Consider the following 56,693-nt stretch of genomic DNA (forward strand, 5'->3'; position numbering starts at 1 on the left):
GAGAGGCCCGAAGGTCCCCCTCTTTGGTCTTGCGACGTTATGCGGTATTAGCCACCGTTTCCAGTGGTTATCCCCCTCTATCGGGCAGATCCCCAGACATTACTCACCCGTCCGCCACTCGTCACCCAAGGAGCAAGCTCCTCTGTGCTACCGTCCGACTTGCATGTGTTAGGCCTGCCGCCAGCGTTCAATCTGAGCCATGATCAAACTCTTCAATTTAAAGTTTGATTTGCTGAAACGAGTTCAGCGGTGCTCATCTGTAAAACGTCATAATGAATTTCATTATGTGTTCACTCGTGAGGCTTTGATATTTTTGTGCGTCCAAAGACGCTGATATCAATCCTGCGAGTGCCCACACAGATTGTCTGATAAATTGTTAAAGAGCAGTGCGAACAGTGCGTTAGCGTCCTGTCGCGAGGTGGCGTATATTACGCTTTCCTCCTTCAGAGTCAACCTCTTTTTTCAGAAGTTTTTTCTCCGGCGGCTCAGTCTCCTGAACCTCTCAACACCGCATTCCGTAAGCCGTTGTGCCGTGTCGATGGAGGCGCATTATAGGGAGCGGTTCAGATAGCGCAAGTGCAAATGAAAACTTTTTTACCGACCGTTCACTTTGCGCTCAATTCGCTGCCTTATTAAACAAAACTCAGGTGAAAGGGCATAAAAAAACGGGCCAGAGGCCCGTTTTTATCTCGCAGGATTACTGATGAGCTGTAATCACATCGTTTTCCACATCCATCTGGATCGTTTTGCCCGGCACCAGTGAACCAGAAAGGATCTGCTGTGCCAGCGGGTTTTCGATCTGCTGCTGTATCGCCCGTTTCAGCGGACGCGCACCATAGACCGGATCGTAGCCATTCTCCGCCAGCAACCGCAGAGCCTCATCGGAGATATGCAACTGATAGCCCCGCTCCTCCAGACGGTGATACAGCCGCTGCAGCTGAATCTGAGCAATAGAGGCAATATGTTTCTCAGCCAGCGGATGGAACACCACGACCTCATCAATACGGTTGATGAATTCAGGACGGAAGTGCTGGCCAACCACACCCATCACAATCTCTTTCATTTCCGGATAGCCGAGATCGCCGAACCGCTCCTGAATTAAATCTGACCCAAGGTTAGAGGTCATGATCACCACGCTGTTACGGAAATCGACCGTTCTGCCCTGCCCATCCGTCAGGCGTCCATCATCCAGCACCTGCAGCAGAATGTTAAAGACATCAGGATGCGCCTTTTCAACCTCATCCAGCAGGATGACGGAGTAAGGACGACGGCGTACTGCTTCAGTCAGATAACCGCCCTCTTCATAACCGACATAGCCCGGAGGGGCACCCACCAGCCGTGACACCGAATGTTTTTCCATGAATTCGGACATGTCGATACGCACCATGGCATCGTCACTGTCGAACAGGAAGTTAGCCAGCGATTTACACAGCTCGGTCTTACCTACACCGGTCGGCCCCAGGAACAGGAACGAACCGATAGGACGGTTAGGATCCGACAGACCGGCACGGCTGCGACGAATCGCATTGGATACCGCCTCAACGGCTTCATCCTGTCCGATAACCCTGCCATGCAGCTCCTGCTCCATCCGCAACAGCTTATCGCGCTCACCTTCCATCATTCGTGCTACCGGGATACCGGTCCAGCGGGCCAGCACATCGGCAATCTCCACATCTGTTACCCGGTTACGCAGTAACTTCATGGTTTTGCCTTCCGCCTGGGTGGCTGCAGCTAACTGTTTTTCCAGGGCAGGAATTTTACCGTACTGCAGCTCTGACATCTGAGCGAGATCGCCCTGACGACGGGCCTGCTCTAAATTGAGACGCGCCTGCTCCAGTTCAGCTTTGATGTTCTGCGTGCCGGATAATGAGGCTTTCTCGGTTTTCCACTCATCTTCAAGCTCGGCATACTCCCGCTCTTTCTGATTCAGCTCGCTCTCCAGCATCTCAAGGCGTTTGATGCTGGCATCATCGGCCTCTTTCTTCAGTGCCTGCTGCTCAAGCTTCAGCTGAATGATGCGACGCTCCAGACGATCCAGTGACTCCGGCTTCGAGTCCATCTGCATACGAATGCTGGATGCCGCCTCGTCGATCAGGTCAATCGCCTTGTCAGGCAGCTGCCGGTCCGCAATGTAACGATGAGAGAGCGTTGCAGCCGCGACGATCGCCGGGTCAGTGATCTGCACATGATGATGCAGTTCATAACGCTCTTTCAGGCCGCGCAGAATGGCGATGGTATCTTCGACACTCGGTTCCGCCACAAAGACTTTCTGGAAACGGCGCTCCAGCGCAGCATCTTTTTCAATATATTGCCGGTACTCATCCAGCGTAGTGGCACCGACACAGTGCAGCTCGCCACGCGCCAGCGCGGGTTTAAGCATATTGCCGGCATCCATCGCGCCGTCAGCTTTACCGGCACCGACCATCGTATGCAGCTCGTCGATGAACAGAATGACGTTACCTTCCTGCTTCGACAGATCGCTCAGCACCCCTTTCAGGCGCTCTTCGAATTCACCGCGATATTTAGCACCGGCCACCAGCGCACCCATATCCAGCGCCAGAACCCGCCGGCCTTTCAGACCTTCAGGCACTTCGCCATTGATAATGCGCTGCGCCAGCCCTTCAACAATCGCTGTTTTACCCACGCCGGGTTCACCAATCAGCACCGGGTTATTTTTGGTACGGCGCTGCAACACCTGGATGGTGCGACGGATCTCTTCATCACGGCCGATAACCGGATCGAGTTTGCCCTTCTCGGCGCGCTCGGTCAGATCGATGGTATATTTCTTCAGTGCCTGGCGCTGATCTTCAGCCCCCTGATCGTTCACGTTGTCTCCTCCCCGCATTTGTTCAATCGCACTGGTGATTTTTTCGCGAGTGGCACCTGCCGCTTTGAGCAGATCGGCCAGAGAGCCGCGTGATTCCAGGGCAGCCAGAACAAATAATTCAGATGAAATAAAGTTGTCGTTGCGCTTCTGCGCCAGTTTGTCGCACAGGTTTAATACCCGGACGAGGTCAGATGAGGGTTGAACATCCCCTTCACTGCCTTCAACCTGCGGCAGGCGGTCAATGGCCTGCTCAACCTGCGCGCGAAAAGGTGTCACGTCGACACCGGCCGACGTCAGTAAAGGCGAAACCGATCCGCCTTCCTGTTTGAGCAATGCGCTCATCAGGTGCAGAGGTTCAATAAATTGGTTGTCGTGTCCCAGAGCCAGGGACTGCGCGTCGGCGAGAGCCAGCTGAAATTTGTTGGTAAGACGATCCAGACGCATAATTCCTCCCATTACAGGTCAAAATGCTACTGGAGATTAAATGAGGTCATCCCTCAAATTTTCAAGGTTAATGACCTGAGATTTGAGTAAAAAATACGCTAACTGGACCGTCTTATCGCGTAAGGTTATAACAGCCAGATCAAAGTTGCCATACGCCCGGTGATCCCATCGCGGCGGAAAGAGAAGAAATCGTCACGCTGTGTAAAGGTACAGCGACTGTCGGCGCTGATAGAACGGACGCCTGCAGCCTGCAGTCGCCTGCGCGCCAGCAGCCAGATATTGGCGTAGAATCGCTCTCCAGATGGATGAAAAGCCTGTCCGGCGTGGGGGTCCTGAGCCACAAAGGCGTCGCGCACTTCGGCACCGACCTTAAACGCATCAGGGCCGATTGCCGGCCCCAGCCAGGCATGAATCTGATCGGGAGGCGATCCGAACTGCGCCAGGGTATTTTCCAGAACGCCCGCACAGAGGCCACGCCAGCCGGCATGCGCGGCCGCCACTTCAGCACCGTCCTGCGAACAGAACAGCACCGGCAGACAGTCAGCCGTCATAATGGCGCAGACCACGCCAGGCTCGGAGGTAATGCAGGCATCAGCGCGTAATGGCGTCTCTCCGCCCTCAGCCAGACGCACGACGCCGGTGCCGTGCACCTGATCCAGCCACTGTGGCATCGCAGGCAACCCCGCCTCATCAACCAGCAACTGACGGTTACGCGCAACCGCGCCGGGATTATCCCCCACGTGCCCGCCCAGGTTAAGCGTATCCCACGGGGAATCACTGACTCCGCCCTGGCGGCGGGTTGAGCAGGCCCGGACACGCGCCGGTGCGGGCCATTGAGGAATAATCAGATCCATTACCAGTCCATCTGGTCTTTAAATTCTGCGGTGTCTGCTTTTAACGCCGCAATCAGATCGACCATGTCCTGCGGGATGGCCGCATGAAACTCCATTTCAATACCGCTGATAGGATGGTAAAGACGCAGCATCGTAGCGTGCAGCGCCTGACGGTCGAAGCCCCGTAGCGTAGCGATAAATGCCTCTGAGGCGCCTTTTGGCGGACGCGGGCGACCACCGTAGAGCGGATCGCCCACCAGCGGATGGCTGATGTGCGACATATGAACGCGGATCTGGTGAGTACGCCCGGTTTCCAGACGCAGACGCAGACGCGTGTGCGCACGGAAATGCTCCATGATGCGGTAGTGCGTGACCGCCGGTTTCCCCATCGGGTGTACGGCCATGTGCGTACGTTTGGTGGAGTGACGACTGATCGGCTCTTCGACCGTGCCGCCCGCTGTCATATTACCAATCGCAACGGCTTCATATTCGCGGGTAATTTCACGCCGCTGCAGTGATTCCACCAGATGCGTCTGCGCCGGTACGGTTTTCGCCACGACCATCAGGCCGGTCGTGTCTTTATCCAGGCGGTGTACGATGCCCGCACGAGGCACATCCATGATCGCAGGATAGTGATGAAGCAATGCATTCAGCACCGTGCCATCCGGATTACCGGCACCGGGATGCACCACAAAATCGCGGGGTTTATTGATGACAATGATGTCTTCATCTTCGTAAACGATGTCGAGTGGCAGATTTTGCGGTTCCCAGCGCTGTGCCTCCTCAATCTCAGCGTTAATCGCGACCAGCTCGCCGCCCAACACTTTTTCTTTTGGGGTATCGACCATGACGCCGTTTACCGTCACGCGACGATCGAGGATCCACTCTTTTATGCGTGAACGTGAATAATCAGGGAACAATTCCGCCAAAGTCTGATCTAAGCGTTGTCCGAGTTGTGATTCGGATACCGTTGCGGTGAGTTGAACTTGTTGTGCCATATACAGCTTCTTCGTTAACGTTGGGTTTTCACGGCGATGCCGTTTAATATAATGTGCTATCGTACCTGGTCATTACCGGGAGCTATACGGACAGCTTCCGCCATAACATTTGAGGATAATCACTTCGTCATGACGCGTATGAAACATCTGGTGGCTGCTGCCACACTGAGCCTGGCACTTGTTGGTTGTTCCGGCTCAAATGACGCGGTACCGGACAGCCCGCCTTCTGAAATCTATGCCACAGCGCAGCAAAAGCTGCAGGACGGTAACTTTAAAGCTGCGATTAAGCAACTGGAAGCGCTGGATAATCGTTATCCGTTCGGTCCTTACTCGCAGCAGGTGCAGCTGGATTTAATCTACGCGTACTATAAAAATGCCGATCTGCCTCTGGCACAGGCTGCCATTGCGCGCTTTATGCGCCTCAACCCGACCCATCCGAACATCGACTATGTCATCTATATGAAAGGTCTGACGGATATGGCGCTGGATGATTCAGCACTGCAGGGCTTCTTCGGTATCGATCGTTCTGACCGCGACCCGACGCACGCACGTGATGCTTTCCGTGACTTCTCACAGCTGCTGCGCAGTTACCCGAACAGTCAGTATGCCGCTGACGCGCAGAAACGTCTGGTCTACCTGAAAGATCGCCTGGCCAAATATGAGCTTTCAGTGGCGCAATTCTATACTAAGCGTGAGGCTTATGTCGCGGTTGTTAACCGGGTTGAAGGGATGATGCGTGATTATCCGGATACGCAGGCGACACACGACGCACTGCCGCTGATGGAGAATGCCTACCGCAACCTGCAGCTGAACGCTGAAGCGGATAAAGTGGCGAAAATCATCGCGGCTAACAATAGCTGACAGCAGGCTGCGTTTCAGCCATAAAAAAAGCAGCCGGAAAGGCTGCTTTTTTTTGCTCACAAAACAGTCATAACTGGATCTGAAATCAGCGAGCTAACCCATCAAGAATGCCGGGTTTATCGGTTCGCTTCAAGGTATTTCCGCCCGTTTCTGAGCCTTTCTCACAGATTGTCAAAACTGACAAAAAGTGACATTTTTCCGTGATAGAAATCTCACATTCAGCGCTTTTTCGCGCTATGCTGAGAAGACCAAGACGGAAATGACAGAGAGGTAAGAACGATGATTCTGAACATTACCAGTAAGCAAATGGAAATCACCCCGGCCATCCGAAGCCATGTTGAAGACCGTCTCGCCAAGCTCGAAAAATGGCAAACCGACCTGATTAATCCGCATATTGTTCTGTCGAAAGAGCCCAAAGAATTCGTGGCCGATGCCACCATTAACACCCCAAACGGGACTCTGGTGGCCAGTGCCAAACATGACGATATGTATACCGCGATCAACGACCTGATTGCGAAGCTGGAGCGCCAGCTCAACAAAGTCCAGCACAAGTCTGAAGCACGCCGCGCCAGTGCCAGCGTGAAAGACATCATTCCTGCTGACGAAGCGTCCTGATTTTCTTAACGCGCCTCCGGGCGCGTTTTTTATTGACAGCTTTTAAGCTGTACGGTTACTCTCCCCCTACTCCTTTTGCGGACATTTCCATGAAACATGATCTGTTTTTCTTCGCTTTCTTTTTTACCTTCCCCTGAACGGGAGGCCATTCGTCGTGAGAAAATGAAAGCGAAGACGAACAACCAAGCCTCCCAGCCGGGAGGCTTTTTTTTTGGATAGCATACAGGTGAGCCCTATGAATCCCGACAATCCATTGCTGGCGCTACGCGATAAGATCAGCGCAGTGGATAAAAAACTTCTGACGCTGCTGGCTGAGCGTCGTCTGCTGGCAGTGGAAGTTGCGCAGGCCAAGCTGGCTACACATCGCCCGATTCGGGATGTCGAGCGCGAACGCGCGCTGCTGGAAAATCTGATTGTGCTGGGTAAGGCCCATCACCTGGATGCGCATTATATCACCCGTCTGTTTCAGCTGGTTATTGAAGATTCCGTTCTGACCCAGCAGGCGCTGCTGCAAAAGAACCTCAACCACCCTCATGCCCATGCGGCGCGTATCGCCTTCCTTGGACCCAAAGGCTCTTACTCCCATCTGGCGGCACGCAACTATGCATCGCGCCACTTCGATAATATGGTGGAGTGTGGCTGCCTGAAGTTTCACGACATCATCAAACAGGTCGAAAATGGCGCAGCCGATTACGCCGTCATGCCGATTGAGAACACCAGTTCAGGCTCCATCAATGATGTTTATGACCTGCTGCAGCAGACCAGCCTCTCCATTGTGGGTGAACTGACGCTGCCTATCGACCACTGCGTCCTGGTGAAGGGTAGCAGCGACCTGCAGCAGATAGAGACGGTTTACAGCCATCCTCAGCCGTTCCAGCAGTGCAGCCAGTTTATTAACCGTTTCCCGCACTGGAAAATCGAATATACCGAGAGTACGGCCGCGGCAATGGAAAAGGTCGCAGCGCTCAACTCCCCTGCCGTTGCGGCCCTGGGCAGTGAAGCCGGTGGTGAACTCTATCAGTTGCAGGTGCTGGAGCGGAATCTGGCCAATCAGCAGCAAAACCATACCCGCTTCATCGTGCTGGCGCGTAAGGCGATCGATGTGTCAGATCAGGTGCCAGCCAAAACCACGCTGATCATGGCAACCGGTCAGCAGGCGGGCGCGCTGGTCGATGCGCTGCTGGTACTGCGTCAGCACAACCTGATCATGAGCAAGCTGGAGTCCCGCCCGATTCACGGTAATCCGTGGGAAGAGATGTTCTACATTGATGTGCAGGGCAATCTGCAATCAGAGCGGATGCAGCAGGCGCTGCAGGAATTACAGACAATGACCCGCTCGCTGAAGGTGCTGGGCTGTTATCCCAGCGAGAATGTCGTGCCCGTTGAACCTGCCGAATAGAAAAAAGGCATCCGGAAGGATGCCTTTTTCTTTATGGGCGGCTGTCGTTCGCCGATCGCAGCAGGCTGCGACTCTCAATGAGGAAGCGTCGGGCATGATCGCCAAACCACTGCTCTACGCGATTAAAGCTGGCGATAAACGCCTGTTTGTCACCCTGCTCCAGCAGCGCAATCGCTTCACCAAACCGCTGGTAGTAACGTTTAATCAGCGCCAGATTACTCTCTGAAGACATAATGATATCGGCGTAAAGCTGCGGGTCCTGAGCGAATAACCGCCCGACCATTGCCAGCTCCAGCCGGTAAATCGGTGATGAAAGCGCCAGCAGCTGGTCAAGATTGACGTTCTCTTCGGCTAAATGCAGGCCATAAGCAAAAGTGGCAAAGTGACGCAGCGCCTGGATAAACGCCATGTTCTGATCGTGCTCAACCGCACTGATGCGATGCAGGCGCGCACCCCAGACCTGAATCTGCTCCAGGAACCACTGATACGCCTCCGGCTGCCGGCCATCACACCAGACCACCACCTGTTTCGCCAGGCTGCCACTGTCCGGACCGAACATCGGATGAAGACCCAGCACCGGACCGTTATGGGCGGCCAGCATCGCCTGCAGAGGGCGGTTTTTGACCGACGCCAGATCGACCAGAATGCAGTCGTCTGGCAGAGGGGGTAATTGTGCAATCACCTGTTCAGTCAGGTGAATCGGCACGCTGATGATGACCATACCGGCGTCACGGAGTAAGGTCTCCGCCTGCGGCCAGTCCTCTTTATCCAGCGTTTTCACCGTATAGCCTGACAGGCCGAGCATCTTTTCAAAGAGTCGGCCCATCTGGCCCTTGCCGCCAACGATCACCACCGGACGCAGTGCCGGGCACAGGGTTTTAAAGCCTTTATCATTCTCGCTGGTATAGGATTCGCGCATCACGCGACGCAGCACATCCTCAATCAGATCCGGCGGCACACCGAGCGCTTCAGCCTCTTTGCGACGGGAAGCCAACATTGACGCTTCCCGTTCAGGCACATAGATAGGCAGGCCGTAACGGCTTTTAACTTCCCCTACCTCAGCGACCAGCTCCAGACGTCTGGCCAGCAGATCAAGGAGCGCTTTATCAACACTATCAATTTGATCGCGTAACGCGGTCAGTTCAGCCACCATTCCTCTTATACCTCTTGTGACAGACGCGCCGACAGCACTCCCTTCAGATCCTGATGCATCTCACGCAGCAACGTTTCGGTCACGTCCCAGCTGATGCACGCATCGGTGACGGAAACGCCATATTTCATTTCGCTGCGTGGCAGTTCAGAAGACTGGTTACCCTCATTGATATGGCTTTCCAGCATCAGACCAATGATTGAACGGTTCCCGTCTTTGATCTGGGCGATAGCGGATTCCGCTACGCCAGGCTGACGGCTGTAGTCTTTGTTCGAATTACCATGGCTGCAATCTATCATTAAGGCAGGACGCAGTCCCGCCTTCTGCATCTCTTTTTCACACTGTGCAACATCTTCAGGACCGTAGTTCGGCGCTTTACCACCACGCAGAATCACATGCCCATCCGGGTTGCCCTGCGTCTGCAGCAGGCAGACCTGACCCGCCTGATTAATGCCCACAAAGCGATGCGGCATTGCCGCGGCGCGCATCGCATTGATCGCCGTGCCCAGGCTGCCATCGGTGCCATTTTTAAAGCCTACCGGCATGGAGAGACCCGAAGCCATTTCGCGGTGCGTCTGGGATTCGGTCGTGCGTGCGCCAATGGCGGACCAGCTGAACAGATCACCCAGATATTGCGGGCTGTTTGGATCGAGCGCTTCTGTCGCCAGCGGCAGGCCCATTTCAACCAGGTCCACCAGCAGCTTACGAGCGATGTGCAGACCCGCTTCCATATCGAACGAGTTATCCATGTAAGGATCGTTGATCAGCCCTTTCCAGCCGACGGTGGTACGGGGTTTTTCAAAGTAGACGCGCATAACGATATAGAGCTGATCGCTCAGCTGTTCAGAAAGGGTTTGCAGACGACGCGCATAGTCCAGTGCGACTTCGGTATCGTGAATTGAACAGGGTCCGCATACCACCAGCAGACGCGGATCGCGTCCGGCAATGATGTCAGAGATGGTCTGGCGTGAAGCCGCAACCTGCTCCTGCTGTTCCGGCGTCAGTGGAAACTTCGCTTTCAGCTCTTCAGGTGTAATTAAAACCTGTTCACCGGCGATGTGCACATTGTTCAGCGCGTCTTTTTGCATGATGGCGATCCTTTATCTCGTATTGGCGGTTCTGGACTCCTCGCTGAGGATTGACGTCACTGTATCACAGCCGGTACAGAGCGCAAGATAGAATGTACACATTAATTACCACAGATCAATAACCGCCGCAGGAAGCTATAAATTAATCAATAAAATCATATATATAAAATACAAGACAAAAGAGAGTGCCAGGATTAAAGTGTAATTATATCTTTACACATGCTTTTATTGTTTTTCTTGCCGGCGCAGGCAAAATGAAACGATTAAGGGTTTGCATCCGGGAATGATATGCCTTCATCACCACGCACGACGCATCTGCGACCTTTCCTGTTAAGCGATGTTCCTGCGTTTACCGCTGCGGTGAACGCCTCGCTGGACAGCCTGATCCCCTGGATGGCCTGGGCACATCACGACTATCAGCCGCATGAGGCGGAAAGCTGGATTCGCTTTACCCACTGGCAACGGATGCGGGAAGAAGCTGAAGAGTTTGCGATTGTCGATCAGCACGATCAGCTGCTGGGAGGCGCAGGCGTGCGCTTTGCCCGCCATCCCGGCGCTGCCAGTGCGATTGGCTACTGGGTGCGTAGTGATGTTCAGCGTCAGGGGATTGCGACCCGTGCCGTCGCCACTTTATTGCCGCTGGGGTTTTCACGTCCTGAAACACGGGTGATTGAGATTCTGGTGGCCGAGGATAATCTCGCCAGCAGAGCCGTCGCGGAGAAGTCGGGCGGCGATTTTATTGGCTGTCGTTATGGCCTGATCGTGCTCAATGATGGGCCGGTCAATACCGCGATTTATCATTTTCAGCGGCCAGAGACCGCTTAACGGCAGGCAACAGGACAAAAAAAAGGGGCTGGCAGATGCCAACCCCTTGTTTGCTATTAACTTTCAGATGTCGCGTTAGCGATACCTTAGTTAAGACGCTCTTTAATACGAGCAGACTTACCAGTACGCTCACGCAGGTAGTACAGTTTGGCTTTACGCACAGCGCCACGACGTTTAACAGCGATGCTGTCAATGACCGGCGAGTGAGTCTGGAATACACGCTCAACGCCTTCGCCGTTAGAAATTTTGCGAACAGTGAATGCAGAGTGCAGACCGCGGTTACGAATAGCGATAACCACGCCCTCGAATGCCTGCAGACGTTTTTTAGAACCTTCAACGACCCATACTTTCACTTCCACGGAATCACCCGGGCGGAAGGAAGGTACGTCCTGTTTCATCTGCTCTTGTTCAATTTGCTTGATAATGTTGCTCATAATTAAATCTCATATCCTGGGTAAACTGATAGTCGGGGAAAATTACTCTTCCACATCATCGTTTTGTTGCTGCTGATGTTCCCGCTGGAACTCATTCAGCAACCTTGCTTGCTCTTCAGTCAGAGCCAGGTTTTCCAGAAGTTCAGGTCTTCTTAGCCAGGTACGGCCTAGCGACTGCTTCAGACGCCAGCGGCGAATATCGGCATGGTTACCTGACAGTAAAACTGCCGGGACTTCCACGCCCTCTAACACTTCAGGTCGGGTATAGTGCGGACAATCCAGCAAGCCGTCAGAGAACGAGTCCTCATCGGCTGACGCCTGCTTGCCGAGTACGCCGGGAATAAACCGGGCGACTGCGTCAATCATCGTCATGGCTGGCAGTTCCCCGCCACTGAGAACGTAATCACCGATTGACCATTCTTCATCAATTTCGGCGTGGATTACGCGCTCATCTATCCCTTCATAACGGCCACAGACCAGAATTAACTTGTCTCGTGCCGCCAGTTCGCAAACGCCCTGTTGGTCCAGTTTGCGACCCTGAGGTGAAAGATATATCACCCTGGCGCCATCACCTGCCGCTGCTTTCGCTGCGGAGATGGCATCCCGTAAGGGTTGTACCATCATCAGCATTCCCGGTCCGCCGCCGTAAGGACGATCATCCACGGTACGGTGCCGGTCGTGCGTGAAGTCACGCGGACTCCAGCTTTGAATGCTGAGCAGACCGTTTCTTACAGCCCGGCCAGTTACCCCGTAGTCGGTAATAGCGCGAAACATTTCTGGAAACAGGCTAATAACACCAATCCACATTGTATTCGCCGTTACGTTACCGCTCGATTCGGAGCTCAAAAACCAGGATCCCAATCTACCTCAATGACGCGAGTAGAGAGATCGACTTTCCTGATAACCTGTTCATCAAGAAACGGAATTAACCGCTCCTGAACACCGAATGCATCCTTCAGGTTTGCCTTAACGACGAGAACGTCGTTCGAGCCGGTTTCCATCATATCAATGACTTTGCCCATCTCGTAGCCTTCAAGGTTAACCACCTGGCAGCCCATAAGGTCTTTCCAGTAGTAGTCACCCTCTTCCAGCGATGGCAACTGCGTCGAGTCAACCTGAATTTCGCAATTGGTTAACTGAGCCGCCGCATCCCGATCTTCAATGCCTTTGACTTTGATGATCAGGTCCTGATTGTGGTGCTTCCAACTTTCCAGTTCGACATGCTGCCATTTACCGGCGCGCTGGATGAACCAGGGTTGGTAGCTAAAGATGCTTTCAGCGTCTTCAGTGGAGGAAAACACTTTGAGCCAGCCGCGAATACCGTAGGCGGCTCCCATCTTACCCAATACAATCGGGTTGACAGGAGGCTGTGCGGCAATTTGTCTGCTCATGCTCACCACCGTGACAGATTAAGCTGCTTTCTTAGCTTCTTTGACCAGCGCGTTAACGCGATCAGAAAGCGTTGCGCCCTGGCCAACCCAGTGCTCGATACGATCCATATCCAGACGCAGACCTTCAGCCTGACCAGAAGCGATCGGGTTGAAGAAACCAACGCGCTCGATGAAACGACCGTTGCGTGCATTGCGGCTGTCAGTGACGACGACCTGATAGAACGGACGCTTTTTAGCGCCGTGACGTGCCAAACGAATTGTTACCATAACATCCTCTTCAGTTAATAAAACACCCGGCCCCCATCGAGGAACGGGGTCCGGGTGCTGTATAAAAAGCCCGAAAATTTTACTCATTTTGGCGCAAAAAGCAACCTAAACCGCGTCCTTTCGGGCTTTTTTGTGGAACCCTTAGCGGCCAGGGAATCCTGGCGGCATCATACCTTTCATGCCGCGCATCATTTTCGCCATACCGCCCTTCTTCATCTTCTTCATCATACGCTGCATGTCGTCAAACTGCTTTAATAAGCGGTTAACGTCCTGCACCTGCATGCCGGAGCCGGTGGCGATGCGGCGCTTACGCGAGCCTTTGATGATCTCTGGCTTCTCACGCTCTTTGCGTGTCATCGAGTTGATGATGGCTTCCATGCGCACCAGAACCTTGTCATCCATCTGCGACTTCACGTTGTCAGGCAGCTGTCCCATGCCGGGCAGTTTACCCATCAGGCTGGCCATGCCGCCCATGTTGCGCATCTGCTTCAGCTGCTCAAGGAAGTCGTTGAGATCGAAACCGTCGCCGGTTTTCAGCTTCTTCGCCAGCTTCTCTGCTTTATCGCGGTCAACCTTGCTTTCGATATCTTCGATCAGTGACAGCACGTCACCCATGCCGAGGATGCGTGATGCAATACGGTCCGGATAGAACGGTTCCAGGGCTTCGGTTTTCTCGCCGACACCCATAAATTTAATCGGCTTGCCGGTAATATGACGAATCGACAGCGCCGCACCCCCACGTGCATCACCGTCAACTTTGGTCAGGATCACGCCGGTGAGCGGAAGTGCTTCGTTGAAGGCTTTGGCCGTGTTAGCCGCATCCTGACCGGTCATGGCATCGACCACAAACAGCGTTTCTACCGGATTAATCGCGGCATGAACCTGTTTGATTTCGTCCATCATCGCTTCATCAACGTGCAGACGACCCGCGGTATCCACCAGCAGCACATCGTAGAATTTCAGGCGCGCTTCACGCAGCGCATTGTTGACGATCTCCACCGGCTTCTGGCTGAGGTCAGAGGGGCAGAAATCCACGCCAACCTGCTGCGCCAGCGTTTCCAGCTGTTTGATTGCCGCCGGACGATAAACGTCGGCAGAGACAACCAGCACTTTCTTTTTGTGCTTCTCGCGCAGGAATTTACCCAGCTTACCCACGCTGGTGGTTTTACCGGCACCCTGCAGACCCGCCATCAGCACCACGGCTGGCGGCTGAGCGGCCAGGTCGAGAGCATTGTTTTCTGCCCCCATCGCCGCAACCAATTCGTTACGAACGATTTTGATGAACTCCTGACCCGGCGTCAGGCTTTTGTTCACATCATGGCCTACCGCGCTCTCTTTGACGCGGTTAATGAAGTCACGCACCACCGGCAGCGCAACGTCAGCTTCAAGCAGTGCCATGCGCACTTCACGCAGGGTCTCTTTAATGTTCTCTTCAGTCAGCCTTCCGCGGCCGCTGATGTTTCGCAGGGTTTGCGACAAACGATCGGTTAAATTATCAAACATGGTCTCTCACTTAAAAAGATCGCGAGGCGCCTGATCGGCAGAATGCGGCGGATTATAACACGAAGCCGCCGCGATCTCTGCAATTGCCCCTCAGATCGTTTGGAGCCTGCTGCGGCTGGCGCTATACTGCCTTTTTCCTTATCTGACTGAACCTGAAAGGATCTATGTTCGTTTTCCCGATAGTGGCGCTGTTAGCCTACTCCTTAAGTCTTGCCCTGATCATTCCGAGCCTGCTGAAGCGTAATGGCGGCTGGCGGCGAATGGCGATGCTCTCTGCCTGTGTGGCGCTGGTGACACACGCGGTAGCCCTGCAGCAGCGCATATTTGCGGTTGATAGCGGCCAGAATTTAAGCCTGCTCAACATCGGTTCACTGGTCAGCCTGTTGATCTGCGCCATTATGACCATTGTGGCGTCACGCAACCGCGGCTGGTTGCTGCTGCCGATTGTCTACAGCTTCGCGCTGATCAATCTGGCCTTTGCGACCTTTGTCCCTAATGCCTTCATCACCCACCTGGAAACGACGCCAGGGATGATGATCCATATCGGCCTGTCGCTCTTCGCCTATGCAACGCTGATTATCGCTGCCCTCTATGCGTTGCAGCTGGCATGGATCGATTACCAGTTAAAAAACAAACGCCTGGCGTTTACGCAGGATATGCCGCCGCTGCTGACCATCGAACGCAAGATGTTTCATATCACGCAGGTCGGGGTTGTTCTGTTAACGCTGGTGCTCTGCACCGGTCTGTTCTACATGCAGGATCTTTTCAGCGCCGAAAACGTCGATAAAGCCGTGCTTTCGATTATCGCGTGGTTTGTTTATATCGTTTTGCTCTGGGGACACTATCATGAAGGCTGGCGTGGTCGCCGCGTCGTCTGGTTTAACTGCAGCGGTGCGGTGCTGTTGACCATGGCTTACTTCGGCAGTCGCATCCTGCAGCATCTGCTTGTCCCTGTCTCTCATTAAAAAGGAAGTTCTGCGTTGGAGCATGTTTCAACCACCACGCTGATTATTATTCTGTGCGTCATGGTTCTGGTCTCCGCCTGGTTTGCCGGGTCGGAAACCGGCATGATGACGCTTAATCGCTATAAGCTGCGCCATCAGGTTAAAAACGGCAGTCGCGCTGCGCGCCGGGTGGAAAAGTTACTGCGGCGTCCCGACCGGCTGCTGAGCCTGGTATTAATCGGCAATAACCTGGTGAATATTCTGGCCTCCGCCCTCGCCACCATCGTCGGCATGCGCCTGCACGGTGACGAAGGGGTCGCCGTCGCGACCGGTATCCTGACCTTCGTCGTGCTGGTCTTTGCTGAAGTGCTGCCGAAAACGGTAGCCGCGCTCTATCCGGAGCGGGTCGCCTTTCCCAGCAGCCTGCTGCTGGTCCCGCTGCAATACATCATGCTGCCGCTGGTCTGGCTGCTGAATACCATTACCCATCTGCTGATGCGGATGGTGGGAATCCGGGCTGAAGGCGCAATCAGTTCTGCGCTGAGCAAAGAGGAGCTTCGCACCATCGTCTATGAGTCACGCAGCCTGATGTCGCGCCGTAATCAGGATATGCTGCTCTCGGTGCTCGATCTGGAGAAGGTCAGCGTTGATGACATCATGGTGCCGCGTAATGAGATTGTCGGTATCAACATCAGCGATGACTGGAAATCAGTCGTCCGCCAGCTGAGCCACTCACCGCATGGCCGCATTGTCCTGTTCCGCGACTCACTGGATGACTGTGTCGGCATGCTGCGGGTGCGCGAAGCCTGGCGCATGATGACCGAGAAAAAAGAGTTCACCAAAGAGATGCTGCTGCGCGCTGCGGATGAGATTTACTACATCCCGGAAGGGACACCGCTCAACACCCAGCTGGTAAAATTCCAGCGCAACAAAAAGAAAACGGGCCTGGTGGTGGATGAATATGGCGATATCAAAGGACTGGTGACCATAGAAGACATTCTGGAGGAGATCGTGGGAGATTTTACCACCTCAATGTCGCCGTCGCTGGCCGAAGAGGTGATGCCCCAGAATGATGGTTCCGTGCTGATCGAAGGCAGTGCCAGCGTGCGTGAAATCAACAAGGCGTTTAACTGGCATCTGCCAGAGCAGGAAGCCCGCACCATCAACGGTATGCTGCTGGAAGCGCTGGAGGAGATCCCCGCTATCAACACCCGCGTTCAGATCGGTCACTACAATATCGATATCCTGGACGTGCAGGACAACATGATTAAGCAGGTGCGCATCACGCCGAAGACACCGCTGAAAAAATCGGTCGGTTCCTGAAGCCATAAAAAAACGCCGCAATCGACACGATGCGGCGTTTTTTTAGCCGGACAGCTCTGACTAGATGTGCAGTTCTTTCAGCTTTTCAGCAGGCAGTTTCAGATCTTCGTTACGGTTAACGCCGATCTCATGCGCCAGCACGTTGCGGGCAATCTGCTGCGCTTCATCCAGTGAGTGCAGTTTGTAGCTGCCACACTGGTATTCGTTCAGCTCAGGGATCTGGTTCTGATCTTTTACTTTCAGAACGTCTTCCATCGCCCCTTTCCACGCTTTCGCCACGCGCTGCTCATCTGGCGTACCAATCAGGCTCATGTAGAAGCCGGTACGGCAGCCCATCGGCGAAATATCGACGATTTCCACACCGTCACCGTTGAGATGATCACGCATAAACCCGGCAAAGAGATGCTCCAGCGTATGAATGCCACGCTCAGTGAGGATATCAATGTTCGGGCGGCAGAAACGCAGGTCAAAAACGGTAATCGTATCGCCATGCGGAGTCTTCATGGTTTTCGCAACGCGAACCGCCGGTGCGCCCATGATGGTGTGATCAACGGTAAAACTATCCAGTAGTGGCATACGTCACCTCCTGTTCTGAGAATTTTTTTAAAAACGATGAAACTTTTCTGTTCGCCCAACGTCTGAATATATGAAAGACGCGCATTTGTTATCATCATCCCTGACAACAGAGATGTTAATTTGGCCACATTGATGTGGCCTTTTTCTTTTCTACCCTTCCCGGCTCGCCAGATACGCTTCAAAATCCAGCTTATCGTTCGCTTCCAGCTGCTGCTGTGCCGCGACAGATTCCTGCGCCTGACGCGAGAAATCCTCTTCGGTCAGCACCTCCAGCGGCTCTTCGCAGAGCAGATGACGATACTGTTCAGCCAGCGCTACGCCGGTTCCGGTCACACCATTATCTTTCATGGCCTGAAGAATGCGCGCCGAGTAGGTTAGCTCAGGATCGTCGAACGATGCTACCAGTTGATCGCAAACCTGCTGATATTCCGTGCTCGCCTGATTGTTGCTGTCTAACACTTCAGCAACCCGACGCAGATCGGCAAACAGGGTTTTGCCCACTTCAACCAGCGAATGTTCCGCTTCACCACAACCTACGGCAATTTTCTGATCCGGTTTACGGCCTTCCAGCACCACGCGGTTCCAGTTTTTACGGGTGCACTGCAGCTCTTCTGCACTCATCTCCGGTGCATCGGCCAGCGTACACCAGATCAGGAACAGGTCGAGGAAGCGCACCTGGTTCTCATCGACCCCGATAGCCGAGAACGGGTTAATATCCAGTGAACGGACTTCAATGTACTCAATGCCACCCCGCAGCAGCGCATCAGATGGCGCTTCACCGGAACGGGTCACCCGTTTTGGCCGGATTGGCGCATAGAGTTCATTCTCAATCTGCAGCACGTTGGTATTGAGCTGCAGCCAGTTGCCGTCAGCATCTTTCGTGCCCATGCCCGCAAACTCTTCTGACGGCGTTTTGATCGCTTTCTTCAGCGCCGTGACATAGCCTTCCAGCGAGTTAAACGTAATGCCCAGCGAGCTCTGCGATTTATTGGTGTAGCCGAGATCGCTCAGACGCAATGAGGTTGCATAAGGCAGCCACATTGTATCTTTATCGTTGGTTTCAAACGGCAGCGGGCTCTCACGGCCCTGCAGGAAGCTGGAACTGATCGCTGGCGATGCGCCAAATAGATAAGGGATCACCCAGCCGAAGCGATAGTAGTTGCGGATCAACCGCAGGTAGCCCGCCGAGATGGTCTCTTTTCCGCTCTCCACATCTTTCACATCCGCCCACTCCTGCCAGAAGGAAAGCGGCAGCGAGAAGTTGTAGTGAATGCCGGAGATGGTCTGCATCAACGCGCCGTAGCGGTTTTTCAGGCCCTGACGATAGAGGGTCTTCATCTGACCAATGTTGGATTGACCATACTGTGCCAGCTCAATGTTATCCGCATCGTCAATCACGCACGGCATACTGAAAGGCCACATACGCTCGTCACCCAGCTCACGGGCAACGTGACGATGGATATCGCGCAGGAAAGCCAGCATGTGATCGATGCTGTGATCCACTGGGGTAATAAACTCCAGCAACGTTTCGGCAAAATCGGTGGTGATCCAGTCATGCTTCAGCGCCGACCCCAGCGAGGCCGGGTGGCCGCTTTTTGCCAGGTCGCCATTTGCCTGTACGCGCAGTGTTTCACGCTCGATGCCACGGCCAATGCCCTTGAGAGCATTAGGATGCGCTTCCAGCCAGGAGAGCGCTTTAGAGACGTCCGGGATCACATTCCCCCCCCGCTGTGATAATAATTTATTTTTGTTCAGCATAATCTTAACCGTAGCCTCGAATCTGTGCGAATCAATGCCACCATTCCATACCCTGTAATGTGGCTATCGCGATAACGATATAACGCAGTGTTTTACCGACAGCGAGAAACAGCATCACTGGCAGCCAGGCGAACCGTAACCAGCCCGCGAGAACGCAGAGCAGGTCACCTATCACCGGTAGCCAGCTGAAGAGCAGCGCTGCAGGTCCCAGCCGGTGCAACCACGTCATTGCTGTGTCATGCCATCGCCCCTGACCTTTTAACGGCAGCAGGCGACCAATAAGAATGTTCGTTAAGCCGCCCAGTGTGTTTCCCAGTGATGCGGCTAAAAGCAATCCGTAAACTGATGTCTTTTTTGCTATCAATAGTGCTATCAGCAGTGCTTCAGAACTTCCAGGCAGAAGCGTCGCACTCAAAAAACTGCTGCCGAACATGGAGGCATAGGTGAGGATGTCACTCACAGTAAGCGGACATCCACCACATCCATCCCTGCCGCTTTCGCGGCCTGAATGCCAAAATCGGCATCCTCAAAGACCACACACCGTTCAGGCGCCACACCCATCAGCGCTGCGCAGCGCAGAAAGGTTTCTGGCTCGGGTTTGTGTCGCTTCACATCATCAGCACCCACCACAGCCGAAAACAGCTCACGCACGCCCAGTTGCGTCAGTAACGCCTCCGCCATGCTGTGCTCGCTTCCGGTGCCCACCGCCATCGGACGACGTCCGTGGTACGCTTTAGCCACTTCCAGTAAAGGCAGCGGCCTGACGTTGTCCAGCAGCATCGCTTTCACGGCAGCGGTTTTCTCTGCGGCAAGAAGATGGGGATCGAGAGACGACTGATTGGTGTCAATGATGAACTGCGCAAGCCGCCAGGCGGGTGCGCCATTGAAGTCGATAATACGTGCTTCATCCAGCGTTAATCCGTAATGCGCCAGTACCTGACGCCACGCTTTTCGATGTGTCGGCTCTGTATCCAGGATCGTGCCGTCCATATCGAAAATCAGGGCGTCATAGTGATCGTACATTGTCACTCCGGACATTCATCAAATGAGACATTACTTTAGCCTAATGTGGACAGGTTGTCGCCAGGGGGGATGAACAGCAAATGCTTTGAAAGCATTAACAATTTTTCTTTTCAGATAAAGGTGATCGTGCGCGACCAGCGATAACAGTACGAATTTTCAGCGATTTTTTAACAATCGTCTGGTGCCAGGGCGGCGGCGCACCTGCATGAGAGGCAAACTGCAGCGGGTTAAGCAGGACAGGTGTAACTGGGCGTTGCTTAAGATGAAATGATGAATCTGTTACGCAGATGAGGCTGAAAAGCCGCGTGGATGGAGCCAGAGAAAAAGAGAAGAGCGAGAATGCGGGCTGGACGTAAATTACGTCATGGCACACTGAGGCGCTGACCCTATTTGAGAATATGGTGCATCCAGGAGGATTCGAACCTCCGACCGCTCGGTTCGTAGCCGAGTACTCTATCCAGCTGAGCTATGGATGCATTGGGATGTTGCGTTTTTTTATGGACGTTCAGAAATCAACCTGAGGATGTTACAAAGAATGGTGCATCCAGGAGGATTCGAACCTCCGACCGCTCGGTTCGTAGCCGAGTACTCTATCCAGCTGAGCTATGGATGCATAAATCTGATTCTTGTACAACGCAGGGTGCTGACTACTCACCATGAAAGGAATTGCTAATTCGCTTTATTTCTTTATTTTCGATGGTGCATCCAGGAGGATTACTCAGCTTGCGCTTCGCCCTGCGGGCCGTTGCTGATGCAACGTTATCCTCCTTAGTGCGGTCTGAACGCTAATGCGTCATGTCACACTGAGGCACTTCGCCATATCCGAAAATATGGTGCATCCAGGAGGATTCGAACCTCCGACCGCTCGGTTCGTAGCCGAGTACTCTATCCAGCTGAGCTATGGATGCATCGAAAATGGCGGTGAGGGAGGGATTCGAACCCTCGATACAGCTTTTGACCGTATACTCCCTTAGCAGGGGAGCGCCTTCAGCCTCTCGGCCACCTCACCTTACGCTTTCTTTCGAACCGTGCTTCTGAACTTGTTTCTGCTCATCGGCACTGCGTGGCGCACATATTACTTTCCCGGACTTTTAAGTCAAACAATTTTTCCGAAACTTTGTTTGATTGAGCAAATCACACACAATTGGAACAAAATGGCGGCAAAAAGAGTGAATTATCAACAATGAAAGAGGAGGACGTTAACAAAACGGAGAACAGCGGGAGAGAACAAAGGGCGGGATTTTTTGCAGAAAGCGGTAGCGCCTCGCACAGGTGCGAGACGCTGAATCCGTTAAACGCTGGTCTGTTGCGTTTTTTCAGCCTGGATGCGTTGATAGATCTCTTCGCGATGCACAGACACTTCTTTCGGCGCGTTAACCCCTATACGAACCTGGTTACCCTTAACACCCAGCACCGTTACCGTTACCTCATCACCGATCATGAGGGTTTCACCAACTCGACGAGTTAGAATAAGCATTCTTTGCTCCTTGAAAGATTAAAAGAGTCGGGCTTGTACAGGCTCCCGGCATTATCCATCATTTAACGCTGCGCATTGACTATGAGGAATACACCAATGCACATCGATGCGCCAATACATTCTGCTGATAGTTAGTTTAGCCGAAATACACTACATCAACCTGACTTTGTCATTTGCTGCTTTAGCATCGTATTAAAAAGCGCCGGAACCGGGGTTCTGACGCTTCTGACCATGCTTTGTTTTATTTCATTACAGGCGGCTGCTAACCCAGCTCTCAACCCCTGCCAGCGCGCCTTTCAGCGCCTCAGCATCGTTACCACCCGCCTGAGCCATATCCGGACGACCACCGCCCTTCCCGCCTACCTGCTGCGCCAGACAGGCAATCAACTCGCCTGCTTTAACACGGTCGGTCAGATCTTTGGTCACACCCGCGATGAGCGATACCTTGCCTTCCACCACCGTCGCTAACACGATAATCGCCGATCCCAGCTGATTCTTGAGATCGTCAACCATGGTACGCAGCATTTTCGGGTCAACATTGCTGAGCTCGCTCACCAGCAGCTTCGCCCCTTTGACATCAATGGCATTCCTGCTCAGTGACGCGCTCTCCTGCGCAGCCTGCTGATCGCGCAGTTGCTGCAACTCTTTCTCCAGAGCCCGGACGTGGTCAACCAGACCGCGTACCTTCTCGTTCAGGTTGCTGCTGTTCGCTTTTACCAGCTGCGCAATATCCTGCAGCTGGCTGCTCTGCGCGTTGACCTGAGCCAGCGCACTTTCACCGGTAATCGCCTCGATACGACGGATGCCGGCAGCGGTGCCTGACTCAGCCTGAATGCGGAACAGACCTATATCGCCAGTGCGTGCCGCGTGGGTTCCCCCACACAGTTCGACAGAGAAGTCACCCATGGTCAGCACGCGAACACGCTGATCATACTTTTCGCCGAACAGGGCCATCGCCCCTTTAGACTTCGCCGCATCAAGATCCATCACCTCGGTTTCCACCGGCAGGTTGCGACGAATCTGTGCATTGACGATATCTTCGACCTGACGAATCTCCTGAGGTTTCATCGCTTCAAAATGCGAGAAGTCGAAACGCAGATATTTGTCATTAACCAGAGAGCCTTTCTGCCCCACGTGCTCACCTAAAACCTGGCGTAATGCGGCGTGCAATAAGTGGGTGGCAGAGTGGTTAAGACGGATGCGTGCACGACGTGCCGCATCAACCTGCGCCTCAAGGCGGTCGCCGATACGCAACTGCCCGGCGGTCAGCTTACCGACATGACCGATTGCCTGACCATATTTTTGTGTATCCTGGACGCTAAATTCAGCATTCTTCCCTTTCAGCAGACCGGTATCGCCAACCTGACCACCCGATTCGCCATAGAATGGCGTTTCATCCAGCACAACGACGGCATCCTGACCTGCGGACACTTCATCCACCGCCTCACCTGCAACATAGAGTGCTTTTACGGTGGCGGCTAAATCGAGCTGGTCGTAGCCTTTGAAGGAGGAAGCCGCATCGATGCGGATTACGTTGCTGTAGTCAGCGCCGAAGCCGCTCGCTTCACGGGCACGCTGACGCTGCTGCTCCATCGCCTGCTCGAAGCCCGTTTCGTCGATTTTCAGATTGCGTTCGCGGCAGACGTCAGCGGTTAAATCCGCCGGGAAACCAAAGGTGTCATAAAGACGGAAGACGATTTCACCATCCAGGGTGTCGCCCTGCAGTTTTGCCAGCTCCTCGTCCAGCAGCGCCAGTCCGCGTTCCAGCGTGCGGGCAAACTGCTCTTCTTCGCTTTTCAGCACCTGCTCAACCTGAGCCTGCTGGCGCTGCAACTCTTCGCCTGCAGCACCCATGACCTCAACCAGCGGCGCAACCAGCTTATAGAAAAAGGCCTCTTTGGCACCCAGCATGTTGCCATGACGCACGGCACGACGAATGATACGACGCAGCACGTAGCCGCGGCTCTCATTGGACGGGATCACACCATCGGCAATCAGGAAGGCGCAGGAGCGGATGTGGTCGGCAATCACGCGCAGCGATTTGTTGCTGAGGTCAGTCGCACCGGTAACCTGCGCCACAGCCTGAATCAGTTTCTGGAACAGGTCGATTTCGTAGTTAGAGTTGACGTGTTGCAGAACGGCAGAAATGCGCTCCAGACCCATCCCGGTATCAACCGAAGGTTTGGGCAGCGGCAGCATTGTGCCATCCGCCTGGCGGTTGAACTGCATAAAGACGATGTTCCAGATCTCGATGTAACGGTCACCATCCTCTTCCGGGCTGCCTGGCGGGCCACCCCAGATGTGATCGCCATGATCGTAGAAAATCTCGCTGCACGGACCACAAGGACCGGTGTCACCCATCTGCCAGAAGTTATCTGACGCGTAGGCGCCGCCCTTGTTGTCGCCGATGCGAATAATGCGCTCGCGTGGCACACCGATCTCTTTTTCCCAGATCGCGTAGGCTTCATCATCGGTTTCATAAACCGTTACCCACAGACGCTCTTTTGGCAGGCCGAACCACTGTTCGCTCGTCAGCAGTTCCCAGGCAAAACCAATCGCCTCTTTCTTGAAGTAGTCACCAAAGCTGAAGTTACCCAGCATTTCAAAGAAGGTGTGGTGACGCGCGGTGTAGCCGACGTTTTCAAGATCGTTGTGTTTTCCGCCCGCGCGCACGCAGCGCTGCGACGTGGTCGCCCGTGTGTAATCACGTTTGTCCTGACCGAGGAACACATCTTTAAACTGGTTCATCCCGGCGTTAGTAAACAACAACGTTGGATCGTTATTCGGTACGAGGGAGCTGCTGGTTACAACCTCATGTCCCTTGCTATGAAAAAAGTCGAGAAACGCCTGACGGATCTCAGCAGTGCTCTTGCTCATATATGTCCTGGAATCACGCTAACGAACGTTCCCACCGATCGGTGCGACCCCATTTTCCTGGTGCCGGATCAGCGGAACAAAAAGTGGGAATAAGATAAATTTTCTTCAGTGGGAAGTAAAATTACATCGGCCCTTAGTCATCAAAATTTCTGAAAACAGACTGGATATCTTCGCTCATAAACCCTTTTGACTGCAGGTAGCGTAGTACTTTCGCTTTCTCTTTCCACTCGACAGGCAGCGGATGCCCGAATTTTCGTTCGGCCAGTTCCGCCGCACAGGCAGCCCAGTCCACCTCCGTTTCTTCCATCGCAATATCAATGGCTTCACGGTCAATGCCTTTCTGGGCCAGTTCAAGACGGACACGCTGGGAGCCAAAGCCTTTCCGGCTGCGGCTCTGAATAAACCGTTCAGTGAAACGCGCGTCGTTCAGCCAGCCGTTCTCCTGACACCAGTTCAGCACCTGCTCCAGCAGCGCATCGGTGATGATCTCAGGCTCTTTTTTCTGCGCCCATGCCGCACGCTGAGCCGATTGCTGCAGCTTACGCGCCAGCTCTGCACGGCTGTGATCGCGCTGGCCCAGAATACGCATCGCGCGGTCAAGCAGGCGGGAGTAGGAGACAACATTGGATTGGGGTTGGGGCTGAGTGGATTCAGTCATACTGCGCACCTTGTACAAACAGGGGAAAGATTATGGCGACAGAACAGGACAGAGGGAAGGCAGGAGAGGTACAGAGGGAAGTAAAAATAACGGGAGAGGCGTTCGCCTCTCCCGTCTTAGTCATCAGAAGTCTTCGTTCGCTTCGCTGGCTGCGTTCTCATTCTCAGCAGATTTGTCTGCTTCGAGTGATTCATCCGCGCCGTTGAGCAGTAACTCACGTAACTTCAGATCGATTTCGTTTGCCACAGCCGCATTCTCTTTCAGGAAGTTGCTGGCATTCGATTTACCCTGACCAATCTTGTCGCCATTGTAGCTGTACCATGCACCCGCTTTTTCAATCAGCTTGTGCTTCACGCCCAGGTCAACCAGCTCACCGAAGGTATTGATCCCTTCACCGTACATGATCTGGAATTCAGCCTGTTTAAACGGCGCGGCGATTTTGTTTTTCACCACTTTAACGCGGGTCTCACTGCCGACCACGTTATCGCCCTCTTTAATCGCACCGATACGGCGGATATCAAGACGGACAGAGGCGTAGAACTTCAGCGCGTTACCGCCGGTGGTGGTTTCCGGGTTACCAAACATCACACCAATTTTCATACGGATCTGGTTGATGAAGATCAGCAGGGTGTTTGACTGCTTCAGGTTACCGGCCAGCTTACGCATCGCCTGGCTCATCATACGTGCCGCGAGGCCCATGTGTGAGTCACCGATCTCACCTTCGATTTCCGCTTTCGGCGTCAGCGCCGCAACGGAGTCGACAATGATGACATCGACCGCGCCAGAGCGGGCCAGTGCATCACAGATCTCCAGCGCCTGCTCACCGGTATCCGGCTGCGAGCAGAGCAGGTTGTCGATATCGACGCCCAGCTTCTTGGCATAGACCGGGTCAAGCGCATGCTCGGCATCGATAAAGGCACAGGTTTTGCCTTTACGCTGAGCCGCGGCGATGACCTGCAGGGTCAGCGTCGTTTTACCGGAAGACTCAGGTCCGTAGATCTCAACGATACGACCCATTGGCAGACCGCCTGCGCCTAACGCGATATCCAGCGACAGCGAACCGGTAGAGATGGTTTCCACATCCATTGAGCGGTCTTCACCCAAGCGCATGATGGAGCCTTTACCAAATTGTTTCTCAATCTGGCCCAGCGCGGCAGCTAAAGCCTTCTGTTTGTTTTCATCAATCGCCATTTCAACTCCTAATCAAGCCGGGTAAACACGCACTCAGGGTGCCTGCACTCTTTCTGTTGCCGACAATTATACTGTATAGTCATACAGTATCAAGTTTAATTTGTCAGAAATTCGCCATACAGTGTCTGCAGGGCCCATGCCACCGACTGGCGGCGTACGGCATCACGATCGCCGCTGAAATGCTGCTGAAAAGTCAGCACTTTATCTTCAGGGCCGGCCAGGCCAAACCACACCGTGCCGACCGGTTTTTCTTCACTGCCGCCATCCGGACCGGCGATGCCGCTGACTGAAATGGCATAGTCTGCCTGAGCGGCCTGACGGGCACCCTGCGCCATCTCCCGCACCACCGCCTCGCTGACCGCGCCATACCGTTCCAGCGAGGCGGCCTGTACGTTCACCAGCTGCTCTTTTGCCTCATTACTGTAGGTCACAAAACCGCGTTCAAACCAGGCGGAACTGCCACTGATATCGGTAAAGACCTTCGCAATCCATCCGCCGGTGCAGGATTCCGCACAGGTGACGGTGGCGTTGCGCTGCTTCAGCTTCTCACCTATCTGCGCGCTAAGCGCCTGCAGTTGCTGATCATCCATTGCGACTCTCCCGTGGGGTGTGGATTGAAGGTGGTGCAGAAAACGCACTTTTTCAAGGGCTCTCTGCACTATTGCCCTGCTTTTGCGGCTGAGTTTCCAGCTCACGCCCCTTTTTTCACCGCCACCATAAAAAGACGCGGGAAAGCGAGCAACACCTGACCGTCGGCCCGGGCCGGATAGGCACTGAGCAGCTGCTGATGATAATCGGCGAGAAACGCCGCCTGGGATGCCTCATCCAGTGACGCCAGGAACGGGCGCAAGCCTGTTGCCTGCAGCCAGCTGATAATCGCCTGCGCATCAGCCATGACGTGATAATAGGTGGTGCGCCAGATATCCACCTCACAGCCCGCCTGGGTGAGCAAATCGTAATAGGCGCCGGCAGAGAGCAGCGCGACACGATCAGCGGTGCGGATCTGTGAACGCCAGCGCGCGGATGCGGCGACCTCACGCATCAGCTGGTGCGAGGGTTCATTGAGGTTATCCGGCATCTGAACCGCCAGTGCACCACCGGGGGCCAGCTGCCTGACCAGATGGGGGAACAGCGCAGTGTGATCATCCAGCCACTGCAGGGAAGCGTTGGCGTAGATGACCTGCTGCGGGACCTCTGCCTGCCAGCTGCGGATATCCGCCTGCACAAAGCGGCAGTGTGGCAGGCGTTCACGGGCCTGCGTTAACATCGCCGCGGAACTGTCCAGTCCGGTAATCTGCGCCAGCGGCCAGGCATCAGCGAGCAGCTCCGTGCTGTTGCCCGGCCCGCATCCCAGATCGGTGACCTGCTCAACCTGCTCCGGACGGATACGCGCCAGCAGCTCATGCGCCGGACGTGTGCGTTCCGCTTCAAATTTACGATACAGCACGGGATCCCACTCTTTCATCCTGACCTCTCATTCAGCAATCAGCTCTTCGTTTACTGAGACGGATGAAAGGCAAAAAAGTGCGACCCGTGACGGCGTTTTACTGACTGTATAGTTAGCGGCGGCGGAAAAAGGGGGGAGAGGAAGGCGGAACCGGATAAGGCAGAGTGAGCGCGGGCGCGTCCGTGCGCCCCTGATCTCAGTTCTTTTTCACAAACTCAGATTTTAATTTCATCGGGCCAAAGCCGTCGATTTTGCAATCGATGTTGTGGTCCCCTTCAACCAGACGAATGCTTTTCACTTTGGTGCCGATCTTCAGTGAAGAGGAGCTGCCCTTCACCTTAAGATCTTTGATCACCGTGACGCTGTCGCCATCTGCCAGCAGATTGCCGTTGGCATCACGCACCTCCAGGGGTGCGTTGCTGCTGTCACCCTCTCCTTCGGTCCAGATATGACCGCAGGAGGGGCAGTTGAGGTTGTCACCATCTTGCCAGGTATAATCGGCGTGACAGGCTGGGCAGGCAGGTAAAGACATAACGACTCCAGAGATAACTGTGGCTGTGTGGCCTGAAAAGGCCGACATCATATAACCTTACAGTTAACAAGGGTAGCCTTTATAACAGACCACCCTGTCGCGCTTTGCCGACCGCCTCACCCAGCTGCCACACCGCCATCGCATAGTGGGTGCTGTGGTTGTAGCGTGTGATGACATAAAAATTGGGCAAGCCGTACCAGTACTGATAACTGGTGCCGAGATCGAGCCGCAGCAGACTCACCTCATCGTTGCCGTCGAGCGAGCCCTGAGGAGACAATCCTGAGGCCGCCAGCATGCTCACGCTGTAGCGGGTTTTGAAGCCATCATTCAGCATCGGTGCCTGACCGCTGGCCGGAACGGCAACATTTTCACCGCTGCGCCAGCCATGCTTCTGGAAGTAGTGCGCCACGCTGCCGATCGCATCCACCGGATCCCAGAGATTGGCATGACCGTCGCCGTTGAAATCAACCGCATACTCCTGATAAGAAGAGGGCATAAACTGACCATAGCCCATCGCGCCGGCGAAAGAGCCTTTCAGCGCCAGCGGGTCATCCTGCTCTTTACGCGACATCAGCAGGAAGGTTTCCAGCTCGCTGCTGAAGTACTCAGCACGGCGTGGATAGTTGAACGACAGGGTCGCCAGCGCATCCAGAATGCGCGTTTTCCCCATGACGCGCCCCCAGCGGGTTTCCACGCCGATGATGCCGACAATAATTTCCGGCGGCACGCCGTAAACCTGCTGCGCGCGCTGCAGCGCATCCTGATACTGGTTCCAGAACGCTACCCCGTTTTGCACGTTATCCGGCGTAATGAATTTGTTGCGATAACGGATCCAGGCCCCGTTAGGACCTGGCGCGGGCGTATAGCTCGGGGCCTGACGATCCATCAGCCGCAGCACATAATCCAGCCGTTTTGCCTGACCGATAATGTCGTGCAGTTGCTGACGATCAAAGTCATGCTCTTTCACCATCTTATCGATAAATTTCTCGGCGGCCGGATTGCCGGCAAAATCGCCAGACATGCCCGATCCGTTATGCGACGGCTGCAGTAAAAAACCGCCCTGCGGCGCAGCCAGCATCTTCTGCCGGGAGGGAACGTCAGGTTTGCTGCTGCAGGAGGCCAGAAGCGGAATAAGGGCAAGGAGGGCTAGCTTGAGACGCATCGGTTATCCATAAACGAGGGGGTAAAATCAGATGCGGTAATAGTAGACGTTCAGCGCAGCGACATACAGGGCAAAATCTTAAAAAAACGTCAAGGCTGACGCCGGTGAAAACCGCCGCAGGGCTGCCCTGCCCCCGCGGCGGCTCAGCATTCAGCGACGGTTTCTGACCAGCTGATAGCGCCGGGTCAGGTACTCAACCGGTGCGCTCCAGATATGCACCAGCCGGCAGAAAGGGAACAGCAGGAACAGGGTCATCCCCAGCACCATATGGACGCGGTAGATCACTGCCACCCCGGCCAGATGCTGTGAAGCACCGCCGTGGAAAGTCACCACCGCCTGTGCCCAGCCCACCAGCTTCATCATTTCACTGCCATCCATATGCTGAGCAGAGAAGGGAATGGTCAGCAGGCCCAGCGTGGCCTGCACCACCAGCAGGGTCAGGATCAGAATATCGCCGACGCTGCTGGTCGCCCGCACCCGCGGATGGGTCAGACGACGCTTCAGCAGCAGCGCTCCCCCGGCCAGCGTCATCGCCCCGAACAAGCCACCCGCCACCATCGCCAGCTTCTGCTTCACGTCGATCGGCAGAAACGACTCATACATCCAGTGCGGCGTCAGCATCCCGACGAAATGACCGAAGAAGATGCCGATAATGCCGATGTGGAACAGGTTAGAGGCGAGCCGCATCCCCTTTTTATCCAGCATCTGACTGGAACCGGCCCGCCAGCTGTACTGCCCGTAGTCATAGCGCAGCCAGCTCCCCACCAGAAAAACCGTTCCGGCAAGATAGGGGTAAATATCGAAGAAGAAAGTGTTCAGAACATTCATGCTGATTCTCCTGTGCGGCGTGCCGTCGCCGCGGCAATATCCAGATAGTGCGGCGCGACCTCATCGGCGAAGCGACGCTGATGCATCGCCTGCTGCGCTGAGACACAGCCCTGCTCGCCGAGAAATTTAATCTGCTCCTCTTCCCAGACCGCATCCAGCGCCGCCGGGGTGTCGTCACGCGCTTCCTTCGCCACCTGCGGCCGGAGGGCGGCCGGGTCAGCCGCGCTGCCCGCCAGCGTCAGTAACAGCGTGAAAAGGTCGGCATAGGGACTCTGGCGCGCTTCCAGACGCGCCGCCAGCAGAGCCAGAATCGGCACGATATCCTCCAGTCCCTGACGCGCCGCCTCGTCGCTTTGACAGGCGAGATACTCCAGATAGAGCGGCAGATAATCGGGCAGCTCTCTGCTGTCCAGCTCCAGACCGGCGGCCCGGTATTGCGCCAGCAGATCGACCATCGCCTGACCGCGATCGCGGGATTCGCCATGCACATGCTCAAACAGCAGCAGCGAGGTGGCGCGGCCGCGATCAAACAGAGCGCAGTAGTCCGCCTGCACATCCAGCAGTGGCCGCGCACAGAGCTGCTGAATAAACTGCTCCAGCCCTGCCCGCTGCGGCAGATCAAGTTCATCTGCCGCGTCCAGCGCCGCGATCAGCTCAGAGTGATGAGCAAACAGCGCCTCGTCCGGGTAATCCAGCAGCCGTGACAGCATCCGTAACGTCATCATGAGGCATCCTCCTGGCGGCGGGTCTGACTGGCGATGTCGATGGCATCAATGCGACGGCTGTTAAACAGATTGAACCGGCTGTCGCTGCCGTGGCAGCCATCGCCAAAGGTAAAGCCGCAGCCTTTACTTTCCGGGAAGGCTTCACGCGCCAGCTCACGATGGCTGGAAGGCACCACAAAACGATCTTCGTAGTTGGCGATCGCCAGATAGCGATACATCTCCTGCGCCTGCGCTTCGGTCAGGCCGACCTGTTCCAGCGCCCGGCTATCGCGCTGCCCCTCCACGCTCTCAGCGCGTTTGTAGTGGCGCATCGCCAGCATCCGTTTCAGTGCCCGCAGCACCGGTGCGGTGTCGCCTGCGGTCAGCAGGTTGGCCAGATACTCAACCGGGATGCGCAGGCTCTCCACATCCGGCAGCACGCCAGTGTGAGCCAGTGCGCCGCCATCCACTGCCGACTGAATTGGTGACAGCGGCGGCACATACCAGACCATCGGCAGCGTACGGTATTCCGGATGCAGCGGCAGCGCCAGCTTCCACTCCATCGCCATTTTGTAGACCGGCGAACGCTGCGCCGCGTCGATCACGCTCTGCGCCACACCATCGTTCAGCGCCTGGGCGATCACTGCCGGATCGTGCGGATCGAGGAAGATATCCAGCTGACGCTGGTAGAGATCTTTTTCGTTTTCCGCTGACGCCGCCTGTTCAATGCGATCAGCGTCATAGAGCAGCACGCCGAGATAGCGGATCCGGCCGACACAGGTTTCCGAACAGACGGTCGGCTGGCCCGATTCAATGCGCGGATAACAGAAGATGCACTTCTCAGATTTGCCGCTTTTCCAGTTGAAGTAGATCTTCTTGTAGGGACAGCCGGTGAGGCACATGCGCCAGCCGCGGCATTTATCCTGATCGATCAGCACGATGCCATCTTCGCCGCGCTTGTAGATGGCGCCGCTGGGACAGGTTGCCACGCAGGCCGGATTGAGACAGTGCTCACAGAGGCGCGGCAGGTACATCATGAAGGTGTGCTCAAACTGGCCATAGATCGCCTTCTGGATGTTATCGAAGTTCTTATCCTGCGAGCGCTTCGCAAACTCGCCGCCAAGGATCTCCTCCCAGTTCGGGCCATTCTCGATCTTTTTCATCCGCTGACCGGTGATCAGCGAGCGCGGGCGGGCGATCGGCTGCTGTTTTCCGGCGGGTGCATTGTGCAGATGCTGGTAGTCGAAATCGAACGGCTCGTAGTAATCATCCAGCGCGGGCACGTCCGGGTTAGCAAAGATCTTCGACAGCAGCCCGACGCGGCTGCCCATGCGCGGCTCCAGCCTGCCGTTGATCTTCCGGATCCAGCCCCCCTTCCACTTCTGCTGATCTTCCCAGGTGTGCGGATAGCCGACGCCGGGCTTGCTCTCGACGTTGTTAAACCAGGCGTATTCCATCCCCTCGCGGCTGGTCCAGACGTTTTTGCAGGTCACCGAGCAGGTGTGGCAGCCGATACATTTGTCGAGGTTCAGCACCATGCCGACCTGTGAGCGAATTTTCATGGTTTCACCTCCTGCTGGCCGCCCTGGCAGGCGTCGTGGCCTTCCCCGTCTAACCAGTCAACGTTATTCATTTTTCTCACCACCACGAACTCATCGCGGTTCGACCCGACGGTGCCGTAGTAGTTAAAGCCCCAGGAGAGCTGGGCGTAGCCGCCGATCATATGGGTCGGTTTCGGGCAGGCCCGGGTCACGGAGTTGTGGATCCCGCCGCGCTGGCGGGTGATCTCCGAACCGGGGATATTCACGATGCGTTCCTGAGCATGATACATCATGGTCATACCGGCCGGGATGCGCTGGCTCACCACCGCGCGGGCGGTCAGGGCACCGTTGGCGTTGAACGCCTCGATCCAGTCGTTATCCGCAATGCCCAGTTCGCGGGCATCCTCTTCACTCATCCAGACAATCGGGCCGCCGCGCGACAGGGTCAGCATCAGCAGGTTGTCGCTGTAGGTGGAGTGAATGCCCCACTTCTGATGTGGCGTCAGGAAATTCAGCGCCTTCTCCGGGTTGCCGTTGGGTTTACTGTTGAGCAACGGCTTCGCTGCCCGGGTGTCAATCGGCGGACGGTAGACCATCAGGCTTTCGCCGAAGGCGCGCATCCACTCATGGTCCTGATAGAGCTGCTGACGGCCACTCAGGGTACGCCACGGGATCAGTTCATGAACGTTGGTGTAGCAGGCGTTGTAGGAGACATGCTCATCTTCCAGACCTGACCAGGTCGGGCTGGAGATGATTTTGCGCGGCTGCGCCTGGATATCGCGGAAGCGGATCTTCTCATCTTCCTTGTTCAGCGCCAGGTGAGTGTGATCGCGACCGGTTATCGCACCCAGCGCCTGCCAGGCTTTGACCGCCACCTGACCGTTGGTTTCCGGCGCCAGCGCCAGAATCACCTCGGCCGCATCAATGGCCGTGTCGATATTGGGCCGTCCCGCAGCCGGGCCATCCGCTTTGACATAGTTCAGCTGCTTCAGGAGATCGACCTCTTTACAGGTGTTCCAGCTAATCCCTTTGCCGCCGTTGCCCTGCGCCTCCAGCAGTGGCCCCAGCGTGGTAAAGCGCGCCCAGGTCGCCGGATAGTCACGCTCCACGACCATGATGTGCGGTGCCGTTTTACCGGGGATCAGATCGCACTCCCCTTTTTTCCACTCTCTGGCTTCAAACGGCTGCGCCAGTTCGGCGGGCGAGTCGTGCAGCACCGGCAGCGTCACCACATCCGTTTCAACGCCTAAATGACCGGGGCAAAGGTCGGAGAAGGCTTTGGCAATGCCTTTGTAGATCTCCCAGTCACTTTTTGACTCCCAAGCGGGGTCGACCGCCGCCGAAAGCGGATGAATAAACGGATGCATATCCGACGTATTCATGTCGTCTTTTTCATACCAGGTGGCGGTCGGCAGCACCACGTCGGAGTAGAGGCAGGTGCTCGACATACGGAAATCGAGGGTCACCACCAGATCCAGTTTTCCTTCGGCGCCCTGTGCCTGCCATTCGACCTCCTCCGGCTTCACGCGCCCCTGCTGGCCTAAATCTTGTCCCTGAATGCCGTTTTCGGTGCCGAGCAGATACTTCAGCATGTACTCATGCCCTTTCCCTGACGAGCCAAGCAGGTTAGAGCGCCAGACAAACAGGTTACGCGGAAAGTTCTGCGGATCGTCCGGCTGTTCAGCGGCAAAGCGCAGGGTGCCCTGCTTCAGGCTCGCCACGGTATAGTCAATCACCGACTGCCCGGCGGCGCTGGCCCGGGCGGCGATGTGCAGCGGGTTGACGTTAAGCTGCGGCGCGGAAGGCAGCCAGCCCATGCGTTCGGAGCGGACGTTAAGGTCGATCAGGCTGCCGCTGAAGCGGCTTTTATCAGCCAGCGGCGAGAGCAGTTCTTCGGTCGCCAGGGTTTCATAGCGCCACTGGCTGGAGTGGTTGTAAAAGAAAGAGGTGCTGTTCATCTGGCGTGGCGGACGCTGCCAGTCGAGGCCAAAGGCCAGCGGAGCCCAGCCGGTCTGCGGGCGGAGTTTCTCCTGACCGACGTAATGCGCCCAGCCTCCGCCACTCTGACCGACGCAGCCGCAGAAAATCAGCAGGTTCATCAGTCCCCGGTAGTTCATGTCCATGTGATACCAGTGGTTCATACCGGCACCGACAATGATCATTGAACGTCCGTGGGTTTTCTCCGCGTTCCCGGCAAACTCGCGCGCGAGGCGGATGATGTTCTGCCGGGAGACGCCGGTGATCTGCTCCGCCCAGGCGGGACTGTAGGCTTTGATCTCATCATAGTTTTGCGCGCAGTGAGCATCGTCCAGACCGCGATCCAGCCCGTAGTTTGCCAGGGTCAGATCGTAGACGCTGGCGACCCGGGCTTCGCTGCCATCTGCCAGCGTCAGGCGTCTGACCGGCAGCTTATGCAGCAGGATCTCATCCAGCGCGACGCTGTTAAAATGGTCGCTGGTGATGCCGCCAAAGTAAGGGAAACCGACCTCGACCACCTCATCGTGGCTGCCGAGCAGACTCAGCTGCAGCTCCACTTCTTTTTGCGACAGGCCATCGCGCTGCTCCAGATTCCATTTCCCTTTTTCACCCCAGCGGAAGCCGATCGCGCCCTGAGGGGCCACCAGATCGCCGGTGGTCTGATCCAGCGCCACCGTTTTCCATTCCGGGTTGTTTTTCTGACCCAGCCCATCGACCAGATCGCTGGCGCGCAGCTGGCGACCCGCGGCATAAAATCCGCCTTCGCGCGGCTCCAGCAGTACCAGCATCGGCATGTCGGTGTAGCGGCGCACATAGTCGCGGAAATAGGGGACATCACGGTCGAGGTGAAACTCTTTCAGCATCACGTGGCCCATCGCCAGCGCCATCGCGCTGTCGGTGCCCTGCTTCGGACTCAGCCACTGGTCGCACAGCTTCGCGACTTCGGCATAGTCCGGGGTGATCGCCACGGTTTTCGTCCCCTTGTAGCGGACTTCGGTAAAGAAGTGCGCATCCGGGGTGCGGGTCTGTGGCACGTTTGAGCCCCAGGCGATGATGTAGGAAGCGTTATACCAGTCGGCGGATTCCGGCACGTCGGTCTGCTCGCCCCAGGTCATCGGTGAGGCCGGTGGCAGGTCACAATACCAGTCATAGAAGCTCAGGCAGGTGCCGCCAATTAACGACAGGTAACGCGCCCCGGCGGCATAGGAGACCATCGACATGGCCGGAATCGGCGAGAAGCCGACCACGCGATCAGGGCCGTAGGTTTTGGCCGTGCAGATATTCGCGGCGGCAATCAGCTCATTCACCTCCTGCCAGCTGGATCGCACAAACCCGCCGCGTCCGCGCGCCTGTTTATAGCTGCGCGCTTTTTCCGGATCGCGGATGATGGAGGCCCAGGCCTCCACCGGATCGCTATGCTGCGCCTTCGCCTCGCGCCAGAGCTGGATCAGCGTCTTACGCATCAGCGGATATTTCAGGCGGTTGGCGCTGTAGAGATACCAGGAGTAGCTGGCACCGCGTGGACAGCCGCGCGGTTCATGGTTCGGCAGATCGGGACGGGTGCGGGGGTAGTCAGTCTGCTGGGTCTCCCAGGTGACCAGCCCGTTTTTGACGTAGATTTTCCAGCTGCACGAGCCGGTGCAGTTAACGCCGTGGGTGGAGCGCACGACTTTATCGTGCTGCCAGCGACTGCGGTAGCCATCTTCCCAGTCACGGTTGCTGTTCAGCGTCTGACCATGCTGGCCGGAAAAGGGCTCAGCCAGCTGTTTGAAATAGCGAAATCGATCGAGAAATTTGCTCATCCGGAAGGCTCCTGAAGGCCTGGTGTCACATTGCTCACTCTGCATGCGTGCTGCTGCAGAAAATAAAGGGGGTGCCGGTGCGCCACACCGGCGTTGTCGTTATCCGGCGCGCGCTTTTCGTCCGTAGACCCGCCAGGTGACGGCGATACAGCAGAGGTAGAAAACCAGAAAGATTTTCATCGCCCCGGCCGGAGAGCCGGTCATGGCAAGCGAGAGGCCAAAGGTCTGCGGAATAAAGAAGCCGCCCAGCGCGCCGATAGCGGAGATAAAGCCAAGCGCCGCGGAGGTTTCTGTGGCGGCTTCCCGCTGTGCCAGCGCCTCGTCACCGCCTTCGGCTTTGATGCGTTCCAGCGTCAGCCGGCGGAAGATCACGGCAATCATCTGGTAGGTGGAACCGCTGCCGAGGCCGGAAGTGAGGAACAGGCCCATAAACAAGGCGAAGAAGGCGACGAACGATCCCTCATGGCCGGCTCCCGGCAGCGTGAGGAACAGCAGCGCAGCAAACAGCGCCATCAGCACGTAGTTGATCAGGGTGACGCGGGTTCCGCCGAAGCGATCCGAGATCATGCCGCCTGCTGAGCGCGCCAGTGCGCCAATCAGCGGGCCAAAAAAGGCGTAGTGCATAATCACCACGTCAGGAAACTGCGTCTTTGTCAGCATGGCGAAACCGGCCGAAAAGCCGATAAAGGAGCCGAAGGTCGCCAGATAGAGCAGCGCCATGATCCAGAGGTGCGGACGTTTCAGCACCGGCAACTGTTCGCGCAGCGAGGATTTCGCTGCCGCCAGATCGTTCATCCCCAGCCAGGCGGCCAGCGTGCCGATGGCCAGAAACGGCACCCAGATCCAGGCCGCATTTTCCAGCCAGAGGCTATCGCCGCTCGCGGTGACTTGTCCCCCATCGGCAAAACCAAAAATGGCGCAGGAGATCGCCAGCGGGGCAACAAACTGCATGACGCTGACGCCGAGATTCCCCAGGCCGCCATTGATGCCCAGCGCGCCGCCCTGACGGGCTTTGGGAAAAAAGAAGCTGATGTTCCCCATGCTGGAGGCGAAGTTAGCGCCCCCAAAACCGCACAGCAGAGCGATCGCCATAAAGGTGGCGAAGGAGGTCTGGCTGTCCCTTACCGCAAAACCGAGCCACAGACAGGGGACGATCAGGATGCCGGTGCTGAAGGCGGTCCAGCGGCGTCCGCCAAAGACGGGAATCACAAATGAGTAAGGCACACGCAGCAGCGCGCCGGAGACCGACGGCAGCGCGGTCAGCAGAAAGAGCTGTTCGGTGCTGAAGCGGAAGCCGACCTTATTCAGGTTAACCGCGACGGTGCTGAACAGCATCCAGACGCAGAAGCTCAACAGCAGACAGAAGACAGAGATCCAGAGGTTGCGGCTGGCGATGCGTTTACCCCGCGCCTGCCAGAAGGCCGCATTTTCCGGTTGCCACTCCTGGATCGGTGCGCCGCGCGTCGGGGTTTGCAAAGGGGCAGATTGGGTCATGACTCTCTCATCAGCAGAAGAATAATGGGGCATATCCTGCGTATCCGCCCTGCCCGCTTGCTTGATACAAATCAACGGCAATGCAGGTTATCCGGGCGTGGTCATCCTGTCTCAGCCGGGATAAGTAGCGGAGAGGCAGCAGAGAGTCATTGCAAATCATAGGGTTAACCGGCTGCACTGAAAATGGCGTGCCGGGAAGAGGTAAAAATGGAAATAAAGGAGTAGTCCTTTGGGGGTATATAGCGCCCCCGCCTCACCGGTAAGATAGGCCCACGCCCGATCCGGACGGGCAGCGGCGACAGGAACAGGAGTCATGGTGACGGCAGAGACATTTACGCTTTTATTGATCGACGACCACCCCATGCTGCGCAACGGACTGAAGCAGCTAATCGCGCTGGATGAGAGACTGCAGGTGGTTGCCGAGGCGGGAAACGGTGCGCAGGGCGTAGCGCTGGCGCAGCAGCACGATCCTGACCTGATCCTGCTGGATCTGAATATGCCGGGACTGAATGGGCTGGATACCCTGACCCGACTGCGTGAAGCCCCCCTCTCCGGGCGGGTGGTGGTGTTCAGCGTGTCGGATGAGGAAGAGGATGTCGTCAGCGCACTGCAGCGTGGCGCCGATGGCTATCTGCTGAAAGATATGGAGCCGGAAGCGCTGCTGAAAGCCCTGCATCAGGCGGCGGCCGGTCAGATCGTGCTGAGCGAGGCGTTAACGCCGATGCTGGTCACCCGGCTGCGCGACGCCCGGCCTGCCCGGCCGCGTGACATCACGCAGCTGACCCGACGCGAACGCGAAATCCTGCAGCTGATCAGCGACGGGATGACCAATAAAGCGATCGCCCGTAAGCTGGCCATCAGCGAAAGCACCGTTAAGGTCCACGTCAAATATCTGCTGAAGAAGATGAACCTTAAATCCCGGCTGGAAGCCGCGGTATGGGCGCTGCAGCACGGGCTGAACTGACCTGGCGACCAGATGTAAATGATGCGTCAGAAGTCATAGAGCTTAACGGGATTATCACGCAGTATTCTCTGCCGATCCCGGCTCTCCGGCGCCCAGACCTGCATCAGATCGAGTAACACCGCATCGTCCGGCTTATGGCTGTCCGGTTCGGTCGGGTGCGGCCAGTCGCTGCCCCACAGCAGCCGTTCCGGGTTAATCTGCACCAGTTTCTGTGCCACCGGCGTCACATCCTTATAGCCCGGCGCGCCGGTTAAGGAGTCGATATAAACCCCGGAGAGTTTTATCCAGCTTTTCCCGCCATCCAGCATCCGCTGCAGCGTGGTAAACACCGGCGATGTAATGCCCTCCGGCTGCGGCACGTGCCCCATATGATCGATCACCACCGGGGTCGGGAGTTTTTGCAGCCGGCTTTCCAGTTCGGTTAAGTGTTTGCCAGAGGTCACCACCTGAATATGCCAGTTCAGGGGATTCACGCGTGCTGCTAACTTCTCCATATCATTGAGGTTAACCGCGCTGTAACGCAGATTGAACCGGATTCCCCTGACGCCCGCCTGATGCAGCTTCTGCAGTTCATCATCGCTGACCGACGAGTCCAGCACCACCACGCCGCGCGCATTTCCCCCGCTCGCCGCCAGGCCATTCAGCAGGACGCTGTTATCGGTTCCATAGCGGGAGGGCGTGACAATCACCATCCGGTTGATGCCCAGTCTCTGCTGAAGCTTCCGATAGTCTTCCAGTGAGGCGTTCGCCGGATTCATCAGTTTTGTGCCAGGCACGGCAGGACAGCGGCTGTCGTACAGATGCATATGGCAATCGACGCTGCCTGGCGGCGGAATCAGCTGAGGTTTTTTCTCGCCCGAACTGTAAGGCACGTTTGCAAAGGCGGGAAACGTCGCCGCGAAAGCCAGCGCCGCGCCTGAGTTTAAGAAATGCCGACGGGTTAGTGACATTTATCCTCCTGATAATTAAGGTCATTAAAGCCGTTATTCAGACTTTCCGTTCCATCCTGAGCGCGACGTCATCATCCCGGCAAACTCTCCCGGTCGCCGCTATGACGGCGTGATGCTGACCTGACTGCGCCGGGTAAATTTTGCGCGCTGAAAATGTAACCCGTTGATTCAACCACTTTTGTCCGCCGGGTGCAGATGTGCGTGCCGCTTCTTTGACCGGTGTCTCTTTTTCAGGCGGGCACGGCGGACTGATTTCCTTTAATCCGCGCGACCCTGCCGGTGAACCGCACGCTCCGCGCGCAGCCGCCTGATCGGCAATCCCCCGGTGCGCTATCCTGTCAGAAATCGCGAGCCGCCTCGCAGCAGCACACCAGAGAGTGCAAAAGTGACACTTTTCTGTCGCCAGCCGCCCTGCCATTTGCCAGGATGGCTCCTGGCCGGTCAGGTTCACGGTCTGCGCATCAGGCTGGCATATGCCCTGCCCTATTCGTTATCATCTGATTATCCTGCGCGCCTGGAATCCCTTTCGGTTTCATGGGCGTTGACCGCCAGAAATTTACCGCATCAAAGATGAGTTAAAACCTTATGCAAGAGCCAACCGAAAAGGACTTTCCTTCTCACACGCCCATGATGCAGCAGTACCTGCGCCTCAAGGCCGAGCACCCTGACATTCTGCTGTTTTACCGTATGGGTGACTTCTACGAGCTGTTTTATGACGACGCGAAACGTGCCTCACAGTTGCTGGAGATTTCGCTGACCAAACGCGGCGCGTCGGCAGGCGAACCGATCCCGATGGCCGGTGTGCCCTATCATGCGGTTGAGGGGTATCTGGCTAAGCTGGTGCAGCTGGGCGAATCCGTGGCGATCTGCGAGCAGATCGGTGACCCGGCGCTGAGCAAAGGGCCGGTTGAGCGCAAAGTGGTGCGTATCGTTACGCCGGGAACCATCAGCGATGAGGCGCTGTTACAGGAGCGGCACGACAACCTGCTGGCAGCGATTGTGCAAAGTCCGCGGGGATTTGGCTACGCCACGCTCGATATCAGCTCGGGCCGTTTTCGCCTCAGCGAACCTGCCGATGCCGAAACTATGGCGGCAGAGCTGCAGCGCACCAACCCGGCCGAGCTGCTCTACCCTGAAGATTTCCAGGCGATGTCACTGATCGATCAGCGTCGTGGCCTGCGCCGCCGTCCGCTGTGGGAGTTTGAGATCGACACTGCCCGGCAGCAGCTCAATCTGCAGTTCGGCACCCGTGACCTCAACGGGTTTGGCGTGGAGAATGCGCAGCTCGGACTGAGTGCGGCGGGCTGTCTGCTGCAGTATGCCAAAGATACCCAGCGCACCACCCTGCCGCACATCCGCTCGCTGAGCATGGAGCGGCAGCAGGACAGCATCATTATGGATGCGGCCACCCGCCGTAATCTGGAGATCACCCAGAACCTGGCAGGCGGCACCGACAACACCCTGGCGGCCGTGCTCGACAAAACGGTCACCCCGATGGGAAGCCGCATGCTCAAACGCTGGCTGCATATGCCGCTGCGCGACGTACGCACAATCACCCAGCGTCAGGAGTCGATTGCAGAACTGCAGCCTCTCAGTGAGGTGCTTCAGCCGGTGCTGCGTCAGGTCGGCGATCTGGAACGAATCCTGGCCCGCCTGGCGCTGCGCACCGCCCGCCCGCGCGATCTGGCCCGCATGCGGCACGCTTTTCAGCAGCTGCCGGAGCTTAACCAGCTGCTGGCCGATGTTGAAGCGCCACAGCTGCAGAAGCTGCGCACCCAGATGGGCGAGTTCGCCGCGCTGCGTGAGCTGCTGGAGCAGGCGATCATCGACTCCCCGCCGGTGCTGATCCGCGACGGCGGCGTGATTGCCCCCGGTTACAACGCCGAGCTGGATGAGTGGCGTGCGCTGGCCGATGGTGCAACGGACTATCTCGACAGGCTGGAGATTCGCGAACGCGAGAAGCTGGGACTGGATACCCTCAAGGTTGGCTTTAACGGGGTACACGGCTACTTCATCCAGGTGAGCCGCGCGCAGAGCCATCAGGTGCCGATGCACTATGTCCGTCGTCAGACGCTGAAAAATGCGGAACGCTACATCATCCCGGAGCTGAAGGAGTACGAAGACAAGGTACTGACCTCGAAGGGGAAAGCGCTGTCGCTGGAAAAAAGCCTCTATGAGGCGCTATTCGATCAGCTGCTGCCGCATCTTGAAGCGTTGCAGCTGAGTGCCGCGGCGCTGGCAGAGCTGGATGTGCTGAGCAATCTGGCCGAGCGCGCCTGGACGCTGAACTACTGCCGGCCGGTGTTGCAGGATAAAGCCGGAATCAAAATCAGCGGCGGTCGTCATCCGGTGGTCGAACAGGTACTGAAAGAGCCGTTTATTGCAAACCCGCTCTCCCTGGCCCCCCAGCGCAGAATGCTGATCATCACCGGTCCGAACATGGGCGGTAAAAGTACCTATATGCGTCAGGCGGCGCTGATTGCGCTGATGGCGTGGATTGGCAGTTTTGTTCCCGCCGATGAGACGCTGATTGGCCCGCTGGATCGCATCTTCACCCGCGTGGGTGCCGCTGATGATCTCGCCTCCGGACGCTCGACCTTTATGGTGGAGATGACCGAAACCGCCAACATCCTGCACAACGCCACCGAAAACAGTCTGGTGCTGATGGATGAGATTGGACGCGGTACCTCCACCTACGACGGCTTATCGCTGGCCTGGGCCTGTGCCGAAAACCTGGCCAACCGCATTAAAGCGATGACGCTGTTCGCGACCCATTACTTCGAGCTGACCACCCTGCCGGAGAAAATGGAGGGCGTGGTGAACGTTCACCTGGACGCGGTGGAGCACGGTGACACCATCGCCTTTATGCACAGCGTGCAGGAGGGGGCCGCCAGCAAGAGCTATGGTCTGGCCGTGGCAGCGCTGGCGGGGGTGCCCAAAGAGGTCATCAGACGCGCGCGCAATAAGCTGAAAGAGCTGGAGACCGTCTCCAGTCACTCCGCCTCATCGACGGTCGATGGTTCTCAGCTGCCGCTACTGGTTGAAGAGACCTCTCCGGCGGTAGAAGCCCTGGAGGCGCTGGACCCGGATACGCTGACGCCGCGTCAGGCGCTCGACTGGATCTATCGCCTTAAGTCGCTGGTCTGAAGGTTCGCCGTGCCGCGTGAAAGCGCGGACCGGCCCGCTACGTTTCTGCCTGGCCTTTTCTGCAGGCATAAAAAAAGCGGTGGTTTTCACCACCGCTTTTCGCATTCATGCTCAGATCAGTTATTCACGAAACAGTGCTTCAATGTTGAGGCCCTGCGCCTGCAGGATTTCGCGCAGACGGCGCAAACCTTCAACCTGAATCTGACGGACACGCTCACGGGTTAAGCCGATTTCACGGCCGACATCCTCAAGCGTTGCCGCTTCATAGCCCAACAGGCCGAAACGACGTGCCAGCACTTCACGCTGCTTGGCGTTCAGTTCGAACAGCCATTTGACGATGCTTTGTTTCATGTCATCGTCCTGCGTGGTGTCTTCCGGGCCGTTGTCTTTCTCATCGGCCAGAATATCCAGCAGCGCTTTTTCAGAATCCCCGCCTAATGGCGTGTCAACCGAGGTAATGCGTTCGTTGAGACGCAACATACGGCTTACGTCATCAACCGGTTTATCAAGCTGCTCCGCGATCTCTTCCGCACTCGGCTCATGGTCGAGCTTGTGGGACAGTTCACGCGCAGTACGCAGATAAACGTTCAGTTCTTTAACAATGTGAATCGGCAGACGGATAGTACGGGTTTGATTCATGATCGCCCGTTCAATGGTCTGACGAATCCACCAGGTGGCGTACGTTGAGAAACGGAACCCGCGCTCCGGGTCAAATTTCTCAACGGCGCGAATCAGGCCGAGGTTACCTTCTTCAATCAGGTCCAGCAGAGCTAAACCACGATTGCTGTAACGACGGGCGATTTTCACCACCAGGCGTAAGTTACTTTCGATCATACGGCGACGGGAAGGAATATCACCCCGCAATGCACGGCGAGCGAAGAAAACCTCTTCCTCTGCCGTTAACAACGGAGAATAGCCAATCTCCCCAAGATAGAGCTGCGTCGCATCTAAAACACGCTGCGTCGCACCCTGTGATAGCAACTCTTCTTCCGCTACGTCGCTATCACTGGCTTCGTTTTCAACGAGTGCTTTCTCGTCAAAAATTTCAGCTCCGTTCTCATCGAATTCCGCGTTCTCATGTAACTCGTTTACTTTCAGCGTATTCTGGCTCATAAGCGGCTCCTACCCGTGATTCCAGGGCAGAACATAAAAAGGGTCTGTTCTGCCGGATTATCGCTGCGGTAAATAACGCAACGGGTTTACGGATTTCCCCTTGTAACGAATTTCAAAATGTAATCTGACTGAACTGGTTCCGGTGCTACCCATGGTAGCGATCTTCTGCCCCGCCTTAACTTCCTGTTGTTCCCGAACCAGCATTGTATCGTTGTGGGCGTAGGCACTCAGGTAATCATCGTTGTGTTTAATGATGATTAAATTACCGTACCCCCGGAGTGCGTTACCTGCGTAAACCACGCGTCCTGATGCGGTGGAAACGACAGATTGTCCGCGCGTTCCGGCGATATCGATCCCTTTATTGCCACCTTCGGCGGCAGAAAAGTTATCGATAATCTTCCCATCGGTCGGCCAGCGCCAGCTTCCGACCGGCGTTGAACTGTTGGTGGTACTGCTCACCGTTGGGGGGGCGGTCACGACTGGAGCTGTTGTCGTTGCAACATTTGCTCCTTTCGAAGGCAACAATTTGCTGCCACCCGAATTACCCGAATCATCAGAATACGTAATAACAGGTTGCTGTGCAACAACAGGCGCTTTAATTTGTGGCGACGCCGGAACACCGCCCTGCGTTGCATCAGCAACGGTAATGGGATTTCCGCCCGTAATCGGCTGACCTGACCCATTTCCAATCTGCAGCGTTTGCCCCACATTCAGGCTATAGGGCGCCGGAACGTTGTTGCGCTGGGCTAAATCGCGGAAGTCGTTGCCGGTAATCCAGGCAATGTAAAACAATGTGTCACCGCGCTTAACGGTATATGTTTCACCGGAGTAACTGCCCTTTGGAATATTCTGATAACTGCGGTTGTACACAATCCGGCCATTTTGTGTCTCAACATTATCGCTGGTACTAATCATTCCACCGCTACGGGGAGCAGATCCTGAATTTGTGCTTAACATTTGTCCCTGGGCAGGTGTGGCAGGTACGCCGCCCGAAACCATGCCTGTGTCAGACGGGCTGCTGTTCATGCCGCCATTGTCGCCCACGCGACTGATGGGCGCCTGCGAGTTGTCGCTGGAGCTGCAGCCTGCCAGCCAGAAACCTACCAGTGAAAGCGCCGCCAGACGGCGTAACTGAAAAAGTGTGCTTCCCGTGCTCATTAATCCCCCGTGATGGCAACTCTGATCTATCTGTTTCACTGTATCTGCCAGCAGAATGCTCTGCGTGACGCGATAAAAGCTGTGTTTTCGTTAGGTAAACCGGATAGTAACAACATCAGGTACGTGGTGCCATGAAACAGTTGTGAAGAAATACGTAGAGGGTCAGGCCAGGTCGCCCTGCACCAGCGGAACAAAACGCACCGGCTCGATGGTCTCTTCCGTCACCTCTTTTCCCTGACGACGTAGCCGTTTCAGTACCTGCTGATCTTCCCCCACCGGCAGCACCATAATGCCGCCTTCTGCCAGCTGCGCTATCAGCGCAATCGGAATTTCCGGCGGGGCCGCCGTGACGATAATCGCATCGAACGGGCCACGGGATGGCCAGCCCTGCCAGCCGTCGCCATGGCGGGTGGAGACATTGTGCAGATCGAGCTGTTTCAGCCGGCGCTTGGCCTGCCACTGCAGCCCTTTAATCCGCTCCACGGAATAGACGTGATCAACCAGGTGGGCCAGAATGGCGGTCTGATAACCCGAACCGGTGCCGATCTCCAGCACCCGCGAATGGGGATTCAGCCCGAGCAGCGCGGTCATTCGCGCCACCATATAGGGCTGTGAGATGGTCTGACCGGAGCCGATAGGCAGGGCGACATTGTCCCAGGCCTTGTGCTCGAACGCCTCATCGATAAAGCGTTCGCGTGGCACCTCGCTGATGGCTTTCAGCAGGTTTTCGTCATGGATGCCCTGCTGACGCAGTTGTGACAGCAACGTCTCAATACGCCGATTCACCATGCCAGATTCACCTCAGCTTTCGCCAGCCAGTCGCTGAGCACCTCCTGGGCACTGTGCGCCGTTAAATCGACGTGCAGCGCGGTGACAGAGACATAGCCTTGATCCACGGCGGCGAAGTCCGTATCCGGCCCGGCATCCAGTTTTTCACCCGGCGGGCCAATCCAGTAGAGGGTATTGCCGCGCGGGTCCTGCTGCGCAATCACCTGATCGGCCGGATGGCGGCTGCCACAGCGCGTCACGCGAATGCCCCGGAGTTCGGAGAGCGGCAGATCGGGCACGTTGATATTGAGAATGCGACCGGTGCGCAGCGGCTCATGCGTCAGCGCCCGGAGAAGCGCACAGGTCACCGCCGCGGCTGTCTCGTAGTGCTGATGACCATTGAGCGAAACGGCGATCGCCGGTAAGCCCAGGTGTCTCCCCTCCATCGCCGCCGCGACCGTGCCGGAGTAAATCACATCATCCCCCAGGTTGGGACCGGCATTGATGCCTGACACCACAATATCGGGCCGCGGCTGCATCAGGGCATTCACCCCCAGATAGACACAGTCGGTCGGGGTACCCATCTGCACCGCGATATCGCCGTTTTCATGGGTGAACGTTCGCAGGGGCGTTTCCAGGGTGAGCGAGTTTGACGCACCGCTTCGGTTACGATCGGGGGCAACCACCTGCACGTCAGCAATCTGCCGCAGGGCTTTCGCCAGAGTCTGAATACCTGGCGCATGAATGCCGTCATCGTTGCTGAGCAATATCCGCATTTCGTTCTGACCTTTTTTTATTCGACTGGTCGCCGCGACTGAACCTGTCTGAACGGCATGGCAACAGGTGAGGAATGGGCGGCGATTTTTGCATTCTAGCGAGGCACGCAAGGAAGTGGTAGGCGTAAATCACACAGCAGAGGGGGGTTGCCGCAACATTCCCCACACAGCGGGTCAGGTTGCGGCGAAGATTACTCATCAATCTGATCGGACGCGTCGGCCTGAACCAGCAGTTCTCTGACGACGCTGGTGGCGAAGCTGCCTGCGGGCAGCCAGAACGTCAGCTCCAGCGTCACCTCATCCCACCAGCTCCAGCGCAGATCGCGCGGCACGACCAGCATGGCACGGCGTGCGGTATCCACCCGTTCGCGCTCAATCAGGCCGGTCAGCAGCGTTTCGCCAGCCAGCACCTGCTCTTCAAAAGCCAGCGCATCCGCCTGCGGACTCGGCTCGCCCCGCCCCGGCAGCGGCGCGGTGATGCGCAGTTCATGCTGTTCAACCCGGCGCTGGCACGCTTCCAGCTCATCCGGCTGCGCAACAAACCAGCTGCCTCGCCCGGTCAGCTGCAGGGCATCGCCGTTAAGGACCTGACTCAGGCAACCCTGCTGTGCCAGACGCGCACTGGTCACCTGATTAAACAGCGCACTGCGCGCGGCAGAGAGCATCAGGCTGCGCTTGTTGCGATCGCGCAGGGTAATCTCGTTGCGCGCCCACTTCTCTGCGATCACCAGGTTATTGCCGCCGCGCCCGAAACGCTGCTCACCGAAATAGTTCGGCACACCCGCGTCACGAATCTGCGTCAGGCGCGTCTCAACCGCCTCACGGTCACTGATCTGGCGGATGACCAGCCGGAACGCATTTCCGGCCAGCGCGCCGGTGCGCAGCTTGCGCTTGTGGCGCACCGCCTGCAGGATCTCAACCCCCTCCAGCGCAAAACCGCGCAGATCGGGCATTGCATTCCCCGGCAGACGGAAACAGAGCGTCTGCTCCGTCACGGCATGGCGATCCTTCATCCCGGCATAGCTCATGTCACGCTGATGCACACCGAGATATTTCGCCAGCGCCTCCGCCACGAAGCGGGTATTCGCGCCCACTTTACGGATGCGCACCAGCAGATGCTCTCCTTCCCCATCCGGGCCATAACCGAGATCTTCAACCACCACAAAATCTTCCGGGCTGGCTTTGATGACGCCGGTGGCAACGGGCGTGCCGTGCAGATAGTGAAGCGTCATTGAGTGTCGGCTTTCAGCAGCAGGGCCACCGCTTCGCAGGCGATCCCTTCACCGCGCCCGGTAAAGCCCAGCTTTTCGGTCGTGGTGGCTTTGACATTGACCGCATCCATGTGACATCCCAGATCTTCCGCGATGTTGATGCGCATCTGCGGCACATGCGGCAGCATTTTCGGCGCCTGGGCAATCAGGGTGACATCCACGTTACCGATGCGATAGCCTTTGGCTTCGATACGACGCCAGGCCTCGCGCAGCAGGCCGCGGCTGTCCGCGCCTTTAAACGCGGGATCGGTATCCGGAAACAGTTTGCCAATATCGCCCATGGCGACCGCGCCCAGCAGCGCGTCCGTCAGCGCATGCAGCGCCACATCACCATCGGAATGGGCAATAAACCCCTGCTCAAACGGGATCCGCACACCGCCAATCACTAACGGACCCTCTCCGCCAAAGGCGTGAACGTCAAAACCGTGACCGATACGCATCATGCGCTCTCCTTTAATTGAATCTGACTCAGATAAAAAGCCGCCAGCGCCAGATCTTCTGGCCGGGTGACTTTGATGTTATCACTGCGTCCGCTGACCAGCAGCGGATGGTAGCCGCAATACTCCAGCGCCGAGGCCTCATCCGTAATGGTTGCGCCCTCGGTCAGTGCCCGCGTCAGGCAGGCTGTCAGCAGCGCATGCGGGAAAAACTGGGGGGTTAAGGCGTGCCAGAGATCGTCACGCTCTACCGTGTGGGCCACCGCGGCTTTGCCCGGCTCGCCCCGCTTCATGGTGTCGCGCACCGGTGCGGCCAGAATCCCGCCGACGTGGCTCTGTTCGCGCACGTTGAGCAGCTGCTGCAGGTCGTCGGGATGCAGACAGGGACGGGCAGCATCGTGAACCAGAACCCACGCGGCACCCTGCGCGGCCTGCAGGCCAGCCAGCACCGATTCGGCGCGGGTTTCTCCGCCGGTAACCCTGAGCACGCGCGGATCACGCGCCAGCGGCAGTGAGGCAAAGTGCTGATCGTCGGGACTGAGGGCGACAATAACCTGTTTAATGGCAGGATGGGAAAACAGACGTGCAATGCTGTGTTCCAGAAGGGTGTGCTGACCAATCGTCAGATACTGCTTAGGACAGGTTGCCTGCATGCGGCTGCCGATCCCGGCCGCGGGCACCACGGCAATCACATCCGCAAGGGAGGCCAGAGTATTCATGTTTTATCGTTGTTGGTTTTGCGCTGATTGTTGCGCGTTGCGTTTGTTCTGGTCAGGCACCAGACGATAGAAGGTCTCACCGGGCTTAATCATGCCCAGCTCATTGCGTGCACGCTCCTCGATCGCTTCCGAGCCGCCATTGAGGTCATCAATTTCGGCAAACAGCTGATCGTTGCGCGATTTCAGTTTGGCATTGTTAGCCTGTTGCACCGCGACATCATCATTGACGCGCGTATAGTCGTGGATGCCATTTTTCCCCAGCCACAATGAATATTGCAGCCAGCCGAGCAGCACCAGTAACAGTAACGTCAGTTTTCCCATCCCGCCCCCTAAAAACGGCCCAATCATCCCATAACTTTGCACAGGACTCCACACCAGCGGAGAAAATGGCGCGCTTTGCCGCGCGTCTGCACAAAATATGAATCAGCAGCGATTCCGGGGGGAAAAGATTTGTAACCGGCCGATGCGTTTGCACATCAGCGCAAGAGCATCAGCGCTTACCAGCCGGAGAGAAAAGAGAACATTAACCAGAAGAGAGAGACCACCAGAATCACGGTGGCGAGTGCGGTCCAGAGCCACTGTCCGCTGAGCAGCGTATTCAGGGCAATACCGGCGACCACCGCAACCGGCAGCAGCGCCAGAAAGAATGGCCAGGTATACAGAAAGAAAAACAGCGTGTTGGAGCCGAACAGCAGGAACGGGATCGCCAGCGCACACCAGTAAGCGAGAAAGCCGATCACGCAGCCCGGCAGCAGTGAGCGCGGCTCATCCGGGGCAGTGTCATCTTTACGAGCGAGCAGTGGGGTTATGTTCTGCATAGGCATCCTGTTGGTGCGAGGGCGGCAAATCAGAGACGATTTGCCGCTGTCTCTTCAGGATCTGATGATATCGCGGTCACGCAGCAGGTCTAACAATTGGGCGGCCAGTTTTGTAACCAATTGTTCGCCATCCAGCTGAATTTCCGGGCTCTCCGGGGCTTCATAAACGCTGTCGATGCCGGTGAAGTTTCGCAGTTCTCCGGCCCGGGCTTTGCGGTATAACCCTTTAGGATCGCGCGCCTCACACACCGCTAACGGCGTATCGACAAACACCTCGATAAACTGTCCCGGTTCCAGCAGATCGCGCACCATCTGCCGCTCGGCGCGATGCGGTGAAATAAAGGCGGTGAGCACCACTAATCCGGCATCCACCATCAGTTTCGCCACTTCACCGACCCGACGGATATTCTCTTTACGGTCGTCGTCGCTGAAACCGAGGTCACGGCACAGGCCGTGACGCACATTATCCCCATCCAGCAGATAGGTGCTGACACCGATGCGGTGCAGCGCCTGCTCCAGCGCACCGGCGACCGTGGATTTTCCCGAGCCCGACAGCCCGGTGAACCACAGCACCACGCCCTGATGGCCGTGCTGCTGTTCGCGTGCCGCGCGGGTGACCGGATGGTCATGCCACACCACGTTGTCGTCGTGCTGCGCCATTATTGACCGCCCAGCAGATCGCGCGCGTTCCAGTGTGGGAAGTGACGGCGCACCAGCGCATTCAGTTCCAGCTCAAAGGCGCTGAACTCACCTGTATTGACCGGCACATCCTGGTTGGGCTGATGGATCATGCCCGCCCCGACCGTGACGTTGCTCAGGCGATCGATAAAGATCATGCCGCCGGTCACCGGGTTCTGCTGATAGCTGTCGAGCACCATCGGTTCATTGAAGACGATCTCAATGCGGCCGATTCCGTTCAGCGGCAGCGCATCGACCTGATGGGTCGCCAGCGAGTTGATGTCGACCTGATGCAGCACCTTTTCGACCCGGCCACGGGTTTTCTTACCGGCGATTTTCAGATCGTAGCTCTGACCCGCCTGCAGCGGCTGCTCCGCCATCCACACCACGTCTACGCTGGCCGACTGCACCGCCGTCAGCGTTTCGCTGGCGTCCACCAGCAGATCGCCACGGCTGATATCAATCTCATCCTGCAGCACCAGGGTAATCGCCTCCCCTGCTCCCGCGTCGTGCAGATCGCCATCAAAGGTCACAATGCGGGCAATCGTCGACTCCACGCCAGACGGCAACACTTTAACGCGCTGACCCACCTGTACGCTGCCTGACGCCAGCGTACCGGCATAGCCACGGAAATCGAGGTTAGGACGGTTCACATACTGCACCGGGAAGCGCATCGGCTGATGGTCGACAACGCGCTTCAGCTCCACGGTCTCCAGCACGTCCAGCAGCGTCGGGCCGGTGTACCACGGCATGGTCTGGCTGGCCGTCGCAACGTTGTCCCCTTCCAGCGCCGACATCGGCACAAAGCGGATGTCGAGATCGTCCGGCAGCTGGGCGGCGAAATCGAGATAATCCTGTTTGATCGCCTCGAAGCGATCCTGACTGTAGTCCACCAGATCCATCTTATTAATCGCCACCACCAGGTTCTTAATGCCCAGCAGCGTTGAGATAAAGCTGTGACGACGGGTCTGATCCAGCACGCCTTTTCGCGCGTCGATCAGCAGGATCGCCAGGTCGCAGGTAGACGCCCCGGTCGCCATGTTGCGGGTGTACTGCTCATGGCCCGGCGTGTCGGCAATAATGAATTTACGCTTTTCGGTCGAGAAGTAGCGGTAGGCCACGTCGATGGTAATGCCCTGCTCACGCTCCGCCTGCAGACCATCTACCAGCAGCGCCAGATCGAGCTTCTCGCCCTGGGTGCCGTGACGTTTGCTGTCGTTGTGCAGTGAAGAGAGCTGGTCTTCATAGATCTGACGGGTGTCGTGCAGCAGACGCCCAATCAGGGTACTTTTTCCATCGTCCACGCTGCCGCAGGTCAGAAAACGCAGCAGGCTCTTGTGTTGCTGAGCGGTCAGCCAGGCTTCAACGCCGCCCTGGTCGGCAATCTGTTGTGCAATTACGGTATTCATCTGGCGTCTCCTTAGAAATAACCCTGGCGTTTTTTCAGTTCCATCGAACCGGACTGGTCGCGGTCGATCATGCGGCCCTGACGCTCACTGGTGGTGGACACCAGCATCTCTTCGATGATCTCCGGCAGCGTCTGCGCTTCGGACTCTACTGCGCCGGTCAGCGGCCAGCAGCCGAGGGTACGGAAACGGACCATCCGTTGGGTGATCTCTTCACCCGGCTGCAGATTGATACGATCGTCATCAATCATCATCAGCATGCCGTCACGCTCCAGCACCGGACGCGGCGCGGCGAGATAGAGCGGCACGATCTCGATGTTTTCCAGGAAGATGTACTGCCAGATATCCAGTTCGGTCCAGTTCGACAGCGGAAAAACGCGGATGCTTTCGCCCTTGTTGATCTGACCATTGTAGTTGTGCCACAGCTCAGGACGCTGGTTTTTCGGGTCCCAGCGATGGAAGCGGTCACGGAACGAGTAGATACGCTCTTTGGCACGCGACTTCTCTTCATCGCGACGTGCGCCGCCGAAGGCCGCGTCAAAACCATATTTGTCCAGCGCCTGCTTCAGCCCTTCCGTTTTCATGATGTCGGTGTGTTTGGCGCTGCCGTGGACAAACGGGTTAATGCCCATCGCCACCCCTTCCGGGTTGCGGTGAACGATCAGCTCGGCACCCATCGCTTTCACGGTGCGGTCACGAAATTCATACATCTCGCGGAATTTCCAGCCGGTGTCCACATGCAGCAACGGAAACGGCAGCGTGCCCGGATAGAACGCTTTGCGTGCCAGGTGCAGCATGACCGAAGAGTCTTTGCCGATGGAGTACATCATCACCGGGTTGCTGAACTCTGCAGCCACTTCGCGAATGATATGGATGCTCTCCGCCTCCAGCTGACGCAGATGAGTGAGTCGTTTTTGGTCCATGATTTTCCCTCAAGCCAGATTGACAACGGCGGACTCGCGAGCCCCCTGCTGTGCTGAATGTTTAAACCAGGCGAGTTGCCCGTGCAGATTAACCACCTCTCCGATCACCAGCAGCGCCGGAGTAGGTGCCGAGGCGGCCAGCGCCTCAAGGTGTTCTAAGGTGCCGGTCAGCACCTGCTGATCCTGACGGGTGCCGCGACTGATCACCGCCACTGGCGTTGATGGTGCACGACCATGCTGAATCAGCGCCGCGCTGATAGCAGCCGCTTTAACCGTGCCCATGTAGATCGCCAGCGTCTGACGCGCACGTGCCAGCGATGGCCAGTCAATATCATCGCCATCGGGACGGCAGTGACCGGTAATAAACATCACGCTCTGGGCATAGTCGCGGTGGGTCAGCGGAATCCCGGCATAGGCCGTCGCACCGGCAGCCGCGGTGACGCCCGGCACCACCTGGAACGGGATCCCCGCCTGATGTGCCGCCTGCAGCTCTTCGCCGCCGCGGCCAAAGATAAAGGGATCGCCGCCCTTGAGGCGCACCACCCGCTTGCCTTTCTTCGCCAGCGCGACCAGCAACTGATTAATCTCTTCCTGCGGCAACGTATGCGCGCTGGCGCGTTTACCGACGCAGATGCGGTCGGCGTCACGACGCACCAGGTCCAGCACCTCTTCGCTGACCAGATGGTCATAGAGCACCACATCGGCTAACTGCATTACCTGCAGGCCACGCAGCGTCAGCAGGCCGCTGTCGCCCGGCCCGGCACCGACCAGAAAGATCTCGCCCTGACGGGTTGGCTCTTCCAGCAGTTCACGATCCAGCGTGCGCTTCGCCTCTTCGACGTTACCGGCGGACATCTGACTGGCGAACAGACCGTCGAAGGCCCGCTCCCAGAAACGCCGACGATCGGACATGCGGCTGAAGCGCTGTTTGACCTTATCGCGCCACAGCCCGGCTACCTCCGCCATCTGACCCAGACTGGCGGGCAGCAGCGTTTCGATTTTTTCGCGCAGCATGCGTGCCAGTACCGGCGCGGTGCCGCTGGAGGAGATCGCTACTACCAGCGGTGAGCGGTCAACAATCGACGGGAAGATAAAGGTGCATTTTGGCTGGTCGTCGACCACGTTAACCAGCTTATGCCGCGCGTTAGCGGCTTCAAAAACCTGGGTGTTGAGATGGTTATCGTCGGTGGCAGCAATCACCAGGAAAACGCCATCCAGCTGAGCCGGATCAAATTCGGTCGCCACCCACTCCAGCTCCTGCTTATCCAGCAGTTCCTGCAGTTCCGGGCAGAGTTCACGAGAGGCGATCTGAACGCGCGCGCGGGCGCGACGCAGCAGTTCAATTTTTCGCGCCGCAATATCTCCACCGCCGACAACCAGAACCGGGCGGCCAGAGAGATCGGCAAAAAGAGGCAAATAGTCCACGTTAACCCTGATGTTTTAACTTTGTATTAACGGGACTATACGTCGCTGAGTTTATCCAGATGAAATTACGAATTGGAATGAGTAGTTACCGAATGGAATAACGGTGTCGCAAAGCACAGAACAATTTGATCTTAACAGATGAAATGTAATGGCTTTTTCGTGAACAGGCTCACAGATTCCTCCGCACCTGCTGCGCTGCAAAAGCAGATAAGTGCCAGCGCAAAGGTCTGCCTCTCTGTGCCGGAGGCGACAGCGCCCGATTCCACTAACAGGATTGCGGAACAAAAAGCGTATAATACGCCCGGCATGAGCGGCCCTGGCCCCTGTACAGGCCCGCTCCGGACAAATAAAAAAAAGGATGCACTATGTTTTGTTCCCTCCGTCTGAGGGTTGCCACTCTTTTGTCTGGCGCACTCCTCTCCCCGCTGGCACTGGCACTGGCCACGCCGCCCGGCCAGTTTGCCGAGCAGCAGGTCCGGCACATCGCCACCTTTTTCCCGGGCCGGATGAGCGGCAGCCCGGCCGAGCTGATGGCGGCTGACTATCTGCAGCAGCAATTTACCGCGCTGGGTTATCAGACCAATACCCGCCAGTTCAACACCGGTTACAACTGGCAGGAAGAGGATGGCTCGCGGCGCTGGCACAAGCTGACCGCCACCTCGGTCATTGCCGCACGCGCCGGCAGCGTGCCGCAGGAGATCCTGATCGTGGCCCATCTGGATACCTGGACGCCGCTGAACAGCGCCCAGGTTCACCGCAATCTGGGCGGCCTGCGTCTGCAGGGGGTGGATGATAACGCCTCAGGGCTGGGCGTGATGCTGGAACTGGCGCAGCAGCTGAGTCAGAAACCGCTGCACTATGGCGTCCGCTTTGTGGCATTGAGCGCCGGAGAAGCCGATCTGCACGGCATGGATGACTACGTGGAGCGGATGAGCGCGCGTGAGAAGAAGAACACCCTGCTGGTCATCGACCTCAACAGCCTGATCACCGGCGATCATCTCTATTTTAACAGCGGCATGAATACGCCCCGGGCGGTACGCAAGCAGACCAGCGATCGGGCGCTGCTGCTGGCCCGCCAGCTCGGCATTCCCGCCGCCAGTCATCAGCTGACCCGCAAAGATGTCAGCGGGCTGAATGCCTTTGACAGGGCGGGTTTTCCGCTGCTGGATGTGACCGCCAGTAACTGGACGCTGGGAAATAAAGATGGCGCGCTGCAGCGTCACCGCAGCCGCCACTTTCCCGATGGCGTCACCCGCCATCAGACTGACCTGGATAATCTGAACTACCTTGACCGCTGGCTGCCGGGTCAGATAGCCCGACGAACCCATGACAGTGTCAGCGTGCTGCTGCCGCTGCTCAGAGAACTGACCAATCCCAACGTGTGAGGATCTGACATGTACGTCGTCTTTCTGAATTACATTCGTCCGGTAGAGGAAGTTGAAACCCTGCTGGCTGGCCATATCGACTGGCTTAATCGCTATTTTGACGCGGACATTTTTATTGCGGCGGGACGTAAAGATCCGCGCACCGGCGGCATGCTGCTGGTGAGGGATATTGAGCGTGAACGGCTGGAGGCGATCTTAGCGGAAGATCCTTTTGTCGCCGTGGCGCAGTATGAGGTGACAAAGGTGAATGTAACGCGGGCAGCGGAAGCCTTCAGTGGCTTAACCGGCGTCTGAGACCGGGCAGTGACGCCCTTCTCTCCCGCCAGCCAGGGGGGAGAGAAGAGGCGCGGAATTCAGCCTTCGTGCAGGCCGCACTCACGCTTAAGACCGAAAAAGCGGGTCTCTTCTTCTGCCATACCCGGCTCCCACTTGCGGGTGGTGTGGGTATCGCCCACCGAGAGATAGCCCTCATCCCACAGCGGATGGTATTTCAGCTTGTGCTGTTCCAGATACTGATGAATCTTCCGGTTATCCCAGTCGATAATCGGCAGCACTTTAAAGACGCCGCGCTGCACGCCCAGCACTGGCAGATTCGCCCGGCTGCCTGACTGATCGCGGCGCAAACCGGCAAACCAGGTCTGCGCGCCCAGGGTTTCCAGCGCGCGGTTCATCGGTTCGACTTTGTTGATCTCGTTGTACTTCTCAATCCCCTCGACGCCCTGCTCCCACAGTTTGCCGTAGCGTGCTTCCTGCCAGGCCGGGGAGGTTTCGGCGCGGAACACTTTGAGGTTGAGATTGAGCTGGTC

General features: G+C 56.8%; 53 protein-coding genes, 4 tRNA genes, 1 rRNA gene and 1 other annotated feature (1 of these 59 running past the window's edge). Of the genes, 11 read left to right on the plus strand and 47 right to left on the minus strand.

Going from position 1 to position 56,693, the window contains the following annotated elements; genetic code table 11:
- From F3I47_RS14815 to rluD, 4 genes are all read right to left on the minus strand, one after another.
- Positions 1 to 219: ribosomal RNA gene (locus F3I47_RS14815) — 16S ribosomal RNA — on the minus strand; the annotation flags it as partial.
- Between the two features lie 478 nt (positions 220 to 697).
- Positions 698 to 3,271 carry an ATP-dependent chaperone ClpB gene (gene clpB / locus F3I47_RS14820; protein ID WP_150030204.1) on the minus strand — a complete coding sequence of 858 codons (2,574 nt, stop codon included), beginning with the start codon at positions 3,269 to 3,271 and terminating at the stop codon, positions 698 to 700.
- A gap of 125 nt (positions 3,272 to 3,396) precedes the next feature.
- The gene (yfiH, locus tag F3I47_RS14825) at positions 3,397 to 4,125 is read right to left on the minus strand and encodes a purine nucleoside phosphorylase YfiH (protein ID WP_150030203.1); all 729 of its coding nucleotides are present in this window, start codon (positions 4,123 to 4,125) and stop codon (positions 3,397 to 3,399) included.
- On the minus strand, positions 4,125 to 5,102 hold the full coding sequence (gene rluD / locus F3I47_RS14830; protein ID WP_009086786.1) for a 23S rRNA pseudouridine(1911/1915/1917) synthase RluD: 978 nt from the start codon (positions 5,100 to 5,102) through the stop codon (positions 4,125 to 4,127). The genes yfiH and rluD overlap by 1 nt, the downstream gene beginning before the upstream one ends.
- 129 nt (positions 5,103 to 5,231) lie before the next feature.
- Here rluD and bamD point away from each other — a divergent pair, with 129 nt between their 5' ends.
- The 4 genes from bamD to pheA all read left to right on the plus strand — a co-directional run bounded on the left by bamD (position 5,232) and on the right by pheA (position 7,977).
- Entirely contained in the window at positions 5,232 to 5,963 is a 732-nt protein-coding gene (gene bamD, locus F3I47_RS14835) for an outer membrane protein assembly factor BamD (protein WP_009086788.1), read from the plus strand.
- Between the two features lie 279 nt (positions 5,964 to 6,242).
- Positions 6,243 to 6,578, plus strand: a complete 336-nt coding sequence (raiA, locus tag F3I47_RS14840; protein WP_009086789.1) for a ribosome-associated translation inhibitor RaiA — start codon at positions 6,243 to 6,245, stop codon at positions 6,576 to 6,578.
- Positions 6,579 to 6,666: 88 nt separating this feature from the next.
- Positions 6,667 to 6,791 (plus strand) — a sequence feature (Phe leader region).
- A complete protein-coding gene (gene pheL / locus F3I47_RS22530; RefSeq protein WP_193387678.1) occupies positions 6,668 to 6,715 on the plus strand; it encodes a pheA operon leader peptide PheL in 48 nt (15 codons plus the stop codon). (Overlaps the previous feature by 48 nt.)
- A 22-nt stretch (positions 6,792 to 6,813) precedes the next feature.
- The gene (gene pheA, locus F3I47_RS14845; RefSeq protein ID WP_009086794.1) at positions 6,814 to 7,977 is read left to right on the plus strand and encodes a bifunctional chorismate mutase/prephenate dehydratase; all 1,164 of its coding nucleotides are present in this window, start codon (positions 6,814 to 6,816) and stop codon (positions 7,975 to 7,977) included.
- Between the two features lie 31 nt (positions 7,978 to 8,008).
- On the opposite strand, the gene tyrA is transcribed toward pheA, so the two are convergent.
- Positions 8,009 to 9,130 (minus strand): bifunctional chorismate mutase/prephenate dehydrogenase, encoded by a 1,122-nt coding sequence (gene tyrA / locus F3I47_RS14850; RefSeq protein WP_009086795.1) that lies wholly within the window; start codon positions 9,128 to 9,130, stop codon positions 8,009 to 8,011.
- A 5-nt stretch (positions 9,131 to 9,135) separates the two neighbouring features.
- Entirely contained in the window at positions 9,136 to 10,215 is a 1,080-nt protein-coding gene (locus tag F3I47_RS14855; RefSeq protein WP_009086797.1) for a 3-deoxy-7-phosphoheptulonate synthase, read from the minus strand.
- Positions 10,216 to 10,503: 288 nt separating this feature from the next.
- On the opposite strand from F3I47_RS14855, the gene F3I47_RS14860 reads away from it, so the two are divergent.
- On the plus strand, positions 10,504 to 11,040 hold the full coding sequence (locus F3I47_RS14860) for a GNAT family N-acetyltransferase (RefSeq protein ID WP_058958435.1): 537 nt from the start codon (positions 10,504 to 10,506) through the stop codon (positions 11,038 to 11,040).
- Positions 11,041 to 11,126: 86 nt separating this feature from the next.
- On the opposite strand, the gene rplS is transcribed toward F3I47_RS14860, so the two are convergent.
- The 5 genes from rplS to ffh form a co-directional block, all read right to left on the minus strand.
- Positions 11,127 to 11,474, minus strand: coding sequence for a 50S ribosomal protein L19 (gene rplS, locus F3I47_RS14865; protein WP_003849035.1), 348 nt, complete (start codon positions 11,472 to 11,474; stop codon positions 11,127 to 11,129).
- 42 nt (positions 11,475 to 11,516) lie between these two features.
- Complete coding sequence (gene trmD, locus F3I47_RS14870; RefSeq protein ID WP_150030202.1) at positions 11,517 to 12,281, minus strand: tRNA (guanosine(37)-N1)-methyltransferase TrmD; 765 nt, start codon at positions 12,279 to 12,281, stop codon at positions 11,517 to 11,519.
- A 35-nt stretch (positions 12,282 to 12,316) separates the two neighbouring features.
- The gene (gene rimM, locus F3I47_RS14875; protein WP_009086878.1) at positions 12,317 to 12,865 is read right to left on the minus strand and encodes a ribosome maturation factor RimM; all 549 of its coding nucleotides are present in this window, start codon (positions 12,863 to 12,865) and stop codon (positions 12,317 to 12,319) included.
- 18 nt (positions 12,866 to 12,883) lie between these two features.
- A complete protein-coding gene (rpsP, locus tag F3I47_RS14880) occupies positions 12,884 to 13,132 on the minus strand; it encodes a 30S ribosomal protein S16 (RefSeq protein ID WP_009086880.1) in 249 nt (82 codons plus the stop codon).
- A 141-nt stretch (positions 13,133 to 13,273) separates the two neighbouring features.
- Positions 13,274 to 14,635 (minus strand): signal recognition particle protein, encoded by a 1,362-nt coding sequence (ffh, locus tag F3I47_RS14885; RefSeq protein ID WP_009086882.1) that lies wholly within the window; start codon positions 14,633 to 14,635, stop codon positions 13,274 to 13,276.
- 164 nt (positions 14,636 to 14,799) lie between these two features.
- On the opposite strand from ffh, the gene F3I47_RS14890 reads away from it, so the two are divergent.
- Together F3I47_RS14890 and F3I47_RS14895 are read left to right on the plus strand one after the other, a co-directional pair.
- The gene (locus tag F3I47_RS14890; RefSeq protein ID WP_009086884.1) at positions 14,800 to 15,600 is read left to right on the plus strand and encodes an inner membrane protein YpjD; all 801 of its coding nucleotides are present in this window, start codon (positions 14,800 to 14,802) and stop codon (positions 15,598 to 15,600) included.
- 15 nt (positions 15,601 to 15,615) lie between these two features.
- Positions 15,616 to 16,902 carry an HlyC/CorC family transporter gene (locus F3I47_RS14895; RefSeq protein ID WP_150030201.1) on the plus strand — a complete coding sequence of 429 codons (1,287 nt, stop codon included), beginning with the start codon at positions 15,616 to 15,618 and terminating at the stop codon, positions 16,900 to 16,902.
- A 60-nt stretch (positions 16,903 to 16,962) separates the two neighbouring features.
- Here the strand turns inward: F3I47_RS14895 and luxS are convergent, their stop codons facing one another.
- The 21 genes from luxS to F3I47_RS15005 form a co-directional block, all read right to left on the minus strand.
- Positions 16,963 to 17,478, minus strand: coding sequence for an S-ribosylhomocysteine lyase (luxS, locus tag F3I47_RS14900; RefSeq protein ID WP_009086888.1), 516 nt, complete (start codon positions 17,476 to 17,478; stop codon positions 16,963 to 16,965).
- Positions 17,479 to 17,628: 150 nt separating this feature from the next.
- Positions 17,629 to 19,236: a glutamate--cysteine ligase gene (gshA, locus tag F3I47_RS14910; RefSeq protein WP_046102438.1), complete on the minus strand. Its 1,608-nt coding sequence runs from the start codon at positions 19,234 to 19,236 to the stop codon at positions 17,629 to 17,631.
- Positions 19,237 to 19,267: 31 nt separating this feature from the next.
- On the minus strand, positions 19,268 to 19,696 hold the full coding sequence (locus tag F3I47_RS14915; protein ID WP_046102439.1) for a YqaA family protein: 429 nt from the start codon (positions 19,694 to 19,696) through the stop codon (positions 19,268 to 19,270).
- Positions 19,693 to 20,259 (minus strand): fructose-1-phosphate/6-phosphogluconate phosphatase, encoded by a 567-nt coding sequence (yqaB, locus tag F3I47_RS14920; protein ID WP_046102440.1) that lies wholly within the window; start codon positions 20,257 to 20,259, stop codon positions 19,693 to 19,695. Before yqaB ends, F3I47_RS14915 begins: the two co-directional genes overlap by 4 nt.
- Before the next feature lie 399 nt (positions 20,260 to 20,658).
- Positions 20,659 to 20,735, minus strand: a tRNA-Arg gene (locus F3I47_RS14925).
- 60 nt (positions 20,736 to 20,795) lie between these two features.
- Positions 20,796 to 20,872 (minus strand) — tRNA-Arg (locus tag F3I47_RS14930).
- A gap of 218 nt (positions 20,873 to 21,090) precedes the next feature.
- Positions 21,091 to 21,167, minus strand: a tRNA-Arg gene (locus F3I47_RS14935).
- Between the two features lie 8 nt (positions 21,168 to 21,175).
- Positions 21,176 to 21,268: transfer RNA gene (locus tag F3I47_RS14940), tRNA-Ser, on the minus strand.
- A 282-nt stretch (positions 21,269 to 21,550) separates the two neighbouring features.
- A complete protein-coding gene (gene csrA / locus F3I47_RS14945) occupies positions 21,551 to 21,736 on the minus strand; it encodes a carbon storage regulator CsrA (protein WP_008927091.1) in 186 nt (61 codons plus the stop codon).
- A gap of 249 nt (positions 21,737 to 21,985) precedes the next feature.
- Positions 21,986 to 24,613, minus strand: a complete 2,628-nt coding sequence (gene alaS / locus F3I47_RS14950) for an alanine--tRNA ligase (RefSeq protein WP_150030200.1) — start codon at positions 24,611 to 24,613, stop codon at positions 21,986 to 21,988.
- Positions 24,614 to 24,746: 133 nt separating this feature from the next.
- Positions 24,747 to 25,271 carry a regulatory protein RecX gene (locus tag F3I47_RS14955; protein ID WP_009086897.1) on the minus strand — a complete coding sequence of 175 codons (525 nt, stop codon included), beginning with the start codon at positions 25,269 to 25,271 and terminating at the stop codon, positions 24,747 to 24,749.
- 123 nt (positions 25,272 to 25,394) lie between these two features.
- A complete protein-coding gene (recA, locus tag F3I47_RS14960; RefSeq protein WP_009086899.1) occupies positions 25,395 to 26,462 on the minus strand; it encodes a recombinase RecA in 1,068 nt (355 codons plus the stop codon).
- A 95-nt stretch (positions 26,463 to 26,557) separates the two neighbouring features.
- Positions 26,558 to 27,052 (minus strand): nicotinamide-nucleotide amidase, encoded by a 495-nt coding sequence (gene pncC / locus F3I47_RS14965; protein ID WP_150030199.1) that lies wholly within the window; start codon positions 27,050 to 27,052, stop codon positions 26,558 to 26,560.
- Positions 27,053 to 27,153: 101 nt separating this feature from the next.
- The gene (gene tam, locus F3I47_RS14970; RefSeq protein WP_150030198.1) at positions 27,154 to 27,927 is read right to left on the minus strand and encodes a trans-aconitate 2-methyltransferase; all 774 of its coding nucleotides are present in this window, start codon (positions 27,925 to 27,927) and stop codon (positions 27,154 to 27,156) included.
- 178 nt (positions 27,928 to 28,105) lie between these two features.
- Entirely contained in the window at positions 28,106 to 28,441 is a 336-nt protein-coding gene (locus F3I47_RS14975) for a zinc ribbon domain-containing protein YjdM (protein ID WP_009086905.1), read from the minus strand.
- Between the two features lie 79 nt (positions 28,442 to 28,520).
- Positions 28,521 to 29,603, minus strand: a complete 1,083-nt coding sequence (mltB, locus tag F3I47_RS14980) for a lytic murein transglycosylase B (RefSeq protein ID WP_150030197.1) — start codon at positions 29,601 to 29,603, stop codon at positions 28,521 to 28,523.
- Positions 29,604 to 29,753: 150 nt separating this feature from the next.
- The gene (gene narI, locus F3I47_RS14985; protein ID WP_046102444.1) at positions 29,754 to 30,431 is read right to left on the minus strand and encodes a respiratory nitrate reductase subunit gamma; all 678 of its coding nucleotides are present in this window, start codon (positions 30,429 to 30,431) and stop codon (positions 29,754 to 29,756) included.
- Entirely contained in the window at positions 30,428 to 31,156 is a 729-nt protein-coding gene (gene narJ / locus F3I47_RS14990; protein ID WP_150030196.1) for a nitrate reductase molybdenum cofactor assembly chaperone, read from the minus strand. The genes narI and narJ overlap by 4 nt, the downstream gene beginning before the upstream one ends.
- Positions 31,153 to 32,697 (minus strand): nitrate reductase subunit beta, encoded by a 1,545-nt coding sequence (narH, locus tag F3I47_RS14995; RefSeq protein WP_150030195.1) that lies wholly within the window; start codon positions 32,695 to 32,697, stop codon positions 31,153 to 31,155. Before narH ends, narJ begins: the two co-directional genes overlap by 4 nt.
- Positions 32,694 to 36,455, minus strand: a complete 3,762-nt coding sequence (locus F3I47_RS15000) for a nitrate reductase subunit alpha (RefSeq protein ID WP_150030194.1) — start codon at positions 36,453 to 36,455, stop codon at positions 32,694 to 32,696. Before F3I47_RS15000 ends, narH begins: the two co-directional genes overlap by 4 nt.
- A 99-nt stretch (positions 36,456 to 36,554) precedes the next feature.
- The gene (locus F3I47_RS15005) at positions 36,555 to 37,949 is read right to left on the minus strand and encodes a NarK family nitrate/nitrite MFS transporter (protein ID WP_150030193.1); all 1,395 of its coding nucleotides are present in this window, start codon (positions 37,947 to 37,949) and stop codon (positions 36,555 to 36,557) included.
- 313 nt (positions 37,950 to 38,262) lie between these two features.
- Between F3I47_RS15005 and narL the strand changes: the two genes are divergently transcribed.
- Positions 38,263 to 38,913: a two-component system response regulator NarL gene (gene narL / locus F3I47_RS15010; protein ID WP_111208205.1), complete on the plus strand. Its 651-nt coding sequence runs from the start codon at positions 38,263 to 38,265 to the stop codon at positions 38,911 to 38,913.
- A gap of 26 nt (positions 38,914 to 38,939) precedes the next feature.
- Here the strand turns inward: narL and F3I47_RS15015 are convergent, their stop codons facing one another.
- Positions 38,940 to 39,863 carry an amidohydrolase family protein gene (locus F3I47_RS15015; protein WP_150030192.1) on the minus strand — a complete coding sequence of 308 codons (924 nt, stop codon included), beginning with the start codon at positions 39,861 to 39,863 and terminating at the stop codon, positions 38,940 to 38,942.
- A gap of 585 nt (positions 39,864 to 40,448) precedes the next feature.
- Here F3I47_RS15015 and mutS point away from each other — a divergent pair.
- Positions 40,449 to 43,010, plus strand: coding sequence for a DNA mismatch repair protein MutS (mutS, locus tag F3I47_RS15020; RefSeq protein WP_150030191.1), 2,562 nt, complete (start codon positions 40,449 to 40,451; stop codon positions 43,008 to 43,010).
- A gap of 120 nt (positions 43,011 to 43,130) precedes the next feature.
- Here mutS and rpoS read toward each other — a convergent pair whose 3' ends face one another.
- The 13 genes from rpoS to cysG form a co-directional block, all read right to left on the minus strand.
- Positions 43,131 to 44,123 carry an RNA polymerase sigma factor RpoS gene (rpoS, locus tag F3I47_RS15025; RefSeq protein WP_009086923.1) on the minus strand — a complete coding sequence of 331 codons (993 nt, stop codon included), beginning with the start codon at positions 44,121 to 44,123 and terminating at the stop codon, positions 43,131 to 43,133.
- 57 nt (positions 44,124 to 44,180) lie between these two features.
- Positions 44,181 to 45,281 carry a murein hydrolase activator NlpD gene (gene nlpD, locus F3I47_RS15030; protein ID WP_009086925.1) on the minus strand — a complete coding sequence of 367 codons (1,101 nt, stop codon included), beginning with the start codon at positions 45,279 to 45,281 and terminating at the stop codon, positions 44,181 to 44,183.
- Positions 45,282 to 45,443: 162 nt separating this feature from the next.
- Positions 45,444 to 46,070: a protein-L-isoaspartate(D-aspartate) O-methyltransferase gene (locus tag F3I47_RS15035; protein ID WP_009086927.1), complete on the minus strand. Its 627-nt coding sequence runs from the start codon at positions 46,068 to 46,070 to the stop codon at positions 45,444 to 45,446.
- On the minus strand, positions 46,064 to 46,825 hold the full coding sequence (gene surE / locus F3I47_RS15040) for a 5'/3'-nucleotidase SurE (protein WP_009086929.1): 762 nt from the start codon (positions 46,823 to 46,825) through the stop codon (positions 46,064 to 46,066). Before surE ends, F3I47_RS15035 begins: the two co-directional genes overlap by 7 nt.
- 191 nt (positions 46,826 to 47,016) lie before the next feature.
- Positions 47,017 to 48,057 (minus strand): tRNA pseudouridine(13) synthase TruD, encoded by a 1,041-nt coding sequence (truD, locus tag F3I47_RS15045; RefSeq protein WP_150030190.1) that lies wholly within the window; start codon positions 48,055 to 48,057, stop codon positions 47,017 to 47,019.
- Entirely contained in the window at positions 48,054 to 48,536 is a 483-nt protein-coding gene (gene ispF, locus F3I47_RS15050) for a 2-C-methyl-D-erythritol 2,4-cyclodiphosphate synthase (protein ID WP_009086933.1), read from the minus strand. Before ispF ends, truD begins: the two co-directional genes overlap by 4 nt.
- Complete coding sequence (ispD, locus tag F3I47_RS15055) at positions 48,536 to 49,252, minus strand: 2-C-methyl-D-erythritol 4-phosphate cytidylyltransferase (RefSeq protein ID WP_046102453.1); 717 nt, start codon at positions 49,250 to 49,252, stop codon at positions 48,536 to 48,538. Before ispD ends, ispF begins: the two co-directional genes overlap by 1 nt.
- 3 nt (positions 49,253 to 49,255) lie before the next feature.
- A complete protein-coding gene (gene ftsB / locus F3I47_RS15060) occupies positions 49,256 to 49,573 on the minus strand; it encodes a cell division protein FtsB (protein WP_009086936.1) in 318 nt (105 codons plus the stop codon).
- Positions 49,574 to 49,749: 176 nt separating this feature from the next.
- Complete coding sequence (locus F3I47_RS15065) at positions 49,750 to 50,070, minus strand: DUF3561 family protein (RefSeq protein WP_009086937.1); 321 nt, start codon at positions 50,068 to 50,070, stop codon at positions 49,750 to 49,752.
- Between the two features lie 54 nt (positions 50,071 to 50,124).
- Positions 50,125 to 50,730: an adenylyl-sulfate kinase gene (gene cysC, locus F3I47_RS15070; protein ID WP_046102454.1), complete on the minus strand. Its 606-nt coding sequence runs from the start codon at positions 50,728 to 50,730 to the stop codon at positions 50,125 to 50,127.
- A complete protein-coding gene (gene cysN / locus F3I47_RS15075; protein WP_150030189.1) occupies positions 50,730 to 52,157 on the minus strand; it encodes a sulfate adenylyltransferase subunit CysN in 1,428 nt (475 codons plus the stop codon). Before cysN ends, cysC begins: the two co-directional genes overlap by 1 nt.
- 11 nt (positions 52,158 to 52,168) lie before the next feature.
- Entirely contained in the window at positions 52,169 to 53,077 is a 909-nt protein-coding gene (gene cysD / locus F3I47_RS15080; RefSeq protein WP_009086943.1) for a sulfate adenylyltransferase subunit CysD, read from the minus strand.
- A 9-nt stretch (positions 53,078 to 53,086) separates the two neighbouring features.
- Positions 53,087 to 54,502, minus strand: a complete 1,416-nt coding sequence (gene cysG / locus F3I47_RS15085; protein WP_150030188.1) for a siroheme synthase CysG — start codon at positions 54,500 to 54,502, stop codon at positions 53,087 to 53,089.
- A 365-nt stretch (positions 54,503 to 54,867) separates the two neighbouring features.
- On the opposite strand from cysG, the gene F3I47_RS15090 reads away from it, so the two are divergent.
- Positions 54,868 to 55,887 (plus strand): aminopeptidase, encoded by a 1,020-nt coding sequence (locus tag F3I47_RS15090; protein ID WP_046102457.1) that lies wholly within the window; start codon positions 54,868 to 54,870, stop codon positions 55,885 to 55,887.
- Between the two features lie 9 nt (positions 55,888 to 55,896).
- Positions 55,897 to 56,181, plus strand: a complete 285-nt coding sequence (locus tag F3I47_RS15095) for a YciI family protein (protein WP_009086949.1) — start codon at positions 55,897 to 55,899, stop codon at positions 56,179 to 56,181.
- A 59-nt stretch (positions 56,182 to 56,240) separates the two neighbouring features.
- Here the strand turns inward: F3I47_RS15095 and F3I47_RS15100 are convergent, their stop codons facing one another.
- Positions 56,241 to 56,693 carry the 3' portion of a phosphoadenylyl-sulfate reductase gene (locus F3I47_RS15100; RefSeq protein ID WP_009086951.1) on the minus strand. The gene runs 282 nt beyond the window's last position, so only the last 453 of its 735 coding nucleotides appear in the window; the start codon falls outside the window, past its right edge; its stop codon occupies positions 56,241 to 56,243.

It is taken from the genome of Pantoea sp. M_10, assembly GCF_008631515.1.
In the GTDB taxonomy this organism is placed as follows: Bacteria; Pseudomonadota; Gammaproteobacteria; order Enterobacterales; family Enterobacteriaceae; genus Pantoea; species Pantoea anthophila.

Excerpts from the sequence above, each read along its gene's own strand:
- ftsB (WP_009086936.1), bottom strand. The coding sequence starts at position 49,573 with ATGGGAAAACTGACGTTACTGTTACTGGTGCTGCTCGGCTGGCTGCAA.
- F3I47_RS15005 (WP_150030193.1), bottom strand. The coding sequence starts at position 37,949 with ATGACCCAATCTGCCCCTTTGCAAACCCCGACGCGCGGCGCACCGATC.
- cysN (WP_150030189.1), bottom strand. The coding sequence starts at position 52,157 with ATGAATACCGTAATTGCACAACAGATTGCCGACCAGGGCGGCGTTGAA.
- F3I47_RS15065 (WP_009086937.1), bottom strand. The coding sequence starts at position 50,070 with ATGCAGAACATAACCCCACTGCTCGCTCGTAAAGATGACACTGCCCCG.
- luxS (WP_009086888.1), bottom strand. The coding sequence starts at position 17,478 with ATGCCACTACTGGATAGTTTTACCGTTGATCACACCATCATGGGCGCA.
- ispD (WP_046102453.1), bottom strand. The coding sequence starts at position 49,252 with ATGAATACTCTGGCCTCCCTTGCGGATGTGATTGCCGTGGTGCCCGCG.
- recA (WP_009086899.1), bottom strand. The coding sequence starts at position 26,462 with ATGGCGATTGATGAAAACAAACAGAAGGCTTTAGCTGCCGCGCTGGGC.
- tam (WP_150030198.1), bottom strand. The coding sequence starts at position 27,927 with ATGAAAGAGTGGGATCCCGTGCTGTATCGTAAATTTGAAGCGGAACGC.
- bamD (WP_009086788.1), top strand. The coding sequence starts at position 5,232 with ATGACGCGTATGAAACATCTGGTGGCTGCTGCCACACTGAGCCTGGCA.
- yqaB (WP_046102440.1), bottom strand. The coding sequence starts at position 20,259 with ATGTACGATCACTATGACGCCCTGATTTTCGATATGGACGGCACGATC.
- F3I47_RS15000 (WP_150030194.1), bottom strand. The coding sequence starts at position 36,455 with ATGAGCAAATTTCTCGATCGATTTCGCTATTTCAAACAGCTGGCTGAG.
- rluD (WP_009086786.1), bottom strand. The coding sequence starts at position 5,102 with ATGGCACAACAAGTTCAACTCACCGCAACGGTATCCGAATCACAACTC.
- cysC (WP_046102454.1), bottom strand. The coding sequence starts at position 50,730 with ATGGCGCAGCACGACGACAACGTGGTGTGGCATGACCATCCGGTCACC.
- alaS (WP_150030200.1), bottom strand. The coding sequence starts at position 24,613 with ATGAGCAAGAGCACTGCTGAGATCCGTCAGGCGTTTCTCGACTTTTTT.
- F3I47_RS14890 (WP_009086884.1), top strand. The coding sequence starts at position 14,800 with ATGTTCGTTTTCCCGATAGTGGCGCTGTTAGCCTACTCCTTAAGTCTT.
- mltB (WP_150030197.1), bottom strand. The coding sequence starts at position 29,603 with ATGCGTCTCAAGCTAGCCCTCCTTGCCCTTATTCCGCTTCTGGCCTCC.
- ffh (WP_009086882.1), bottom strand. The coding sequence starts at position 14,635 with ATGTTTGATAATTTAACCGATCGTTTGTCGCAAACCCTGCGAAACATC.
- truD (WP_150030190.1), bottom strand. The coding sequence starts at position 48,057 with ATGACGCTTCACTATCTGCACGGCACGCCCGTTGCCACCGGCGTCATC.
- F3I47_RS15035 (WP_009086927.1), bottom strand. The coding sequence starts at position 46,070 with ATGGTGAATCGGCGTATTGAGACGTTGCTGTCACAACTGCGTCAGCAG.
- mutS (WP_150030191.1), top strand. The coding sequence starts at position 40,449 with ATGCAAGAGCCAACCGAAAAGGACTTTCCTTCTCACACGCCCATGATG.
- tyrA (WP_009086795.1), bottom strand. The coding sequence starts at position 9,130 with ATGGTGGCTGAACTGACCGCGTTACGCGATCAAATTGATAGTGTTGAT.
- F3I47_RS15015 (WP_150030192.1), bottom strand. The coding sequence starts at position 39,863 with ATGTCACTAACCCGTCGGCATTTCTTAAACTCAGGCGCGGCGCTGGCT.
- F3I47_RS14955 (WP_009086897.1), bottom strand. The coding sequence starts at position 25,271 with ATGACTGAATCCACTCAGCCCCAACCCCAATCCAATGTTGTCTCCTAC.
- F3I47_RS15090 (WP_046102457.1), top strand. The coding sequence starts at position 54,868 with ATGTTTTGTTCCCTCCGTCTGAGGGTTGCCACTCTTTTGTCTGGCGCA.
- trmD (WP_150030202.1), bottom strand. The coding sequence starts at position 12,281 with ATGTGGATTGGTGTTATTAGCCTGTTTCCAGAAATGTTTCGCGCTATT.
- pncC (WP_150030199.1), bottom strand. The coding sequence starts at position 27,052 with ATGGATGATCAGCAACTGCAGGCGCTTAGCGCGCAGATAGGTGAGAAG.
- clpB (WP_150030204.1), bottom strand. The coding sequence starts at position 3,271 with ATGCGTCTGGATCGTCTTACCAACAAATTTCAGCTGGCTCTCGCCGAC.
- rpoS (WP_009086923.1), bottom strand. The coding sequence starts at position 44,123 with ATGAGCCAGAATACGCTGAAAGTAAACGAGTTACATGAGAACGCGGAA.
- narL (WP_111208205.1), top strand. The coding sequence starts at position 38,263 with ATGGTGACGGCAGAGACATTTACGCTTTTATTGATCGACGACCACCCC.
- csrA (WP_008927091.1), bottom strand. The coding sequence starts at position 21,736 with ATGCTTATTCTAACTCGTCGAGTTGGTGAAACCCTCATGATCGGTGAT.
- yfiH (WP_150030203.1), bottom strand. The coding sequence starts at position 4,125 with ATGGATCTGATTATTCCTCAATGGCCCGCACCGGCGCGTGTCCGGGCC.
- rpsP (WP_009086880.1), bottom strand. The coding sequence starts at position 13,132 with ATGGTAACAATTCGTTTGGCACGTCACGGCGCTAAAAAGCGTCCGTTC.
- F3I47_RS14975 (WP_009086905.1), bottom strand. The coding sequence starts at position 28,441 with ATGTCTTTACCTGCCTGCCCAGCCTGTCACGCCGATTATACCTGGCAA.
- narH (WP_150030195.1), bottom strand. The coding sequence starts at position 32,697 with ATGAAAATTCGCTCACAGGTCGGCATGGTGCTGAACCTCGACAAATGT.
- F3I47_RS14860 (WP_058958435.1), top strand. The coding sequence starts at position 10,504 with ATGCCTTCATCACCACGCACGACGCATCTGCGACCTTTCCTGTTAAGC.
- surE (WP_009086929.1), bottom strand. The coding sequence starts at position 46,825 with ATGCGGATATTGCTCAGCAACGATGACGGCATTCATGCGCCAGGTATT.
- raiA (WP_009086789.1), top strand. The coding sequence starts at position 6,243 with ATGATTCTGAACATTACCAGTAAGCAAATGGAAATCACCCCGGCCATC.
- ispF (WP_009086933.1), bottom strand. The coding sequence starts at position 48,536 with ATGCGTATCGGTCACGGTTTTGACGTTCACGCCTTTGGCGGAGAGGGT.
- nlpD (WP_009086925.1), bottom strand. The coding sequence starts at position 45,281 with ATGAGCACGGGAAGCACACTTTTTCAGTTACGCCGTCTGGCGGCGCTT.
- rimM (WP_009086878.1), bottom strand. The coding sequence starts at position 12,865 with ATGAGCAGACAAATTGCCGCACAGCCTCCTGTCAACCCGATTGTATTG.
- narI (WP_046102444.1), bottom strand. The coding sequence starts at position 30,431 with ATGAATGTTCTGAACACTTTCTTCTTCGATATTTACCCCTATCTTGCC.
- gshA (WP_046102438.1), bottom strand. The coding sequence starts at position 19,236 with ATGCTGAACAAAAATAAATTATTATCACAGCGGGGGGGGAATGTGATC.
- cysD (WP_009086943.1), bottom strand. The coding sequence starts at position 53,077 with ATGGACCAAAAACGACTCACTCATCTGCGTCAGCTGGAGGCGGAGAGC.
- narJ (WP_150030196.1), bottom strand. The coding sequence starts at position 31,156 with ATGATGACGTTACGGATGCTGTCACGGCTGCTGGATTACCCGGACGAG.
- pheA (WP_009086794.1), top strand. The coding sequence starts at position 6,814 with ATGAATCCCGACAATCCATTGCTGGCGCTACGCGATAAGATCAGCGCA.
- F3I47_RS15095 (WP_009086949.1), top strand. The coding sequence starts at position 55,897 with ATGTACGTCGTCTTTCTGAATTACATTCGTCCGGTAGAGGAAGTTGAA.
- rplS (WP_003849035.1), bottom strand. The coding sequence starts at position 11,474 with ATGAGCAACATTATCAAGCAAATTGAACAAGAGCAGATGAAACAGGAC.
- F3I47_RS14855 (WP_009086797.1), bottom strand. The coding sequence starts at position 10,215 with ATGCAAAAAGACGCGCTGAACAATGTGCACATCGCCGGTGAACAGGTT.